This window comes from Pediococcus parvulus (genome assembly GCF_007990205.1).
Taxonomy (GTDB): domain Bacteria; phylum Bacillota; class Bacilli; order Lactobacillales; family Lactobacillaceae; genus Pediococcus; species Pediococcus parvulus.
In genome coordinates, this window is sequence record NZ_BJWE01000004.1 from 1 (window position 1) to 57,671 (window position 57,671).

Consider the following 57,671-nt stretch of genomic DNA (forward strand, 5'->3'; position numbering starts at 1 on the left):
AAAAATTTTAGCTCACTTTAGTTTAGCAGTTACCAACTCAAATGAAAATGTTACTATGCCAATGACATTCAAAAGACTGGAAAATAAAAAAGTCGTTATATCAACGTTTTACCGTTGTATAACGACCTCAAAATCATATATACTGCTCCGGCTGGGCTCGAACCAGCGACCTCTTGATTAACAGTCAATTATTCTACCACTGAACTACGGAGCAATTACTATGTTTATATTTATATCATGAAAACCATAGACTTGTCAACTAAATTTTAATAATTGATGCCCAGATAGTCAGTTTTGACCGGAATATAACTTATGAAATATGATTTTCTTTTAAAACAGCATTAAAATCCGTCATAATCTTATCGTCTTTTTTCCATTCTTCCCAATGATCCATATCTTCTTCGGGCACCTGATAGCGTTCGTTAATATAATCCTCATAATTCACAACATGAGCAGAATGTGGAATGTTCAATTGCAAAATTCGAACTTCCTTAATAAAATGACATTCCGCTGCTAATTCAGCGCGCCCATTCATGATCATGTTTGCAATCTCTGTATATTTTGAACCATCATTACGCGTAATTTCTTCAATTAATGTAAATGTTTGTTGTCCCATCAGTATCATTCCTCCACCATTAAGTATAGAGGACAAACAATCTGTGAAGCAAGTGATTTTCAAAAAGAAAAAAAGAGTGTTCTGAATTTCCGTTCAGAACACACCTTTTTGGCATAAGAGAGAAAGAGAATTGATTAAAGGTAGAGGAGATGCACTACTACCTTTCAAAGGTAATCATACCTTTTTATGTAAGCGGTGTCAAACTATTTTTTTAAAATATTTAAAGGGTAATAAAAAAGGACCAGAATGTAATTCTGATCCTCACCATCTGATGTATACATCGTAGAGATGTCCCTCAACTATGTTCATTTGGGGTAAACAGGAAGAGGAAATAAATAAATGGTAATTACAATATACCTCATTTTCTCATTTTAGTCTACAGTGTTTTTAATTTTTGCTCATACTTCTTTAATAAATTGTGTTAAGCATCAACCACATTAGTTAAAGCACCACCATAAATCCAACCAATTTGCTTACTACCAATATAGCAACGATAATATGGTGTCCTAGTTCCGACGCGGAGGGCTTGCATATTAATTGTCACATTCCGATTTTTATACGTCTTACCATAATGAAGTCGTTTAGTCGCGTAAACACTATAGGTCAAATGGTTATAAAAATCATTGGAAGGTGCCGCACTCACTGTGGCTGTCTTTTTAACTGTCTTATACCTTGCGACCTGCACAACGGCAGTAGAATAAATCCAGCCAATTAATTTTCCCTTATAATAGCAGCGATAGTACGGTGTTTTAGCTCCACGCTTAACACCTTGGTTATTAATTGTAATTGTTTTTCCTTTATAGGTTGTTCCATAATGCTTAAGTTTATAGGCATACGTACTACCGGGAATATGTGTATAGAAATTATGACCAGGCTTTAATCTGACCTGCATAGTTAGTTTCTTTGTCGTATATTTAACTGCGACTCCATCAACCAACGCATGCAAATTGTATCCCTTGATAATGCTAATTAAAGACTTCGCATAGGAAGGTGCAGTTGCATAACGACCAGTTAAGTAATTAGCTGCAGCTTCAGGCGTTGACGCGTTTTCTTTCCAAGTTCCTTTGTAATAGGAACTGTTCCACGCCGTTCCATAACGAAGCACTTTCCCGTTATCATTCAACGATGCCTTTACATTAGGATATTTTCGGAACTTTGCGTTTGTATAGTAAAGCTTGCCTGATGAAGTGTACTCAGCTGTCCGCATCGTCACCGATTTCCCGTTATATGTACCTTTAATTCCAAAATAATTATTACCTTTGACCGCCAATTGACTTTGTCCCCAAGCACTTTCACAGGCTGCTTGAGCCATCATCAAAGATCCATATAAATTATATTTATTGGAAACTGTTTTAACATCAGGTGTTAACCGCGAAATAAACGCCTGTGGTGAATCTGCATGAACCGCTTTTGTATGTGTGCTAAAAACAGCAACCGCCGAAAGTAATATTAAGAATGAAACAAATGTTATCCATCGTTTATGCATACTGCTTCCCCCGTATCTTAGTCATCTTAAATATAAGTATATAACTTAAATCCGGAAAAATTAATGCCTTTAATTGTATTGAAACATCCAAAAATTACCGACATTTGCTAAATCCCTACAAATCAAGCTTCTTCAAGGCTCATATATTGATTGTAACTAAAACTTAACATTTAAAAGAAAGACTTTTCCACAAAAAAAGAGTCTTACCAAACGATGGAAATGGTAAGGCACTTCATTCTTCTTTATTCTACTGTGACACTTTTGGCTAAATTTCTTGGCTGATCAACATTGTATCCGCGCTCTAGGCTGGCATAGTATGCTAACAATTGAGCGGGAATCACACTTATTAATGGCATGAGTAATTCAGAAATTGTTGGGATCACGATTTTATCATCAGGTTTGGCTAATTCTTCGGAAACAATTGCCAACACTTGAGCCCCACGCGACTTCACCTCTTGGATATTACTTCGTGTGTGACTAGCCGTTTTTCCCTGCGTAATAAGCGCGATAACTGGCGTTTGATCTTCAATTAACGCAATTGTGCCGTGTTTTAACTCACCTGAAGCAAAGCCCTCAGCCTGAATATATGAAATTTCTTTGAGCTTCAATGCAGCTTCTAAAGCAACAAAGTAATCCACACCACGACCAATATAAAACGCATTGCGGGTTTTAGCCAAATCTTCATGGGCAATCTCTTTGATTTTCGCTTTTTCGTCTACAATGGCTTGAATTGCATTTGCAGCCAAACTCAATTCTCGCTGCAAGTCAAAGTTCTTCGCAACCTCAACACCACGTGCCATTCCAAGCGCTTTAGCCACAACGGCTTCCACAGCAATTTGAGCAGTATATGCTTTCGTTGAAGCTACAGCAATTTCTGGACCTGCGTTCAACAACAATTGATAGGTGGCTTCTCTGTATAACGTTGAGTTTTCAACATTGGTAATCGTTAAACTTGGTGCGTGCCACTCTTCATTGACGCGAACCAAAACTTGCCTACTATCTGCTGTTTCTCCGCTTTGAGTTAAGAAAATGAAAAATGGATGTTTGGAAAGCATTGGATCTGCATAAGCAAACTCAGAGGCCAAAACCACCTCGGTAGGAATCTCAGTCAACTTTTCAAATAATTGTTTGCCAACCAGGCCAGCGTGGTAACTTGTTCCTGCGCCCACGATGTACAAACGATCAGCTTGTTTCATGGCTTCCAATAAATCGGGAGAAATCGCAGGTTTGTCGCCAGACTCTAGATATGCTTTTTGAATTCGATGTAAAACTGCAGGCTGTTCATCGATTTCTTTCAACATGTAATAAGGATAGGCACCCCGATCCGTTTCCTTTGGATCCAAATCAACGTGGAAAGAGTCCCGTTTTACTTGCTTCCCAGTTTGATCCGTAATTTCAACTGCCTGTGGCGTAACAACCACCATTTCCCCATCGTGTAATTCCAAAAAGTCTTTGGTGACATTCAACATAGCGAGTGCATCGCTGCAAACAACATTAAATTCATCACCTAGTCCAATTAACAAGGGACTTTTGTTTTTTGCAACATACAGGGTATCTGGTTCTTCATGGTCCATTAATAAGAAAGCGTAAGAAGAACCCTTCAATAAACTCAACGTTTTTTTAAACGCCTGTTTTGTTGTCATGTTTTCTTGAACGACAAAGTGATCAACAAGTTGCACAACCACTTCAGTATCTGTTTGACTTACAAACTCAACATCACTTAAATACTGTGCTTTTAATTCCTCATAATTTTCAATCACACCATTATGAACTAAATAAAAACGATCATCTGCAGAAAACTGTGGATGCGCATTTTCGATACTTGGCACTCCGTTTGTTGCCCATCTTGTATGACCAATTCCAGCAGTTCCCTTAATCTCAGGGGTTAATTTAAGTTTCAAATCTGCAATTTTTCCTCTTGCCTTAACTAAATGAGCTTGTTTTTCTGCAGTATTTACATAAATTCCGGCAGAATCATAGCCTCGGTACTCCAATTTTTCTAATCCAGAAATCAAAATTTCGACTGTATCTGTTCTTCCTGTTACACCGACAATTCCACACATAGCTGACATCCTTTACAGATAAGTTATAATTGGTATATATAGATAATTAAAATTGTTACGCTTGAAACATCTATAAATTTATCGCTAATTAAAAGGATTGTCAACCGTTTTAATCATATTTGGTTTATTTAGTTCTCTAGATTGGTCTATTTTAGTATTGGGACAAAAAAATAGTTACTGTTATCGTTTTTAAACTTCTCGATAACAATAACTACTCATTTTTTAATTCTAAGCACCAACTTCTTCACGCACGACATCTACAATGCGATCAACATATGCAGAAACTTCTTCCTTGGTAGAAGCTTCGGCCATTACTCGTAATAGGTCCTCGGTCCCACTTGGGCGAACTAACACACGACCTTCGCCATTCATTTCTTTTTCGACCGTTTTGATGATTGCCTGAACTTTTTCATCATTCAAAGCGACCTTTTTGTCTTGGACTTTTACATTAACTAATTTCTGTGGATAAGTTTTAACTTCAGCTGCTAACTCAGATAACTTTTTGCCAGTCTGTTTAACGATATTCATTAACTGTAAGGCAGTCAGCATCCCGTCACCAGTTGTATTAAAATCAAGGAAAACAACGTGACCAGATTGTTCACCACCAACGTTATAGCCATTTTTTAACATTTCTTCAACCACATAACGGTCACCAACTTGTGTTTGCACGGAGTGAAGACCATTTGCTTCAAGTGCCTTGTATAGGCCTAAATTACTCATAACAGTTGTGACCACTGTGTCTTTCTTGAGACGACCACGTTTGCTGAGATATTTTCCACAAATGTACATGATTTTGTCGCCATCAACGATATTTCCCAATTCATCTACTGCGATACACCGATCACCATCACCATCGAAAGCGACCCCTAAATCAGCGCCTTTTTCGACAACAAATTTTTGTAATTGCTCCGGATGAGTAGAACCCACATTGGCATTAATATTCAAGCCATTCGGCGAAGTGGCCATGGTATCAAAATCTGCACCAAGATCGGCAAAAATTTGAGAAACAAAACCACTAGTGGCACCATTAGCAGAATCTACACAAATGTGCAAACCGTCCAAATCATCTGGGATCGTTTGTTCTAGAAATTGGGTATACTTCAAAGCGCCTTCTGGATAATCATTTTCAGTTCCTAAGCCTTCAGCAGAAGGACGTGGTAAGTCATCGGTTTCTTTGTCCAAGAGAACCTCAATTTCACCCTCTAGTTCATCAGAAAGTTTGTAACCATCTGCACCAAAGAACTTGATTCCATTATCCTGTACAGGATTATGTGAAGCTGTGATCATAACACCCGCATCGGCTTCTTGTTTTCGAACTAAGTAAGCCACCCCAGGAGTGGTCACAACCCCCATATTTAAAACTTCAATTCCGACTGATAAGAGACCGGAAATCAAAGCTGTTTCAAGTAATTGTCCTGAAATTCGTGTATCACGGGAAACCAATACCCGTGGTTGTTCGTTTTTATTTTCAGCGTGCTGGGTTAAAACATAGCCTCCCGTTCTTCCTAATTGAAAGGCCATTTCAGGCGTTAAGCTTTCATTTGCTATTCCTCGTACACCATCAGTTCCAAAATATTTTAATGCCATAATTTTCCTCATTCCTAACTTTTGAATTTAATTACTTTTTGAACTTGTACTACTTGATGAAGTTGAACTCGCCGAACTAGTTTCTTGGGACGAACTTGATGAACTCTTAGTCCGTTTATTATCAGCCTCAGTACTAGACGACTCTTCATCTGATCCACTGCTTGATGAACTCGTCGATTTTTCGACAGGCACGGTCACACTAACTGTTTGTGGACTTAGGATAACATTTACTGTATCGCCAGAATTATCCAGTGCCTGTAACAACACTTGACTTGTCACATCCTGTTTTGTGTTGTTGGGTAAATTAACCTTAGCCACAACTTGTGTAATTCGATTGATTTCTGAAACCGAACCTGTTGCCGAAACTGTCTGGGAACGTAAAATGGCAGCTTTGCTTTCATACCCTTTTGCAATCGCGTCTTGATTAATTTCTGGCTGAATTGCAAATGTCTTCGTTCGTCGATTGGCGATTGTCACCTTAATCGTTTCAGGTTCAAAACTGTATGAAAGTTCTTTGTTCAAACCTTCTTCTTTAATCCGAACCTTATGCTCACCAAGCCCCAGTTTTCGAAGAGAGACATATGCCTTAAAATTCTGTGTGTTAGTAGTGGTTGTGACCAATGCACTTGGCCCAGTAATTTTAATTTTTACTTTTGAGGGATACCCGCTAACCAAGTACTTACTACTGTTTACGTCCAATTCAAGGGGAACCGTTAATGTTTTTGATTTATTTGCCATCAGCGCTGTGTCACTGGAACCGCCACTAGTAGAAACGTTGCCTGAATTCATTCGATCTGATTTCACGTAAAAAAAGAGAAGAACTGCTAATACTAACGCCAAAAATCGGTAAACCCAACGTTCTGTCCAAAATTTTTTCATTTTTTCGGACCCCCTTTGAAGAAGGAAGTAATGCCCTCCAAGAAGTCTTGAATAACATTGTGATTTTCTGGTACCTCATCACTGAGAAACTGATCGCGGAAGTAACGCAGATAATCTTCTTGTGTCATATTACGCAATAATTCATTATCTTTTGTAATAGAAATTTCACCAGTTTCTTCAGAAACCACAACCGTAACGGCATCCGTAACTTCACTAATACCAACTGCCGCTCGATGTCGTGTGCCCAGTTCTTTAGGAATCATCGTACTTTGTGATAAGGGAAGATAGGCAGCCGCAACAGCTATCTTATTATCCTTAATAATCACTGCCCCATCATGAAGTGGGGTATTAGGAATAAATATATTGATTAGTAGTTCACCAGTAATATCGGCGTCTAGCGCAATCCCAGTTTCAATATAATCCTCTAACCCCGTATCCATTTGGATGGTGATTAGTGCCCCAATACGCCGCTTTGACATATATTGAATGGCCTTATCAAGCCCTGCAATCATATGTTTTTCAGCTTCATTTTGAGTTTTGTTTTTGACGAACATAGACCCACGGCCCAAGTGTTCCAGTCCACGCCGAATTTCAGGCTGAAATATGACAACCATGGCAATTACACCCCAGTTGATAACTTGATCCATAATCCATGAAACGGTGCTTAATCCAAGAAGGACACTCACCACTTTGATCAAGATAATGACAATTATCCCTCGAAAAAGTTGAACGGCTTTTGTTCCCCTCAACAACATGATTAATTCATAAATCACAAACCAAACCACGAGGATATCGATTAGGTTCATAAAGTTATGTAAAGTAATCAGTCGATCCCAAGCAAAATTCATTTGTTTTTTCCTCCAAACCAATACAAAAATAATTATAGCACAGAGACCCTTAAGAAAAACTTCAGAATCCGGTCATTTTATAGCAAAATATTCTTTCCATCTGCTACAATAAACCTAGCGAGGAAAACACTATGACTACAAAGACAAAATGGATAATTCGACTTTGTTATGGCTTGGGTTTACTATACATTGCTTTTTTTGTACATCCACCATATCATTTTTTGCTACTCAACACTTTTTTAGCGTATATACCAATTGAATTTGCCTTTCACATTGGTTCAAATCGACCAAAAAATTCACTCGTTTTTTGGTTAGTTATTTTATTGTGGTTACTATTTTATCCAAATGCGCCTTACCTATTAACGGATCTTTTCCATCTCAGTTTGTTGCATCCTTACGCTGATACAGGCTTAATTCGTTTATCAATTTCAATGTGGATTTATTATATTTATATGTTACTAGCTGTCATCCCCAGCGTCATGCTTGGCATGTGGAGCATGACTCAGGTCACCAGATCAATTGTCAAACGTTACCACATTCATCATCGGATCGTCGAAATGGGAATTGTAGGCGTCTTTACAACTCTGTCTTCCATTGGCATTTTCATTGGCCGTTTTTTACGTTTACATACCATCTACCTCTTGATTAGTCCTGAATGGGTTTTAAAACCAATCTTTAACATGTGGTCATTACAAATGTTGGCTTTCGTATTTTTAATGACCTTACTTCAAAGTATCATCTATGTGGTTCTCCGCGTAATTCGAAACACAAATTAAAAGAGTGGAAAATATGAGATTTGGCAATAAAAAGCAAAAAAACCGCAACAAAAATTACGCTTTTGTTGCGGTTTCGTTGTGTTTCCCGAATATTATTTCTGAAACATCAAAAATAAGATAATCTCTGCCACTTAATTTTCATGACTTTATTTTTCACCGATAATGCGTACTTCTGTTTGTAAATGAACCCCAAACTTTTCAAAAACGGTATTTTGAACATGATGAATAACATTGAGATAGTCCGTGGCAGTTGCCCCACCCACATTAATAATAAATCCTGCATGTTTCTGGGAAACTTGTGCACCACCAATCTGAAAACCTTGAAGGCCAGATTCATGAATCAATTTACCGGTAAAATAGCCTGTTGGTCGTTTAAACACACTCCCACAGGAAGGATACTCCAGTGGCTGTTTAGAGGCTCTCAATCGATTTAATTCATCCATCCGTGACCTAATCTTTTCTGCATCCCCAGATTTCAAATTAAACGTTGCCGATAACACAATATCATCATAGTCTTGAATACTACTGTGACGATAACCAAAATCCAATTCATGATTAGTGAGCGTTCGGATTTGACCTTGACGTGTCAAAATTTTAGCCTCACTAACGACTTCACTAATTTCGCCACCATAAGCCCCAGCGTTCATGAAAACAGCGCCACCGACGCTACCTGGAATTCCTGCAGCAAACTCTATTCCTGTTAGACAAGCTTGGTAGGCAACTTCAGTGGTCTGAATCAGCGCAGCCCCGGCTTCAGCAACGACCTGGTTTCCAGTCACCTGAATTTCTTTCATTTTTGTAAGGATGACCGTCAAACCACGAATTCCGCCATCTCGGACAATTAAATTACTTGCATTTCCCACAACTGTCAATGGCATTTCCTGTTGATTGGCCCAGTCTAATAATTGACTTGCCTGCTCTACAGTTTTGGGGAAAGCTAAGTAATCGGCTGGTCCACCCGTTTTAGTATTTGTATACTTTGACAGTGGCTCACGTTCTAATATTTGAATGTCTGGAAATGTTTCAATTATCGTTTGCAAAATCATACGAGTCCTTTCAATTTACGATTAAATTCTATTTTAACACTTCAAATTGACGAACAGCATCCCGACAAATACGATGACTCTCGATTGCAGATTCCGGCGATACCGGATTGGCTTGCTGACCATCTATTACGGCCAAGAATTGACGAATCAATGGATCGAAACCTCTTGTGACCAAAGTTGGTTGCCAATCTGGAGAGGCTATTTTTTGTTGTCCTTGCGGCGTTTTCAACGTATAGTTCTGACAATTATCGACTGTGGCTAGCCCTCCCTTAGTTTCAAGTGAGGTTGTTTCCTCGTTTACGCCACCGATTAAATTAATCTCGGCAGTTGCTAAGCTATGTTTGGTTTTTAGTGACACAATGGCTTGATGTAAATTACTATTTTCGGTAAATAGAGTAGTTTCTTGGCTTTCAATTGGTTCATCTAACAGAAAATTAACCGTATCAACCACATGAATTAGCAAATCATAAATTGCAAACTTTGTTTCTTGTGCGCCATTTTCACGAATTTTTGTACCACGAATCACCTGCTTATTAGACAATTCCTTTAATTTCTGATTCATTGGCACAAACCGACGATTAAACCCACAGGTTAAAATCAGTTGACGCTCTTTTGCCAGTCGATATAGTTCCTCAACCTCTTCAAAGTTTTCTGAAACTGGTTTGTCCACGTACACGTTAATATTGTTCTCTAACAAAGCTTTGATAATTTGATAATGGGTAGCTGTTGGCGTATGAACAAATACTGCAGCTGGTTTTTGAGCAATTAATTCTTCCACATTTCCTTCACCATGAGTTATCCCATACTGCCGCATCAATTTTTGTCTTTTATCTGCGTTGCGAGTGCAAAAATGCCATTCATAAGTATCCTGTAGCGACGTGATGACCGGCAAATAAGCCTTTTGAGCAATATTACCTAGACCAAGTACTCCAATTTTTTTCATATTGCGATCCCCTATCATACCTTTAATAAACTCACACAGAGTTAATACTATCTTTATAGATTGCTTCAGATTATAATAAAACCACTAGAAATACTTGGTTCTAATTATTATTCATGACCAGTTTTTCTAACTACTTCTAAATTAATCATTTTCGAAAGGACTTTTTGTTATGAATTTTGTTGCCATGGATTTTGAAACAGCCTCTCCCAAACGGTATAGTGCCTGTTCCTTAGCACTAACAATTGTGCGCAATAACCAGGTTGCCGATGAATTTTATTCCCTTATTAAACCAGATACTGAGTTTAATTGGCGAAACGTTCAAATTCATGGGATTCATGAAGAAGATGTCGTTGATGCACCGAGTTTTCCAGAAATTTGGCAGGTTATTAATCCCTTTTTTCAGACCAATCAACTGATTGTGGCTCATAACGCGCCATTTGATAACGGTGTTTTAAAAAGTTGTCTTGAACATTATGAACTTCAGCGTACTCACTACCTAAATTTGGATACGGTGCGCTCTAGTCGTAAATTTTTCCCGGAATTTGAGAACCATAAATTAGACACAGTTTGCACCCACTTGGGCATCGAGCTCAATCATCATCACAATGCGTTAGACGATAGTCTAGCCTGCGCCAATATTTTGTTATATGAAGCAAATAATTTTGGTGCAGAACAGTTAAAACCGTTTGTGCGGATGATTAACTAAATAAAAGCTGCATATCTACTGTTGCATAGGGGATTCCATTTTTATCATGGAATCCTATTTTGTTACGCTGAATGTCTTTGAAACCTAGTTTTCGATAAATGTGATAAGCTCCCTGATTACGTTCCTGAACTGTTAACATTAATCCTAGTAACCAGCTAAACGACTCACCCCAAGTAATGGTTTCTTCAACTAGCGCGGTTCCCAACCCTTGATTCCAAAATGACTTCAATACGGCAACGCCTACTTCTCCTAATTCAGTAGTTTCGTCCTTCATTACTGAAGCTAACCCAATTGCATGTCCCTGATATTTTGCCAACAGAATCAAGTTTTCACGACTCTGTTGAATCAGTTCAAGTTGCTTTTCTTCAGTCGCTGCTGTCAATTTGTTTAAATCATCTTCAACCGTAAATGTTTCCGTTTCTTGATCTAGTTGTTTCAATAGTTTCAATACTTCATCTGCATCTTCTCGGGTGGCTTCAACAATGGTCACTTCTTCACTCATTCAAGAACCTCTTTCAGTTGAGCTACCAATTCTTCATAATGCTGGCCTTGAGGCTCAAAAGTTAAAATTCGTTGATCATCATCGTCGTCATTACGAGCAATTTTTAGTTTTAAGTAATCATCTGGTAAATAATCACGAATATATTGAGACCATTCAATCACAGAAACACCGCCACCAAAGAAATATTCATCCCAACCAAGGTCATCGCCACCACCATCTTCAAGGCGATAAACATCCATATGATAAAGTGGCATCCGTCCTTCGTGATATTCATGAATAATCGTAAATGTGGGACTTTTTACATAGCGCTTAATTCCGAGTCCTTTTGCTAATCCCTTTGTAAAAGTCGTTTTACCCGCACCTAAATCGCCATCCAGTAAAAGCACATCGTTGGGTTCAAGAATGGGGGCAAGTTGAGCACCAATTTTTTCAGTCTGTTCTGCATCATTTGTTTTGATCTTAAACATGAGCTACCTCGTTTGCTGATAATTATGTTTTGCGTCCTCTGAAAGTTCCACATGCTCTGGTAACTGCCAGTCAATTGGCTCTTCACCTAAAGCTTTTAAAGCCGCGTTCGTTTTTGAAAAAGGATGAGAACCAAAAAAACCGTGGTAAGCAGAAAATGGACTTGGATGGGCAGATTTAATAATAATGTTTCTTTTCGTATCAATTAAGGAAATTTTTGCTTGAGCCGCCTTTCCCCACAAGATAAATACAACTGGCATTTCACGTTCCGAAAGCTTTTGAATCGCAACATCCGTTAGTTGCTCCCAGCCTTTACCTTTATGTGAAAATGCCTGCCCATTGCGGACTGTTAATACCGTATTCAGCATTAACACACCTTGTTTGGCCCATTTCTCCAAATAACCATGTGAAACTGGCTTAATGCCCAAATCATCTTGTAATTCTTTATAAATGTTTTGTAAGGAAGGTGGAATTCGCACACCAGGTAAAACTGAAAAACTCAAGCCATGTGCTTGATGAGGTTCATGATAGGGATCTTGCCCTAAGATAACAACCTTAACCTGATTAAAAGGTGTCCATTCAAATGCTTCAAAAATATGAAACATATCAGGATGAATGAGCTGTGTGCGATATTCTGTTTTTAAAAAATCATGCAAATCTTTATAATAAGCCTTTTCAAATTCAGGTCCTAAGACCTCTTGCCAATCATTATGAATAAACGTTTTCATTTTTACACCTCACCTCCATATTCTAGCATAGCCATAATTGATTTAATAACATTAAATCCAATGAGTTATGACTAAAAAAAAACAAGGGTTCATGTTAAACTGAAGATATAAAACCTAACAAGGACGTGAAAATATGATTTCAATAATTGCTTCTGACATGGATGGCACATTGCTCAACGAAAAAATGGAAGTTTCAGAAGAAAATGCTGCAGCAATCAAACAAGCACAAAGTGAGGGCGTTCACTTTATCGTCGCCACTGGTCGCCAGCTTTCTGAGGCCAAACCTTTAATCGAAAAGTTTGGTATTCAAGTTCCTATGATTACCTTAAATGGAGCCGCAGTTTATGATGTTGATGGTAAGGCTTTAGATATGGTTCCCCTTCACCGAGCTACAGTTACTCAAATTATGCGTGAACTAAATTTGGCTAATTTATATTATGAAGTTGTAACAGCCGACGGAGTGGTTTCTAATAGTCGTACCATGCACATTCAAAACTTGGCTCAACTTTTAAATAATCTAAATCCTGACACGCCTTTTAAATTGGCCGTCTCATTGGCTTCTGCTCGGGTTGAATTGATGGATATTTCATACGTGGATGATTATCAGGAACTAATTGATGATCACAACGTTCGAATTCTTAAAATTATCGCATTTGCAAATGAAGGTCCGAAAAAATTAAAGCCAGTTTCAGATAAAATTAATAAAAAAGTGGAAGTTGCAATTACTTCATCTTCTCGAACTAATATTGAAATCAATAATATCCGTGCTCAAAAAGGAATTGCCTTGCAACATTATGCTGACGAATTAAACATTCCTATGTCTCAGGTAATGGCAATTGGTGATAATTTAAATGATGCGTCAATGCTAAGAATTGCCGATACCAGTTATGCAATGGGCAACGCAATCCCGGAAATCAAAAAACTTGCGAATCATTTAACCGTTTCAAATAACGAAAACGGGGTTGGTAAAGCCATTTTGGAACAACTCAAAAGCAACCGCCAATAACGGCCTTATTATGGGGGTATACTTATGCGTAAGCTTTATGTAAGGAACCAAGATGCAACCAATAAGGGCGCTACCGTTGTTCGTGACGATCACAATAATTCCTGCTATCTGCTGGTTGGAAAATGGGGAATTCGCCATGATGCCCTGTCTGTCTACGATATTCAAGGTGACCTCTTAGCGGAAATCAAACAGACCTCAGTGGGAATTTTCCCTAAGTTTGATATCTTTTTTAACGGTAATAAAATCGGTTCGATCTCTAAAACTTTTGGCCTTTTTCACGAATTCTTGTATATCAATAAACTAAAATGGTTCATCACAGGTAGTTTGCGAACGGGTTCACATCATGTCTACAGTGTCCACAAACGCATTATGACCGTTACTCCTGTCATTTTATATGGTGCTGGTTACAATGAGCTACTTATCACTTCGCAGGCCACAGAGCCTGTTTGTATTTGTTTAGCCGCAGTTCTTGATCATTGGACTAAAAAAGATTCCAAAAGTGGTGTCAAAAAGACAGCATCCATCCCTGGATGGCAGTTATCTAATGGTGAAACCAGTTTTAATAACATTCATGAACATAAAAAGAATAAAAATAAACTTACTGAATAAACGGAGGAAAAAACTTGCAAATCCAAGCGGCACAAACAAAAGATGTTCCACAAATTGTTGACTTGATTAAAGTCATCCTAGAAGAAATGGAATTGCCTGCTCTTCACGAATTATCGAATTCAAAACTAAGCCAGCTTTTTGAAAAGACATTTGCTTCCCCGGAATACCAAGGTGAGCTGGCCAACTTAATTGTTGCGAAAGATCATGATGAGGTTCTTGGTGTCATGTTTGGCTACGTAGGCAAACATGAACAGCAACTATTTGACGTTTTTAATCGTTACTATGAAGAATTACAAATTCCAAAAACAGTCGTCATCTTTTCAGATGCTGAGGCAGATAAAGACGAATGGTACCTGAACTCCTTGTGTGTTGCTGAAACGCACCGTGGCAAAGGTATTGGCACCCAATTGCTCAATTATTTACCGACGATTGGCAAACAAGTCCACACGCACAAAATTGGTTTACTGGTAGATTTTGAAAATCCTGAGGCCGCAAAACTTTATCAACGGGTTGGCTTTAAAAATGAACGCGTCCAAGTGGTTGCTGGTCACCATTACTATCATCTAAAAAAGCAAGTTTAATCTTCAAAAATTAAATCTGAATCACCCTTTAGAAGATTGAGGCAAAAAAATTTATTTTTGTCTCATTTTTTTATAGCGTTTTGGATTTAAACTATGCTAAAATTAAATGATTTTTGAGAATGGAATTTGGAATATGAAAAATACAAAATATATTAGTTGGCCAGTCTTAGGACTTATGGCTTTCGTCAATGTGATCGGCTTTGATGATATTATTTATAACTTTAAAAACCAGGGTCTTGGTGTCATCACAACATGGGTCTTTTTATTTGCTTTATATGTGATCCCGTACGGACTGATGGTTGGTCAATTAGGTTCAACCTTTAGTAAATCTGGTGGTGGCCTTAGCTCTTGGGTACGTGAAACTAGCGGTGACACTCTAGGTTATCTCACGGCATGGACTTATTGGGCGGCCTCAATTCCGTACGTGGTCGATACCGCCAATTCAGTGGTTGTCGCTTTTGGCTGGTTAATCAATGGCAGTAACGCAATGGAACAACATATGTCTAATGCGATGTTTGCTTTGCTCACCTTTTTAGTTTTTATCATTTTTATTTTTCTTCAGAATCACATCAAAAACTCGTTACAGGTTTTAAATGCTTTAGGCGGTGGCGCAATGTTTATTATGACAGTTCTTTTTGTCGTTTTAACGGTGGTTAATCTGACCCACGGCGAACACATTGCTTCCGCGCCATTACATGTATCGACTTTTACACCGAAAATTGATTTGCACTTTTTTTCAACATTAGGTTTGTTAATATACGCCACAAGCGGTTCAGAGCTGGTTGCACCCTATGTTACCCGCATGCGCCATCCAAAACGAGACTTTCCAAAGTCAATTATTATGCTGACTGTGATGGCCGGTTTCCTAACCATCTTTGGTTCTTTTTCACTAGGCGTTTTCTTCAACGATCACCATTTGCCAGCAGATTTAAAGATGAACGGAAGTTACTATGCGTTTGATTTTGTTGGGCGCCACATTGGCTTAGGGCACTCCATGATGTTTTTGTTCTCAATTGCCCAACTACTTTACATGTTTGCTCTTCTAGCCTTATTGCTAGACGCAATGACCCGGATGCTAATCTTAGATACCGGCAAACGCTTCATGCCAAAACAACTATTGAAACTTAATCAAAATGGCCGACCTATTAATGGTTACCTTTTGACTTCTGGATTATCTGGTGGAATTCTACTTATGGGCGTCTTCTTACCGGACATGAATGAAATCTTCAATTGGTTGCTAAATCTGAACGGAATTGTTTCACCCTATGTGACTTGTTGGATCTTCTTTGCTTTCATGCAAGTCAGAAAGAATTCGCAAAAATTTCACTCTGAATACGTGTTTATCAAAAACGATCGTACCGCCTATCTCGTGGCCTTATGGTGCTTCATCATTACGTTTGTCGCCGCAACGTTTGGAATTTTACCTCAGGACGTGTCACCAAGTTCATTCACCTACTGGCAAGAATTAGTTATGAACATTGTCACTCCAGGAATTCTTTTGGCATTAGGCTTGATTATGCCATCAATTGCAAGAGCACAAAGAAAAAAAGAAACACAAAAATAATGGATACCAAAAAAGGGCTGGGAAAATACTTTTCCTAGTCCTTTTTAACGGTATCGTTTCACAGCTTTGGCAATTTCACGTTCTTGGTCGCGTCGTTTCAATGTTTCTCGCTTATCGTATTCATGTTTACCTTTAGCTACCCCGATTAAAACTTTGGCAAACCCATGTTTGATATAAACTTTTAAAGGAACTATTGTGATTCCCTTATTTTGAGTTTGTTCAGCTAACTCAGTGATTTGTTTCTTGTGTAAAAGTAACTTGCGATTACGTAACGGATCATGATTAAACTGATTACCTTCTGTATACTCACTAATGTGAATATTCATCAGGATTGCTTCACCATTTCGAATTTGGACATAACCATCTTTCAGGTTAATCCGACTAGCGCGAACCGATTTGATTTCGGTTCCCGTCAGGACCATTCCCGCCTCATAAGTCTGAGAAATAAGATAGTCATGACGCGCCTTTTTGTTTTGTGCTAAGGCTGAATCTTGCTTCTTCTTTTTAGCCTTTGCCATTTACATCACTCCTACTTTTTACGATTGTAAGTTTTTGAAGTTGACGTAGCCTTGTGTGAATTATTTTCATTAAATTTCTTGGCAGAATTATTTTTGTAAGTGCTTGATGATTTTTTATGAAAGTTCTTATTATGATTGCCCTGTCGATTACCAGATTTAAAATTCCCACTATTCCTAAATTGACGTGGTGGTAACTGAATTTCACTCGTTGGCGTTTTTTCAGGATGCAACAATGCAAAATCAACTTCACTTTGATCCTTGTCTACTCGAATCAGTTTGACTTCAATTTCTTGACCAATCTGATAAGTTCGATGTGTGTTTCGGCCAACCAATGCAAGTTGGTTTTCTACATACTCGTAATAGTCATCTTTCATTTGACTAATATGAACTAGGCCTTCAACTGTATTATCCAATTCCACAAACAGACCGAACTTCATAACTGAACTCACAACCGCTTTGAATTCTTCACCCACATGGTCGCCCATATATTCAGCTTTCTTCATGCCGTCAACATCACGTTCTGTGTCAATACCGCGACGTTCTAATTTTGAAGTATGTTCTGCAATTTCAGGAATCCGATCCACATACTGCGCCTTAGATTCTTCACCAACGCCATCTTCAGCATAGTGCCGAATGAGTCGGTGAACAAACATATCTGGATAACGACGGATTGGTGAGGTGAAATGCGTGTAATACTGAGCAGCTAATCCAAAATGACCCAGTGAATCTTCAGAATATTTGGCTTGTTTCATACTCCGCAACATCATGACTGAAATCATTGTTTCTTCTTTACTACCCGAAACTTGTTTTAAGACACTTTGTAACATCTTTGGTTTAATGTTTTTAGAACTGCCTTTTACTGAATAACCAAAGTTTGTTAAGAATTCGAAGAAACTCAACATTCTCTCACTATCTGGTGTTTCATGGACACGATATAAGAATGGTACCTTTAATTCAGAGTAGTGTTGCGCAACTGTTTCGTTGGCAGCCAACATAAAAGATTCGATCATCCGCTCTGAAGTGCCACGAACCCGCACTTTAATATCAATTGGATGACCTGTTTCATCAACGATAATTTCTGCTTCATTATCGTCAAATTCAATGGCTCCACGACGTTTACGCCGCTTCAATAAGAGCTTGTGCAATTCGCCCATTGTTTCAAACATTGGAACCAAATCGGCATACTTTGCCCTTGTTTTTTCATCATGTGCCTCAAGGATTTTGTTAACATCCGAATAAGTCATTCTGGCATCAGACTTAATAACACTTGGATAAATCTTGTGACTGACAACCTTGCCTTCTTCATCCATTTCCATTTCACAGGTCATCGCCAAACGTTCCACATTTGGATTCAAGGAACAGATACCGTTTGACAACTTTCTAGGCAGCATTGGTACCACCCGGTCAGTCAAGTACACACTGGTACTCCGGCGATAAGCTTCATGGTCTAGTGGTGAACCTTCTTTAACGTAATGGCTCACATCAGCAATGTTAACGCTCAAATGGTAATGCCCATTGGCCATCTTGTACACACCAACTGCATCATCAAAATCTTTCGAGTCGTCACCATCAATAGTCACAACTGTTTCCGAAGTTAAGTCCTTACGACCAATCTTTTCGGCATCTGTAACTGTGTCAGGAATTGATTTAATCTCTTCTTTAACATCATCTGGAAATTCATAAGGAACCTCGTGTTGGTAGATTACCTGGAGAATATCAACACCAGGATCATCCTTAAAACCAATGGTCTCAATTGCTAAACCCGCCATTAATTTAGGATGTTTTAAATTGGGATACTGGGTTACTTCTGCCGTAATCACAGCCCCATCCTGAGGTTTGATCCCAGAAGCAAGCACATCAAAATGATAAGAAGAAAGCTTCTTGTCCTTTAACTCAATTTCCCCAATAACACCATTTTCAGGATCAGGAACCGATTTAAAAACGCCAACCGCCTGCGTAAAGTGTCTGTCTGTAACCTTGGTAACAACACCTTCTGGGCCCTTGTCATCCCCTGGTTTAGCTGCTCGGATAATTCGAACATCAACTTCGTCTTGATTTAACGCAAACGCCGTATGATCCTCGCTGATATAAACATCAGGAACTTCCGGATCAACAGCTACGAAACCAAAGCCACGATCGTTGGCATGAAAAACACCATGCACCAATTGTTGATTAGACTGAATAGGCAAAGTAAATTTACCTTTCTCCGTAATGTGAACCCGATTTGCACGTTCCATTACTGCCAACTCTTTTACTAAAATATTAAAAACGCTGGCACCTTCCAAATTTAATTGTTGAAAAATTTCTTCGGCAGTAAAACTTTCTTTTGGATGTTGATTTAAAAAGCTACTAACTGAAGCTTGTAGTTTATTTGTTTCCATACTCTACCTCAAATTTTATATTGTTTTAAACCTTAATTAAAAGCCTCCTGCGAAACACAGGAGGCTTAACCGTTAGTGTGATGAAACGTAAACCATTGCGATCGCAACCGCAAAGAAAATAATCCCCAATACTAACGTTACTTTTTGCATAAATGCTTCGAATCCACGTGGTTTTGACTGAGCAAAAAGATCGTCCGCACCACCTGTAAGAGATGATAACGCATTATCCGTTTTTGCTGGTTGCATCATTACCGCAAAGATAATCAAAACGGAAACAACCAATAATATTGTCATTAATAAATTATACAAGTAGCAACCTCCTACCTAAACTTGTAGTATATCCTCTATAATTTATCATAGTTTACCTTTTTTTTCCAGTCCTACCACTAACTTTCTCTAACAAACCACTACTTCGTTTGCATCGGAAGCTGGTGTAATAAATGTAAAAGATTGCCGCGATTACGATGATTCGTGGTAACAACCAAAGTATCGCCCGCAATCAGCAAGGTATCACCATGAGGAATAACTTCCCGTTCTCCACGTCGAATCGCAATCAACAAACTATTTTGAGGCCACTGAAAATCACGGACTTGATGGCCTACCATGTATGACCCTGCAAAAACTGGAAATTCTACCCGATCCAGTTTCCCCGTAGCATTAGGAACACTCGGTTTTACAATCTTGTGCAGCAAAGATTCATAAATTGGTGCACCACCTAATAAATCAACCACTACATATGCCGTGATCGAAACGACAGCCAGTGGCATCAAATGATGAAGGGTACCAACCATTTCAGTTATCAATAGGATGGCCGTAAATGGCGCCTTACCAATTCCGGCAAAATAACCAGCCATTGCAATAATAATAAAGTTTGTGAGATAACTCGCTGGAAAAATACCTAACCAAATCATGGTTTGACCATAAATTGCCCCCAGAATTGCTCCTAAAGACAGGATAGGCAAGAAAATTCCTCCAGGCAAACCAGATCCATAAGAAATCATGGAGAAAACAAAGCGTAAAATAAAAATGCTAAGCAAAATTAGAAGTCCCGGTGTATGCCCAGCAATATTCAAAATAATACTATTGCCCCCGCCTAATAAATTTGGAACCAATAAACCAATTGGAATCACTAAAATAAAGGGCACCATGCCAAACAACCATTTTGGTAATTTAATAAGATATTCGTACCAATCCCCCATCTTCAATAAAACACGCTGGTAGACGAATCCCATTACTCCCAAAAAAATCCCAAGAAACAACAAATGAGGATACATTGTCAGCGGCAATGTTTTGGTATAAACAATATGTAAAACTGGAGTTAAACCAAAAAATACGGTTGAAACAAAGTTAGAAGCGATTGCACTTGCTAGAGCAGTTGTCCAAATTAACGGTGAAAAATTATGATAAACTTCCTCTAGAACAAACAACGTGCTCGCAATGGGTGCATTAAATGCCGCAGACAGACCTGCTGCCGCTCCACTTGCAATAAATACGCGTCGATTAACTTCTGATTCATGTGTCAATTCAGCGTATCCCTGACCAATGGTTGCTCCTAACTGAATTGAGGGTCCTTCACGACCAAGAAATAAGCCAGACCCAATTGCCAGAATACCACCGATAAATTTACGCCACAGGATTGACCACCAGGGATACTCCAAATTTCCAGACAATTGGCCTTCAACTTGGGGGATCCCCGATCCTTTTATTTCTGGAAACTGTTTTCCTAAATATCCCACTACAACAGCCAAACCCAACACGACCAGTAGCCAAATTGGCAATATAGTCCAATTGTGGGAAATTTGATCATAAACAATCGTCACTAATTTTAAGCTTTGTACAATCGCCAAGCGAAACACGCTCACCACTAAACCGGCCAAAGCACCAGTCAAACAACCCTTTAGAATTGACACCAACCTTGTATCATCTGGTGAACTTTTTTTATTATCTAAGGAACCTTGCCACTGCATATCTTCATCTCAATTCTTTTCTCTTCTTATTCAGTGTATCACCAAAATACGGTCACGAAAAAAAGACCAGGCAAAAACTATATTTTGGGTATGGTCTCTTTATATTTCCAGAATATTATTACTAAAATGTAAGTAAAACAGATTTTTTGCAGCCAGTTCTTGCGGCTTGATTTGAAGCCACAAGAATGGTCATCGTCCGAAAGATACAAGCTTATTAGTGGGTTTTACTAATAAGCTTCCTAAATACTGAGTAGTCGCCAGACTAACGCACGGTCCAACCACCTTTTTGCCACTGTCTTTCGTTTCACTTTTTTCGATATGGTTGATGCCTGAATAATTGTGCGGCTTGCACAGCCTCTTGCCAACCGGAATAAAGGTTCTGGCGTTCCTCTTCATTCATATCAGGCAAAAAGATTTGGCCCGTTTTATAAATGCTTTTGATATCTTCAATATTTTTCCAAAACCCAACACCTAGTCCTGCTAAAAAAGCCGCTCCTAAAGCCGTCGTTTCCAAATCCGCCGCTCGGTCAATTTCAATTCCTAAAATATCCGCTTGAAATCGCATTAGATAGTTGTTATGTGAAGCCCCACCATCAACTTTAAGCATAGGTATCTTAACGTCAGCATCGTGCTTCATCGTATCCACAACATCACGCGTTTGATAAGCAAGCGACTGTAAAGTTGCCTTTATAAAATCATTTTTCGTGGTTCCACGGGTGATCCCAAACACGGCTCCACGCGTCACTGAATCCCAATACGGAGCCCCAAGTCCGGTAAATGCGGGCACCACATAAATTTCATTTCGATCAGTAGATGCGTTGGCCGCTTGTTCAGAATCGGCAGAATTCTTGAGTAATTGCATACCGTCACGCAGCCACTGAATAGCAGACCCGGCCACAAATATACTGCCCTCAAGTGCATAATAAATTTGATTATTAATGCCATAAGCAATAGTGGTCAGTAAATTATGATCAGACAACTGAGGCTTTTTGCCGGTATTCATCACCACAAATGCACCGGTACCGTACGTATTTTTTACCATGCCAGGTTCAAACGCCATTTGCCCAAATAAAGCTGCCTGCTGATCTCCTGCCATACCAGAAATTGGCACTTCGCTACCAAAAAAATGATAATCTTTTGTGTACCCATAAATTTCTGAGTTTGATTTTACGTTGGGTAAGAGCACCCGTGGAATATTAAGTAGTTTCAAAATATCTGAATCCCACTTTAAGTCGTGAATATTGAATAGCATTGTCCGGCTGGCGTTGGAATAATCAGTCACATGAACCTCGCCACCAGTTAATTTCCAAACCAGCCAAGTGTCGATGGTGCCAAATAGCAACTCGCCATTTTCTGCTCGTTTCTGAGCATTAGGTACATGATCAAGAATCCAGCGAATTTTGGTAGCTGAAAAATATGCATCCACAATTAAACCTGTTTTTTGATGAATTTCTTGCTGATAACCAGCCAAAATCAATTCATTGGCAATATCTGCCGTTTGCCGTGATTGCCAAACGATCGCATTATAAATTGGCAACCCTGTTTTCTTATCCCAAATGACTGTGGTTTCCCGCTGGTTAGTAATTCCAATTCCTTTAATTTGCGAAGGCCGAATTCGTGATTTAATCAGGGCGTCGGCAATCGTTGATAACACAGCGTCCCAAATTTCGTTCGCATCATGTTCAACCCACCCAGGATTAGGAAAGTTTTGTGGGATTTCACGTTGAGCATCAACCACCTTTTGACCTTGATGATCAAAGATTATCACCCGCGTGCTGGTGGTTCCCTCATCAATTGATAATATGTAGTTCTCTACCATGTGATTGCTCCGTTCCCTGTAATTTAAAGTGCTTGTACTAATTCGGCGGCAAGTGTTAGGCCCCTTTCTTGCGACTGGGCACCCCAACTTCGTTCATTATAAGCTTTCAAATTTGCTAAAGAATCGGCTATAAAGAAAATTTGACCAAAGTCTACTTTTCGAAATTGTGCACATGCCGCCAATGCCGCACACTCCATTTCTACAACTTCACAACCTTGTGCCTTTCGTTTTTGAATAACTTTGGGCGTTTCCCGAAAGAATCCGTCTGTCGTCCACGTTTGTACTTCATGAAAGTTTAAGTGGTGCTCTTTTAAACTCTGCTCGATAGTGCTGATAACGGATTGATTCAATTTAATGAAGTCGCTCTTAGGTGCGTAGTGAAAAGAAGTCCCTTCGTCGCGTAACGCCACCGTTGAAACCAGAAATTTATTTTCTGGTATATCTACTAGAACCCCACAACTACCGACGCTGATAACTTGCCGTACGCCAAAATAAATTAAGAAATCTAAAAATTGTGTCGCTGCTGGTGCCCCTAATGGCGCTTGAGCAACCGTAAGAAGCTCATTTTGGTACAAGCATTCGTATACAGGAAAAGTTTTTGTAATCGTTTCAAAAATACCGATTTGTTTACCATTATGCGTCGTCACAAATTGCAAAATGTCGCTATCACTTAAAAAAGGAAAAATAGCTTTTGCATGAAACTGAAATGGACCATCATGGCCAGGCATCAGTACCGCCTCCTGCTGTTCGTCAAAATCAAATAAAGATAAGTTCTCCTGCATATTGTTTACCTTCTTCACGGCTTTTTATTCTATTTTACACTTTTTTACTTATTAGCAAACCCAAAAAAGAGCCATTCGGTATAAACCGAATGACTCTTAATGAACTAGTTGGTAAACGTAGAATTACTTGTTTGTAATTGCGTTACGTGCTTGTTCGCTTAAGTTGTAAAATGCATGGATACCCTTGTATTGTGCAACTTCACCTAATTGATCTTCAATACGCATCAATTGGTTGTACTTAGCAATACGCTCAGTACGGCTCATTGAACCAGTCTTGATCTGACCAGCGTTCAAAGCAACAACTAAGTCAGCAATTGTTGTATCTTCTGTTTCACCAGAACGATGTGAAACGATTGCTGTATAGCCAGCTTCTTTAGCCATTTCGATAGCATTAACAGTTTCTGTTAATGTACCAATTTGGTTCAACTTGATCAAGATAGCATTACCAACGCCCATCTTGATTCCCTTAGCAAGGTAGTCAGTGTTTGTAACGAACAAGTCATCACCAACGATCTGAACTTTCTTACCAAGTTTTTCAGTAGCCATTTGCCAATCTTCCCATTCGTTTTCATCCAAAGGATCTTCGATGGAAACAACTGGGTATTTGTCAACAATGCTGTCAAGTAAGTCAACAAATTCTGAAGCAGTATATGACTTGCCGTCACCCTTTAAGTCATACTTCTTTGTTTCAGTATTGTAGAATTCTGATGCAGCACAGTCAAAGGCAATTGCAATATCCTTACCTGGTTTGTAACCAGCACGCTTGATAGCTTCAACAAGGATTTCAAATGGTTCCTCATTGTTCTTCAAGTCAGGAGCAAATCCACCTTCATCACCAACAGCTGTAGAGTATCCTTGTTCGTTTAACAAGTTCTTTAAGTTGTGGAATGTTTCTGATGACCAACGAATTGCTTCTGTAATTGTTGGTGCACCAACAGGCATGATCATGAATTCTTGGAAGTCAACATCATTGTTTGCATGTTTTCCACCGTTGATAACGTTCAACATTGGTGTTGGTAAAACGTGTGCATTGAATCCACCTAAGTAGTTATACAAAGGAATTTGGAGTTCATCAGCAGCAGCACGTGCAGCAGCCAAAGAAACACCAAGGATTGCGTTAGCACCCAATTTAGCCTTGTTTGGTGTACCATCAAGCTTGATCATAGCTTGGTCAATTGCTAATTGGTCAGTTACTTCATAACCAACGATTTCCTTAGCAATTAACTTGTTAACATTTTCCACAGCCTTGGTTACGCCTTGGCCCATGAACTTGCTCTTGTCGCCATCACGAAGTTCAACAGCTTCATGTTCACCAGTTGAAGCACCAGAAGGAACGATTCCACGGCCAAAGCCGCCATCTTCTGTATATAATTCAACTTCAACAGTTGGATTACCACGTGAATCTAAAACCTGACGTGCATAAATATCAGTAATAAGTGACATATTGTAATTTCTCCTCACTAAATTTAGTAAATTCTGTTACAGATCAATTGTATTACAAAACTGCTCTAAAATTAAGCATTAAAGTTAACTAATTCCAAGAATGAGTCAGGAACTAGACTTGCACCACCGACTAATCCACCATCGATGTCTTCTTTACCCATTAATTCCTTCACGTTAGCAGGTTTTACACTACCACCGTATTGGATACGAACTTTAGAAGCGGTTGTTTGGTCATATAACTTAGCAACAGTTTCACGAAGTACGTGACAAACTTCTTGTGCTTGATCACTTGAAGCTGTTTTACCAGTTCCAATAGCCCAGATTGGTTCGTAAGCAATTACAAGTGATGCCACTTGGTCTGCAGATAAGCCCTTAAGAGCGTTTGTGATTTGGCCTGAAACCCAGTCATTTGTTTGGCCAGCTTCACGTTGTTCTAAAGTTTCACCACAGCAAATGATTGGTAACATGTTGTTAGCAAAGATTGCTTTAGCTTTTTTGTTGATGTCTTCGTCAGTTTCCTTGAAATATTGACGACGTTCTGAATGGCCGATAATTACATAATCAACGCCCATTTCAGAAAGAACTTTAGGTGAAGTCTCACCAGTAAAAGCACCTTCGTCTTCAAAATAACTGTTTTCAGCAGCAACTTTTAGGTTAGAGCCTTTAGCGGCATCTAATAAAGCTTGTAAATCAACTGCAGGAGCACCGATAACTGATTCAACTTTGTCGCTTGCAGGTAAATCTGCTTTAACAGCGTTGACAAATTCGGTTGTTTCCTTAGGGTTCTTATTCATTTTCCAGTTTCCAGCAATAATTGGTGTACGCACAATAATACTTCCTTTCATTGATAACAAATCTCAGTCATTTCACAGCAAAGAGCCTGAATTGGTTTTCAAGCTCACTATTTGCCTATTTATCTGAAATAGCTGCAATTCCTGGTAATGTTTTTCCTTCAAGGTACTCAAGGGAAGCACCACCACCAGTAGAAATATGAGTTAACTTGTCGCCAACACCAAGTTGTTTAACAGCAGCAGTTGAATCACCACCACCAACAATTGTAGTTGCGTCAGATAATGTGCCTAAGAACTTACCAACTTCAAGAGTTCCTTTAGCATAGTTACTCATTTCGAATACACCCATTGGGCCATTCCAAACAACTGTTTTAGCATCTTTCAAAACATCTTCAAATGCCTTGATTGATTTAGGTCCGATATCAAGAGCCATGTAGCCATCAGGAATATCTCCCTCAACGACTTTGTTTGGCACATCGTTATCAAACTTTTCAGCAACAACATTGTCTGTAGGAAGCACAATCTTGTCACCAGCTTTAGCCAAAATTTGTTTTGCTAAATCAATCTTGTCTTTTTCAACAAGTGAATTACCAATTTTAAGGCCCTTAGCTGCATAGAAGGTATATGTCATACCACCACCGATAATAACTTTATCAGCTTTATCAAGTAAGTGATCAATAACACCAATCTTGTCAGAAACCTTAGCACCACCCAAAATAGCAACGAATGGATGCTTTGGATTATCAACAGCGTTTCCTAAGAATTTAATTTCCTTTTCCATTAAGAAACCAGCTGCAACTGGTTTACCAGCAGCTTTCATAGCTGTTGAAATACCAACGTTGGATGCATGTGAACGATGAGCTGTACCAAAAGCATCATTTACAAACTCGTCACCAAGTGAAGCCCAGTATTGACCTAACTTAGCATCATTGCCGCTTTCCTTCTTGCCGTCAAGATCTTCAAAACGAGTGTTTTCAAACAAAAGAACATCGCCATCTTTCATATCAGCAATGGCATCTTCTAATTGTTTGCCATGAGTTGCTGGTACAAAAGTTACAGGTTTGCCCAAAAGATCTGACAAACGTTGTGCAACTGGACGCATTGTTAAAGCCTTCTTGTCATCTTCAGTCTTTACACGGCCAAGATGTGAGAACAAGATAGCTTTACCATTATGTTCAATAATATATTTGATGGTTGGTAATGCAGCCACAACACGGTTATCATCACCAATTACACCGTCTTTTACAGGGACGTTAAAATCAACACGCATTAAAACTTTTTTGTCGTTAACGTCTAAATCTGAAACTGTTAATTTAGCCAAAGTTAATTCCTCCTGTTTAAGAAATTTCATGTATTTTTAAATTAAAAAAGGCGGAGGAAGTTTGCCTCCCTCCGCCTTAAACCGTTAGACGGTTTTGAAATCTGCAAACTTAAAGATTAATTTAATCCTAGAGAGTAGCAAACTTCAATAAAGTACGTACCATTTGGCAAGTGAAGCCATATTCGTTGTCGTACCAAGCAACAGTTTTAACTAATTGTTTGTCTCCAGCGGTTGTAACTTCAGTTTGTGTTGGGTCAAAGATTGAACCGAATGTAGTTCCGATAACATCACTAGATACGATTTCGTCTTCGTTGTAACCAAATGATTCGTTGTTTTCAGTATGTTTCTTGATTGCAGCATTAACTTCGTCAGCAGTAACGTTCTTACCTAAGATAGATACTAATTCTGTCAATGAACCATCAACAACACCAACACGTTGTGCATGTCCTTGTAATTTACCATTCAATTCTGGGATTACAAGACCAATAGCCTTTGCAGCACCAGTTGAATGAGGAATTGTGTTAACACCAGCAGCACGAGCAGCACGTAAGTTTCCACCACGAACTGGGCCATCAAGTAACATTTGTGTACTTGTGTAAGCATGGATTGTTGTCATAGTACCTACTTCAATACCAAATTCTTGGTTTAAGAAGTAAGCCATAGGTGCTAAACAGTTTGTTGTACATGAACCAGCAGAAACAATCTTGTCATCTGCAGTCAAAACGTCATCATTAACGTTGTAAACAACAGTCTTAAGGTCGTTACCAGCAGGAGCAGAAATCAGAACACGTTTTGCGCCAGCATCCAAATGAGCTTGTGATTTTGCCTTTGATGTATAGAAACCTGTACATTCAAGAACAAAGTCAACACCGTCATCCTTAACCCATGGAATATCTTGTGCTTTAGGTTCTGCGTAAACACGGTATTTCTTGCCATCAACGATGATGGAGTCTTCTGTTGCGCTAACCTCACCAGGGAAAGTACCATGTGTTGAGTCATACTTCAATAAGTGTGCCAACATTGCTGGACTTGTCAAATCATTGATAGCCACAACTTCGATATCATTTGACTTTGCGCCTAATTCATAAATACGACGGAAAGCTAAACGACCGATACGTCCAAAACCATTAATACCAATCTTTACAGTCATACTAAGATTTCCTCCTTTAGGAAAGTAAAAAAATAATTTTTTTATTTTAAAAAGTGATATTTGTAAACAAATATTACTTTTTTAAAATCAAGTTTGCTGCACCTTCATCAGTCATCAAACATGTCTGATGTGGTGCTAAATTCATGTAAGAACGAATTGCTTGCGCTTTTGTATGCCCGCCTGCAACCGCAAAAACATGATCTATTGAATTGATACGCTCTAATTGTAACCCAATTCGAGGTACCCGATAGACGATGTCACCTTGCTGATTGTAAAAACAACCAAAGGCTTCTCCGATTGCTTTCTTTTGCTCGAGAAGTTGGAGAATGTTTGGATCAACCTCTCGTCTCTCAGCCATCTCATCGGCTCGTCCAATGCCATGAATCACAACGTTACTTTGCTCAATTAATTGAAGAACTAACTGAACACTTGGTTCTTCTAGCAACGGCTGGTAACTTTTTTCACTCAACTTTTCTGGCAGATACATTGACTGGCTCTCACCATGTGTCCGTTCCGCCATAATTGCACAAACTGTATTAGCTTGCATCGCAAGTGATTGTCCCATACCACCACGCCCAGGAACAAATGTGAGTTGGCGTTTTGTGGATAATTCTGGTGAAAACTCTTTAGCAACTTGTGCCATTGTGTTACCACCCATAACCACTATTACATTATTACCCTCTGGCAAGATTTTTGCAAGTGTATCGTTTAGAATTCCTCCCAAACTATCAAACACCCTGTCTTGGGCATCACAATCTCCAGAAACAATAAAACAACGATCAATGTTTAGCAACATTGCTAAGTCTCTTTCTGACTGCTGTAAACCAAGCATATCATTAACCATATCGTTCAAACCGTCTAAAACTAAACGGCCTTCCCTAGTTAATGTCATTCCGGCGGGTGACGACTGTATCAAGTCCAACTGTCTAAGCATATCAGTATGAGTTCTTAACCCACGTTCACTCATATTAAGATGAACCGATAAGCCTCGTCTGCCAATGGGAGCCATTAAAGCGATCGTCCGTAGAACCGAAAAACGCTTCAAAAACACATCTACCATATCTGGTGCGATGGCTTCCAGCCATTTCAACTCGTTTTGCATGATCATTGCTCCCAGTCGGGACGTTTGACGTCCATATGTGTCATTTAGTGACCCGACAGATTCAAAATAAATGGCATACAGACCTGAACTACTTCAGTTGTATACCCCTTACTTACATATTGAATTATATCAGGAGACAGCCACTATTGCAACTCAAAGCCTAGAAAAATTCGCTGTCGGTCCTTAATTAACACTATTCATAACGTTTACGTGTTGAAGAGGATGCAATGTTCAAGCTTTCCCGATATTTAGCTACCGTTCTTCTTGAAACTTCAATATTTTTTTCTGCAAGTTTCTTAACAATTTTTGCATCTGACAGTGGTTTGCTTTTATTTTCCTCATGGATAAACTTCTGAAGCAGTCTCTTAACGGAATCTACTGATAACCCTTCTGGAGATGCATCTGTCTTTGCAACCGCACTACTAAAGAATGACTTTAATTCAAAAGTTCCAAAACGAGTTTGTAAATATTTCCCGTTGACTGAACGACTAATTGTGGATTCATGTAACCCCAGTTTCAACGCAACATCCTGTAATAACAGTGGACGCAATTCTTTGGTTTTTTCAAGGAAAAAATCTTGTTGATATTCCAGTAATACTTTTCCCACCCGGAGAATAGTACTCTCTCGTTGATCCAAACTACGAGATATCCAGTCAAATTCTCGTTTCTTTTCTTTTACATAATCTGTTACTTCGTCGTCCTTACGTTGCAACATTTGCTGAAAATATTTTTTTTGAAAACGAACTTTGGGTTTTGCTGCTCTTGATGTATAAATGCTTAACTTTCCTGCTTCATTTTTTACAATTAGATCCGGAAAAATATATTGCGAACCTTCCGAATTAAATAAAGCACCCGGTTTAGGAGTCAGTGTGCGCACGTAATCAAATACAGTTTGAATCTCCTCCAGCGTCACATTCTGCTCTTTAGCTATTGCCTGCCATTTTCGATTGGCGAGTTCGTCAAAGTTATCTCTTAGAATTTCTACTGCCGCCTTTGGTGCCCAGTCATCATTCTCTGCTTGCAGTAGCAAACATTCTTGAAGATTCTTTGCACCAACACCTGGAGGATCTAGCTGTTGAATCAACGTAACAGCATCGACAATGTCCACTTTATTAGCCCCAGTTTTTTCCATCGCCTCTTCGATTGGCATTTTTAGATAACCATTATTATCAATGGATTCTATTAAGAACAAAACTAAATTACGTAAGGGTGTGTCACGCATCGTTAAATGCACTTGATCCAATAAATATTCAAAAAGTGACTGACGTGTATCATCTGGAATTTGATTCATGTAATTTTCATCAACTGATTGGCTTGAAGAATTTTGTCGTGAACTATTCATATAATCATCGTGATTAGTCGTCACAGTGATTAATGGATTCTCAAGTGCCTTCTGGTTTAAAAAGTTTTGTAATTCTTCAACGTTGTATTGCAGAATCTGGATTGATTGTTGTAAAGTTTGCGTCATTGCTAACCGTTGAACTTGTTTTTGTTGCTGATGAAGGCCTTGTTGAAGCGCCAAACTAATCACCTCGATTAAATAAACTTGTGTTTTTAATATTAATACAGTAAAATTAAAAGGTAATTTGCGCCGTTAGTGTAGTGGATCGCACGTGAGATTCCGGTTCTCGAAACGCGGGTTCGACTCCCGCATGGCGCATTTTTTTGTACCCTGAAATTAGATTGATTCTGTAAAACAAGCACTGTTTCACCATTGAAAGGGTGTTCATAATTCAATCTATTATTTAACACTAACTATAATAAGTCAACTGAAATCAATTGTGGTACAAGAATAACAATGAACGACACTGATAAAATAATCGCTCCATAGATGACATTTCCAATCACCTATGGAGCGATTATTATTTAGAACCAAGATTCAAAAAATACTATTTTAAATTATGCTGTTTACGTTGCTTTCCTAAAGTCCCAAAAAGGCCAAGTAGAATAAGAAGTTCATAACCTATAAGAACAAAAATATTTGTTTCTTTTTCACCTGTTTGAGGCAAAATAGAAGTTTCACTATTACTTTTACCGGTTCTTTTAACCTTTGCAGTTCGTTCCACTTTTTCTTGGCTAAGCGTTCTAGATTCTGCAAGTTTTTTCGCTACGTTAGCTTTGGTAGAAGAATGCTTAATGAAATTTGAGCTTGGCTTGTTACCTTTATGTTGTGTAATATTTTTTGAAATAGGTACATACACAACTTTCACTTCTGAATCAGTATCCGGAATTAGAGGTATTGCTGTTACCTGATATCCGGGCACATTTGGCACTGTCACTGGTTGTCCAGTGACACCTGTTTCTTGACTAGGTGCGGTCCCTGTAATCGGCTTACCTGTTGGATCAACCGGTGTCACTGTGTAACCATGATTGGTTGCGGTATATATAACTTCCTGCGTTTGATTAGCTGGCTCTCCATCTTTTTCAGTTACATTTGTAAAGACTACCTGTGACTTATCAGGAGAATATCCAGAAATTATAGGGGTTTGAATTGTTGTAGTACTTGCATCACTTGTCCAAACAACGTCCTTTGTTACCTCGTCAGTATCAGATGTCCACTGAATTGTGACTGAATTACTAGTGAGACTCACCCCATCAATCCCCGCGTAAGTTACCGTATCAGTTGTATTCTTTTCATTACTTATCGTATGCACATGAACTAAATGAACTACCACATTTGCGTTGTCACTTGCGCCAAAAGTATAAGTACCATTTGCCACTTGATTTTCGGCTAGTTGATAACCTGACGGGATACTGTCACTCGTATTCCAATTGACAGTTTCATTAGTAGTTCCATTAATAGGAACCAATGCGCCAACTTGCACATCATTATTGTCGTCATCAACGTACTGCACATCACTCGTTTGTGCATCTGCAATATACTTAATAGTGACTACTTGATTAGGATCAGTAATCTCCCCAGAAGTTGGCGTATCCGTATCAATTTCATAGCCCGGAATTGTTGGTGCATCTGCTTTGTAGGTTCCATATACAGTCCCTTGAGTTAACACTTCATCAGTTGCAACTGCAACACCATTTTCATCTTCATAATGAACAGTTACGGTTGCCGGTACACCTGTATAACTGATGCCTACAGCTGCTACCGGAGTATAACCAAAATGCCAATTATTAGCTTCACTTGGTTTAACGGGATTCGGATTGTTATAAAAAGTACCCGTAAATGTTGCAATATAGTCGCCATCACTATTCTGAGAAATTGTCCAAAATTCACTACTAATTGGAATCGAGTTTGTTGGAATCAATTTATTTTTAGTCAAATCAATTTGAAAACCTGACAATTCTTTTAAATTAACAGCTAAAGTACCATTAGGCAATAAAATTGAACCAGTTTTGCTACTCCACTTATCATCTTGTGGGAGATTGTCGTTAGCCAAGGCTGTCTCAACTGCATAATAAAGTTGATTTGTTCCAATTGTACCAGTCTCCTCAATGCCTTCAGTATTCTTCGCTGTATCAGCAATACCAGTAACGCCCACTGATATCGGTGCAGTCACACCAAAGACCTCAACATAACCGGCAGTATTATCAGCACTAACCATCTGAAAAGCCAAAATCGCACTAAAATTACCACTAGTGAGCAGGTTTAACCCCTCGTTAGTTAAAGTAAAAACAATTTTTTCATCAGTTTGTGTAATATTGCTAACCATTGCCGAAGTAATCTCTGAAAAAATCACTAATGGTAATCGTATCATCATTTGCTAAGCTAGTATATTGTTCATCTGTACTTGAGACGCCATTTAACTTATTTACTGTAATGGTTCCTTGACCAATATCAACCGTTACTGCAGATTTGTCAGTATAATTGTATGGATTAACTGCATATCCGGTATGTTGAACAGCATTTAAATTGTTTGATTCATCCATACCTTTAAGAGCAGCCAGTACAAAATCTGGCTATAACGGTAACATATCAGTATAGTATGAATTTACCGTATTCGTTTTAGTATCCCAAGCAGCGGCCAGCAAACTAGATTCACTTATATTTGACAAATCAATCCCGTTGTCTTTTCCTAAAGCAATTAAATTATTAATAGCTTTCTGCTGATCCGCAGTGATGGTGGTATCAGTTGTTGGCGTATCAGCACTACCTGTTAACTCATTTGTGAGGTCACTTGCTTCCGATGACGCACTTTCTGCACCTAATCTACTGCTACTTTGTGTCACACTATCATCTGATGCTTGACTAGAATCATTCGTTTCACTGACTGGTGCACCACTTGCTACCTCGGAACTCTGAGATGCCATACTTGATGTACCTAAAGTATTTGAAGCTATGCCGCTATTGCTTGTATTTGAACTTTTGGATGCAACAGAACCGGATGACATCGCACTTGCCGCCACACTATTCGTTACCGCAGACGAAAAGCCTGTCCTTGCCATACCACTGTTATCTGAATCCGATGCCGCGGATGAAGCTGCTGTCTCAGATGTTGCGGCGCTAGTCGCCGTCACACTAGCTGAACTACTTTTTTCCGTGCTAGACTCAATCACATTATTATTTGTATCAGCATGCACATTAGACGAAGTAACTACCCCTGTACCAAAACTTAGGACCGCTATGCCAGCCACTAGCCAGTGTTTGCCTTTTTTATACATCTTAAAATGCTCTTTTGTAGTTGCCTCATAATTTGCAACACGTTGTTTCCGCGAACTTTTTGCCATAGCACTAACCTCTTTTTTTATATGTACCTATTTATCAACCTCAAATAAAGATAGCACTTACATTATTCTATTTTGTACACAAACATACTCAATTAAATAAATGTTGTACTATAACGACTTGATTATAGTGTATAAAAATTAACTTTTCAATTTATTTTTTAAAAATTTCCTCGTATACTTAATCTACTTCGATTTCAGCTCATTTATCAATACAGTTTTCATGAGTAACCACTGCCGTATTTCATGTTTCGTGCTACCTGTTAGCCTAATATTTACTAGTAGCAAAATTCTTATTTTTGTGCTAAATTATAGACTTTGAAGCGTAACCGATTACGTTGAAAAACTTTTCTTCAGTTGAGTTAAATTGTTTGACCTTTTTTGACCATAGCGGTAAGCTGTAAACATGTTAGCGATGAGCTAATAAAATTAAGATGAATTTTAAAGGGAGGTTGCTAAGTTATGAACTTAGTTCCAACAGTTATTGAACAGTCATCACGTGGCGAACGTGCTTATGATATTTATTCCCGTTTACTAAAAGACCGAATCATCATGCTCTCTGGCCCAATTGATGATGATGTTGCAAACTCAATCATTGCCCAGCTTTTATTCCTAGACGCTCAGGATTCTGATAAAGATATTTATCTTTACATTAACTCACCAGGTGGTGTAGTTACAGCTGGACTCGCGATTTATGATACCATGCGGTTCATCAAATCCGATGTCCAAACCATTGTAATGGGAATGGCAGCATCCATGGCAAGTGTTCTGGCTTCTTCTGGTACAAAGGGCAAACGTTTCGCATTGCCTCATTCAGAAGTTTTGATTCACCAACCATCCGGTGGTGCTCAAGGACAACAAACTGAAATTGAAATTGCAGCAACTGAAATTTTGAAGACTCGTAAAGAATTGAACAAAATTTTGGCAGATAATTCTGGTCAGCCTTTGAAGAACATTAATCGCGATACGGAACGTGATCATTACTTCACAGCCCAAGAAGCTGTTGACTACGGTCTGATCGATGCAATTATGCAAAACAATTCAGATTTAAAGTAATCTGAGCAAACAAAAATGGTGTGGATTTTAAAATCCACACCATTTTTTAGTTTAAGCTCGCAATTTTTCTGCATATTCATTGAGTTTACGTAATCGATGATTAATACCTGACTTAGAAATTGCACCACTCGGAATTAATTCTCCTAATTCCTTTAAACTCACTTCTTGATTGGCCAACCTAGCCTCAGCGACCTCTTGCAGTTTGGGTGGCAAACTATTGATACCAACAACCTCATCAATATATCTGATATTGTTAATTTGCTTACTGGATGCATTGGCTACTTTGGATAAATTGGCATTTTCACAATTTACCAGTCGATTTACAGAATTGCGCATGTCACGCAAAATCCGAATGTCTTCAAATTTCAGCATTGAATTTGTTGCTCCAATTAAAGACAAGAAATTAGCGATTTGCTCTGCCTCTTTCAGATAAACAATGTAACCACTTCGCCTTTCCGTCGCTCGAGCATTCAAATCATAACGGTTCATCCAGTCCATAATCATGGCATTGTGAGTTTCGTAAAGAGAATAAATTTCCAAATGATACCGACTAGTCTCTGGGTTATTAACTGAGCCTCCCGCCAAAAAAGCACCACGTAAATATGAGCGGATTTCGCCTTCCGTCGTTAATAAACCATCCGGAACCTTTTCATTAATTTGATAACCATCGGCCAAAATTGACAAATCCTCTAAAATTGCCTGGGACCTTGTCATTAAACGCACAATGTACAAATTGTTTTTCTTCAATTTCATTTTGCGTCGAACAATTAGTTCACCCTCAACGGAATAAAAATCCTTTAACAGTGCATAAATTCTGCGCGCAATGGCAGGATTTTCGGTTTGAACGCTCAGAACTAATTGATGATGGGCCAAATTAATTGATCCATTCATACGAATCAACGCCATTAACTCTGCTTTTGCGTTTTGTTGATGTACCTTAATCCCCGTTAATTCCTTTTTTACTTCACTCGCATAAGACACGAAAATCCCTCCCTTCACAAAATTTAATCACAGGCCTTAGGATTACCCGCAACGTTTAATAATTCTTCTGCAACCCGATCCCCATCATGAAACGCGCCATGATCACGTAAACACAAAAAGTTATCTGAAACAACTCGACAATTTTGGGCACGTAATCCTTTAAAATCAGGCCGAACTTGTGTCGAATATTCATCATAACGATTATAGTCCATATAATCGTCAGGCACTTTTGCCGTGTTTACCAAAACGGTATCCACAAAGTTTTGACCTAAATGGCGGTTCAAAACTGTGACATGGTCAGAATCCGTAAAGTTATCAGTCTCACCTTTTTGCGTCATAATATTGCAAATATAGATAACTTCAGCTTTAGTTTTTAGGACTGCATCCCCGATATTTGAAATCATAAGATTGGGCAAAATACTGGTAAACAAACTGCCGGGGCCTAAAATGATTTCATCAGCATCTAAAATGGCATCAATGGCTTCCTGAACGGCATGTGGCTTTTCGTCAGCATTCCAAGAAGTTGGCTCAACCCAAACCCGTTTGATGGTTTTGTGCGCCGCCGTAATTTCTGACTCACCTGCTAATTGTGTCCCATCAGTAAATTCAGCATGCAAAACTAATGGTTCGTTTGAAGCCGGGTAAATGTGCCCATCGACTTTCATCATTTCAGAAAGTTCTTGCACTGCTGTAAAAACACCAGACTTCATTTCTGACAAGGCTGCAATAATCAAGTTACCAATCGCATGGCCTGACAAAAAGCTATCATTGCTTTTAAAACGATACTGAAAAATATCTAATTCCAATTTTGGTAAGTCAGAAAGGGCCACAATAACATTTCGAATATCACCAGGCGGCACAACGTTTACATAATTTCGAATGACGCCAGATGACCCCCCATCATCAGCCACGGTAACCACCGCAGTAATATCAGCATTTTGTTTTTTTAAACTCTTAAGTATAACGGGCAAGCCCGTTCCGCCACCAATCACCACAAACTTAGGACGGTTTTTTGCTGCTTGTCTCTTTGTCATGACCGGTTCACAGTTTCCTTTCGTTTATTCACATCCCGATGTTGAACATGAACAGTATAATCAGCAGTTAGATCATCAGCTATTCTTTGAGCTATGGCGACTGATCGATGTTGCCCACCGGTACACCCGATGGCAATCGTAATCGTTGATTTGCCTTCTTTTTGATACCCCGGCATGACATAACGCAATAGCGAAATGAAATGGCTATAAAACTTTTCCGTTACCGGTTGCTTCATAACATAGTCATAAACAGGTTTATCCAAACCAGTTTTATTTTTTAATTTTGGATCATAATAGGGATTTGGCAAGAAACGGACATCCATCACGATGTCAGCATCAATTGGCAAACCGTATTTAAAACCAAATGAAACAACTTCAACGTGGAAGTTTCCAGCTGTGCCTTCAGTCCCAAAAGTTTCAAAAATTTGTTCTCGTAATTCACGTGGCGTCATGGTCGTTGTATCAATGACGTATTGCGCATTTGAACGAATTGGTGCCAATAACTCCCGTTCTTTACGAACACCATCCACAACACGACCTTCCATTGCTAATGGATGTGAACGCCGAGTTTCCTTATAACGGGAAACTAATTCTTTATCTGATGTATCCAAAAACAAAATTTGGGACTCAATAGCTGGAGAGCCTTCGTTTTCATCAGTTAGCATATGCAGAATTTGATCATAAAACGCACGTGATCTTAAATCGATAACCAATGCTACTTTACTGATTTTTCCAGATTCTTTCACCAGTTCCCAGAATTTTGGCAACAATGCGGGCGGCATATTATCCACACAGAAGAAGCCTAAATCTTCAAAACTTTGCATAGCTACTGTTTTACCGGCACCACTCATTCCAGTAACAATGACTAATTGCATTTTTTCATCTGTCATTTTAAATCCCCCGATCGTGATTCCTAATTATAGCACACCGGGTGTGCCATTTTAAGTAAAACCCGTCTTTGTTTCTATTTTAGTAAAAAAGCCGAAGCAACTTTATCACATTTGCTTCGACTTTTTTTAATTCACTTATTTTTTCGCGCAAATGCAATAATAATTGTATTTACACCAAAAATCACAAGATAAAAACCAACAATTGCATTCAAAGTCAAGATCGTTAGCATCGGCCGAATTAATAGTACAACCGCCACTACTAAAAGAAGTAAATCAATTATAACTGACAACCAATAAATACCATTGCCAAAAATCTTCAGATGATTACTTACGACCAATCGCTCAACAACATCAACAAAAAACCAAAATGCAAACAAATAACTTAAGAAGGTAATGGCACTCGGTATATCAAACATAAAGATCGCACCTATAAAAATATCAACGATTCCCAAACCAAGTGCTAAGTTTGCTTTAGTTCCTGTTGCTCTTTTTAAACGTCGGTACCCACCAATGATTGTAATACCACGGACAACCGCGGCAATTCCAAAAACAATAGCTAAGCTGGTAATTGCCACTTGTGGTAAACGAAAAACAAAGTATCCTGCGATCAGGAAAATGATCCCGGTAATTAGCTCAGACCAATCAAATCCCCAGCCATCTTCACGATTCACTGCTTTCACCATCCCTTTATAGTTAATTAGTTGTTTTTGTTTCTGACACTTCCATCGTCCGTTGCTTATCACGTTCCAAAACCGGCTTCAAATACTGTCCAGTATAGCTTTCTTTAACTTCTGCCACCTGCTCTGGAGTCCCAGTTGCTACAATTGAACCGCCACCGGCCCCGCCTTCTGGACCAAGATCAATTAGATAATCGGCTGTCTTAATGACATCTAAATTATGTTCAATCACTAGAACCGTATTGCCTTTATCAACCAATCGCTGTAAAACATCAAGCAATCGTTTGATGTCATCGGTATGCAAACCAGTAGTCGGTTCATCCAAAATATAAAAGCTTTTTCCTGCAGATTGTTTATGCAGTTCAGAAGCGAGTTTCATTCGCTGTGCTTCTCCACCAGATAGTGTCGTAGCAGCTTGCCCCAATTGCACATAACCTAAGCCAACATCTACAATGGTCTGTAATTTACGCCGAATTTTTGGAATGGGTTCAAAGAAGTCCAAGGCTTCTTCGACAGTCATTTCCAGAACATCAGCAATACTCTTACCTTTATATTTCACTTCAAGCGTTTCTGAGTTATAGCGTTTCCCTTTGCAAACCTCACATGGAACATAAACATCAGGTAAGAAATTCATTTCAATCTTTAATATCCCGTCACCTTTACAAGCTTCACAACGGCCACCCTTGATATTAAAACTAAAGCGTCCCTTATGATAACCACGTAGTTTAGCTTCATTAGTTTGGGCAAATAAACCACGAATATCATCAAAAACACTAGTATAAGTTGCCGGGTTACTCCGCGGTGTCCGCCCAATCGGGCTTTGATCAATATTAATTATCTTTTCAATATTTTTCACGCCAGCAACCGAACGATATTTACCTGGTTTTTCTGAGTTACGATTTAATTTTTGTGCCAAAACACGTTTTAAGATCATATTAACCAACGTAGATTTACCAGATCCCGAAACACCAGTTACTGCAATAAACTTTCCCAGCGGAAAATCGACATTAATTTTCTTTAAGTTGTTTTCGGCTGCACCTTTAATTGTAATTTTTTTGCCATTTCCTTTACGCCGTTTCAGTGGAACAGGAATAAACTTCTTTCCTGCCAAATATTGACCAGTCAAAGAAGTCGGTACTTTTTCAACCTCAGCAGGTGTCCCAGCAGCCATTACTTTACCGCCGTTATCACCAGCTCCAGGACCAATATCGATTAAATAATCAGCCGCTCGCATTGTATCTTCGTCATGTTCAACAATAATTAAAGTATTCCCTAGATCGCGCATCTTTTTAAGCGATCCAATTAACCGATCATTATCGCGTTGATGTAGCCCAATTGACGGCTCATCCAAAATATACAGAACACCAGAAAGATTTGAACCAATTTGAGTTGCAAGACGAATTCGTTGTGCCTCACCACCAGACAAAGTTCGTGAAGCCCGGCTTAAAGTTAAATATTCAAGACCAACATTTCTGAGGAAGGTTAAGCGATCACGAATTTCTTTTAAAATTGGCTTGGCAATCGAACTTTCTTGCTCTGACAACTCAACATGGTTAAAAAAGTTAATGGCATCGTCAATTGGCAACGCCGAAACTTCACCAATATGTTCGCCCATGACTTTAACACTTCTGGCTTTTCGATTTAATCGATAGCCATGACAAGTCTGACAAGTTAATTCGCGCATGTAGCCCCGCATAACATCCCGGGTAAAGTCACTATTTGTTTCTCGATAACGGCGATCAACATTTTCAATGACCCCTTCAAATGCCACATCCACATCACGAACACCACCAAAATCATTTTCATAATGAAAGTGAAATTGCTTGCCATTTGAACCATGTAACACCGTTTTTTGATCCTGACTGCTTAACTTCTCAAATGGCGTATCCATATCAATCCCAAATGCCTCACAAGCCTGTTCAAGCAAACTTGGATAGTATTGAGAACTAATTGGATTCCAAGGCGCCAAGGCCCCTTCTCTTAAAGTCTTAGATGGGTCCGGAACAACTAAATCCATATCAACTTCCAATTTAACTCCTAGGCCATCACAATCTGGGCAAGCCCCAAATGGCGCATTAAATGAAAATAGACGAGGTTCTAATTCACCCACTGTAAATCCACAAATTGGACAAGAATAATGTTCAGAAAACAAAAGGGGTTCTCCATCAATGATGTCAGCTGTAGCATATCCACCACTTAAACGTAACGCAGCTTCGAAAGAATCAAACAAACGAGACCGAATACCTTTTTTGATCACAATCCGATCAATAACAATCTCGATGGTATGCATTTTGCTTTTGTTTAAATCAAGTTCTTCTTCAATATCATGAATTTCACCGTCCACACGGACCCGGACAAAACCTTCACGCTTAATTTTTTCAAAGATTTTTTTATGTTGACCTTTTTTAGCACGGACAATGGGTGACATAATTTGAAGTTTTGTGCGTTCTGGCAATTCCAAAACACGATCCACCATTTGTTCTACGGATTGACTGGTAATTTCAGTTCCATCATTTGGACAAATTGGGTGGCCAACACGCGCCCATAGTAATCGCAGATAGTCATTAATTTCAGTCACTGTCCCAACTGTTGATCGGGGATTTTTGGAGGTTGTTTTTTGATCAATCGAAATGGCTGGACTTAACCCGTCAATTGAATCAACATCTGGTTTATCCATTTGGCCTAAAAACTGACGTGCATATGCAGACAAACTTTCTACATAGCGTCTTTGTCCTTCTGCGTACAAAGTATCAAATGCCAAAGAACTTTTTCCTGATCCTGAAAGACCTGTAATCACAACCATTTTATTTTTTGGGATTGTGACATCAATATCCTTTAAATTATGTGCTCTAGCTCCATGAATGACAATTTTATCGTTTGCCAAATCAATACCCCCTAACTTATTTCGGCTTTTAATTCCATTATTGTATCACGTAATGTAGCTGCCGTTTCGAAGTCTAATTTTTTGGCCGCGGAACGCATTTGTTCAGTAAGATTATCAATCATTTGTTTTTGATCTTTCTTAGACATATCGTCGAAATCAGTCTCTAAGAAATCATCTTTTTTACCTGTATCTTCAGTTGTTTTCGTTGGCGAAATAAGATCCCGAATCGATTTTTTAATCGTATGGGGGGTGATATCGTGTTTTTCGTTGTAAGCTTCCTGAATTTTCCGACGGCGGGCAGTTTCATCAATGGTTTCTTGCATCGATTGCGTGACACTGTCTGCGTACATAATAACCCGGCCATGAACATTTCGTGCTGCTCGTCCAGAAACCTGAATTAAAGAACGGGTATTCCGCAAAAAGCCTTCCTTATCCGCATCCAAAATAGCCACTAACGACACTTCCGGTACATCAATCCCCTCACGTAACAAATTAATCCCGACTAAAACATCATATTTGCCCGTTCGTAAATCACGAATAATCCGCGTTCGCTCTAACGTTTTGATATCACTATGCAGATAAGCAACCTTGATTCCAAGTTCTTTAAGATAGTCAGTCAAATCTTCTGCCATCTTCTTTGTTAAAGTGGTCACAAAGACCCGTTCATTTAATTCTGATCGTTTATTAATTTCACCCACAAGGTCATCCATCTGCCCCATAATTGGGCGAACTTCAATTTCAGGATCCAATAAACCAGTTGGTCGAATAATTTGTTCAACCACATGATTCGTTTGCTCTTCTTCATAAGGTCCAGGAGTAGCAGACATGTAAACGATCTGATTCACATGGTGTTCAAATTCTTTTAGTGTTAACGGTCGATTATCCAACGCACTTGGCAATCGGAAGCCATAATCAATTAACTGTTGTTTACGTGCCCTATCACCATTGTACATCCCACGGACTTGTGGCATCGTCACATGCGATTCATCAACCACCGTCAAGAAATCTTTTAAAAAGAAATCCAACAGCGTATATGGGGGTTCTCCCGGTTTGCGACCATCCATAAACCGCGAATAGTTTTCAATACCACTGGTGTAACCCATCTCACGCATCATTTCAACATCATAGGTTGTCCGTTGTTTTAAACGTTGAGCTTCAAGGAGTTTTCCATCAGACTCTAAAACCTGTAAACGATCTTTCAACTCTGCTTCAATTCCTTGAATGGCAACTTCCATTTGATCTTCATTTGTCATAAAATGGGTTGCCGGGAAGATGGCAACATGTTCACGGTCACCAACAACTTCGCCAGTTAAGGCGTCCACTTCGCGAATTCGATCGATTTCATCGCCAAAAAACTCAATTCTTAACGCTTTTTCATCATGTGATGCTGGGAAAATTTCGACAACGTCCCCATGCACACGAAAACGCCCACGTTGAAAGTCAATGTCATTACGTTCAAACTGGATATCAACCAATTGACGAAGTAACGTATTTCGTTCAATTTGTTGGCCAACTCGTAATGATACAGTGTGGTTCTTATACTCAGTTGGGTCACCTAATCCAAAAATACTAGAAACGGACGCCACCACAATGACATCATTCCGTTCCAATAATGAGCTAGTGGCTGAATGCCGCAGTTTATCGATTTCATCATTAATTGAAGAGTCTTTTTCAATATACGTATCGCTTGATGGTACATATGCTTCGGGCTGATAATAATCGTAATAGCTGACAAAATATTCCACAGCATTGTTAGGAAAAAATTGTTTGAACTCACCATAGAGTTGTCCCGCCAAAGTTTTATTGTGTGACAAAACTAGTGTTGGCTTGTTCACTTGTTGAATCACATTAGAAATGGTAAAAGTTTTACCAGTCCCAGTTGCCCCTAACAAAATTTGGGCTTTTTCACCCGTATTAATTCCAGCCACTAACTGCTGGATTGCCTTTGGCTGATCACCAGTCGGTTTATATTTTGAAACTAAGTCAAACTTATTATTATCAGTACGATCTATCATCGAGAAGACCCTCCATTTCGTTCACAAAAAAAGGAAAGCGATTGCCTTCCTCTTCAACAATGTATTCAATTTTACCATACCGAACATACTTTCGCTATCATCTTGTTTACTTGATAATTTGCTGGGTAATTTTTCCTAACTTAGCCTGATCAGTAAACTTTTCCCGCAATAAATCTGGTAAAACTTCATGCAAAAAATACTGCACGGATGCTAGCTCTTTAAACTTTACAATGGTACTTAAACTTTCTTTATAAATTTCCTCGTAGGTTGCTTCCGGATTTCCCTTTTGAATCTCACCAAAAGATTCATACAGGAGATCAATTTTATCAGCTACCGACAATATTTTACCTTCCAAAGTGTCATCCTTACCTTCAGAAAGACGCCGCCGATAAGCACTTCGAAATTCGCTAGGAATTTCAGTATTCACAAAACTTTCAGAAAGCGAATCCTCGACATCAGCCAACATCGATCGTAATTTAGGCGTCGCATATTTCACAGGTGTTTTGATGTCACCAATAAATCGCTCATTATAATCATGGTTTAAAGCTTTTTCATAAAGTGATTGCCAGTTGACTTTATTTCCTTTATTTTCTTCCACATCACCTAAGAATTGGGCAATTTGGGTTACCTTGAAAGAGTGCTCAGCAACTGAATGCTTCTGATATTTAAAAATTCCTGGTGCACGCACTAAAGTCTCTAAATTACTTAAACTCTTGATATATTGGTGAATTCCCATCAGCGGCCTCCTAGTCAAATTTTATCCGAAGAAGTTTAAATTAAGCTTCAATAAATTTGTCAATTGCCTTTTCAAAATCAGCAACTTTCTTTTGAGCAATTGCATTGTCTGATCCCACAGTACCCACATAGAATTTAATTTTGGGTTCCGTCCCAGATGGTCGAATAGCAATCCAAGTACCGTCCTTAAGTTGATACTTTAAAACATTTGAAACGGGTAAAGCAATCTTTCTGCTTGTGCCATCCGCAAACGTTGTCACTTGTTTTTCAAAGTCTTCCAAAGCGGTAACTTCTTGACCCGCAAAATCAGTCGGACGTTCTTCCCGAAACTTCGTCATTAAGTTGGCCATCTCTGCCTTACCATCGACGCCGGGAAAATCTTTTGAAATCGTTTTTTCTGCATAATAACCATATTTTGCAAAAAGATCTTGTAACCCGTCATAAAGGGTTTTCCCCTGTTTACGATAGTAAGCCGCAATTTCTGCCAACATCACAATCCCCTGAATGGCATCCTTATCACGCACGAAGGGTTTAACCAAATACCCATAGCTTTCTTCGAATCCGAAAACAAAAGTATGCTCATGAGTCGTTTCATAATGTTGAATTTGATCAGCGATGAATTTAAATCCAGTTAAAACGTTAACCATGCCAACCCCATGTGCTTCAGCAATTTTGGTAGCCAGTTCACTAGAAACAATGGACTTTACTGCCACTGCATTTTTAGGTAATGTGCCATTTTCCTGCCGTGCAGTCACAATATAATTGAGCATTAACGCTGCCATCTGGTTACCTGTTAGTAATTGATACTCACCATTTGGTCGACGTACTGCGGCCCCTAATCGATCAGCATCTGGATCCGTTGCTACCAGTAAATCAGCATTTTGTTTTTTACCTAGTTTAATGGCCAAATCAAAGGTCTGTGGAAACTCTGGATTTGGAAATGGGGTGGTAATAAATTCTGGATCTGCGGTTGCCTGTTCAGGAACCATTGTAAAATCATTAAATCCCGCATTTTGCAAAGCACGATTGCCTAAAACTTTGCCAGTTCCATGAAGTGGTGTGTAAATCAGCTTCATGTCTGCTCCATACTCTTTAATCAAATCCGGATTAATCGTAATGGTTTTTACTTCGGCAAGATATGCCTCATCCACATTTTCACCAATCAAGGTAAGTAAGCCATTTTGACGTAATTCATGCTCGTCAGCAACGGGGACATCAAAAATGTCCGTTACTTTGCGGATATACGCTGTAATTTTATCCGAATCCACGGGTGGCATTTGCCCACCATCTGGCCCATATATCTTATAACCATTATATTGCTTTGGATTATGACTCGCCGTAATCATTATTCCAGCATAGGTATGCAAATGACGGACTGTAAAAGATAGTTCAGGCGTTGGTCGCATGTCATCAAACACAAAACTAGGAATATGATGAGCACCCAAAACGTGTGCAGCCTCATGTGCGAACTCTTTAGAGTGATAACGTGAATCAAAACTAATGGCAACGCCCTGTTGCTTCGTCTTTTCATCCAGCTCATCCATGAAGTTTGCAAGTCCCTCTGTCGCTTGACGCACTGTATAAATGTTCATCCGGTTAATTCCGGGACCCATGACCCCCCGCATTCCAGCGGTTCCAAATTCCATTGGTGCATAAAATGCTTCTTCTAAGTCAGTGTCTTCTCCTGCCAACTGATCTAATTCTTTTTTTAATCCAGGTTCTAAATCAACCCGTTCCATCCATGATTGATAGGTATCTTTCCAACTCACGTTTTTTACCCCCAAATATTGGCGTATTTTATTCAACATCTTAAGTATACAACAAATTAGCTGGTTGATTGAAACGTTTTCTTTGGTATAGGCAAATTTTTAGTCATATCGGTTTCCTCCGATACTTTTTTAACTCAAAAAAAGTTTCGAGAAATTAGTATTCCCGAAACTTTACTTGTTTATTTGACAGTAGCTTTAGCTTTTAAATCTTGAATGTATGAGAAAACTTGTTGTCCAGCGATACCACCTTCACCAACAGCGGTTGCAATTTGGCGAAGATCCTTTTGGCGAACATCACCAACAGCAAAGATACCGGGAACTTTCGTCTGCATATGATCATCTGTTGGAATCCAGCCATTTTCGTCTAAGATTGGGAGATTATGCAGGTTGTCAGTCATTGGATGATTACCCACGTAGATAAACACGCCAGAGGCTTCAATCGTACTGTCCTCACCAGTCTTATTATTGTTAACTTTAACACCAGTAACTTTTTGATCGTCACCCAAGATTTCAGTGACATTGCTATTCCAAACAAATTCCATTTTAGGGTTAGCAAAAGCACGTTCTTGAGTGATCTTTTGTGCACGTAATTGATCACGACGATGAATAACAGTAACTTTTGAAGCTAACTGGGTTAAATAAATTCCCTCTTCGATAGCAGAATCCCCACCGCCAACAACGATTAAATGCATGCCCTTAAAGAAGGCACCATCACATACCGCACAATAGGAAACGCCGCGGCCGCTGTAGGTATCCTCGCCAGTCACACCGAGTTTCTTATATTCAGAACCGGTTCCGAGCACAACTGCCTTCGTTGTAAATTCGTCGGTATCCGTCTTTACAACTTTAACATCCCCATGATCTTCGATTGACTGAACACTCCCGTAGGCATATTCCGCTCCAAATTGAATTGAACTATCATACATGTCTTTAGCCAAATCTGGTCCTAAGATGGATTTGAAACCAGTATAGTTTTCAATTGCTGCAGTATTATTCATCTGACCGCCATAAATTCCGCGATCTAACATTAGAACGGATAAATTAGCACGTGAAGCGTACAAAGCGGTTGTCATTCCGGCAGGACCCGCACCAATTACAATAACGTCATATTCTTTTGCCAAGTACTTTCCCCTTCTCTCAATTGATAATGATAATAATATACTATCTTCTTATCAAAATGTCTAACATTTTGCTTACAATTAGTTAGTCCGTTTCTCCTTGCGATAACGAAACTGGCAATTCCAGAGAATTCCGGTAATTGCCAGTTTCTATTCAGACCTATTTTGATTTCTTAATTATTTTGATTTTTTGCTAACTTTATCTTCTGCAGTTAGTTTAGCACCTAACTGCTTGATGTATTCGCGTAAATCATCTTTTACTTCGGGATGCTTCAAACCATATTGAATGTTCGTCTTTAAGAAACCAAACTTATTTCCAACATCATACCGGTCGCCCGAAAATACGTGAGCAAATACCCGTTGTGTTTTATTAAGCTCGTTGATAGCATCTGTAAGTTGAACTTCGTTGCCTTTACCAGGTTTTTGATTTTCCAAAATATCAAAAATTTCTGGTGTCAACAAATAGCGACCAATGATGGCATAGTCACTTGGTGCTTCTTCAGGGCTTGGCTTTTCAACAAAGCTTTCAACGTTAAATAAATCAGGTTTAATTTTAGCTTGAGGTTTAATCACACCATACTTTGAAACTTCTTTATGAGGGACCTGCATAACCGCCAAAGTTGAAGCATGTGTTTCCTCGTAAGAATTCATGAGTTGCTTAGTTAATGGGACCTTATCTTCCATCAAATCATCACCAAGCATAACCACAAATGGTTCATCACCCACAAAATCCTTCGCCATTAATACGGCGTCACCTAATCCACGAGGATGTGACTGACGGATAAAGTACAAATTAATATCAGTCGTTTCTTCGACCAATTTTAAAAGATTATCCTTGTGCTTGGCTTTCAAATTGCTTTCCAATTCCGGAACAGAATCAAAATGATCTTCGATAGCACGTTTACCCTTACCAGTGACAATCAAAATGTCTTCAATTCCAGCTTTACGGGCCTCTTCAACAATAAATTGAATGGTTGGTTTGTCCACAATTGGCAACATTTCTTTAGGTGAAGCCTTAGTAGCTGGTAAAAAACGAGTTCCTAATCCAGCAGCTGGAATGATTGCTTTTCTAACTCTATCTGACATAAATAACTCCCCTTTATTTAAAATCTACTTACTCAATTTCGGGTTTGCCTTCGCGATCCATCAATTCTTCGATGGCGGTCTTTACATCTTTACCATTATATAAAACATCATAGATGGCATTGGTGATTGGCATGTCAGTATGGTTTTGAGCCGCCAATTCATAAGCTGCTTGCGTTGAAGGAATTCCTTCAATAACCATGCCCATTGTATCAATAACTTCTTTTAAGGGCATTCCTTGACCTAATTCATTACCTGCACGCCAGTTACGTGAATGAACACTAGTGGCCGTCACAATCAAATCACCAACTCCAGATAAACCGATAAAAGTCAAAGGTTTTGCCCCTAAGGCAACTCCCAAACGGCTGATTTCTGCCAATCCACGAGTCATCAAAGCGGCTTTTGCATCATCACCATAGCCTAAGCCATGAAGGGCACCAGCACCTAAAGCAATAATATTCTTTAAGGCTGCTCCCGTTTCAACTCCAATGATGTCATCGTTCGTATAAACTCTGAAGTACTTATTCATAAATAATTTTTGAATTTTTTGTGCTGCTGTTTGATCTGTGCTTGCAGCTGTTACCAAAGTAATATCTTTTTTAGCAACTTCTTCAGCATGACTAGGACCAGACAAAACAACGATAGCTTGACGATTCTTTTCTGGAATTTCTTCTTCCAAAACTTGAGAAAGGCGTTTGTGCGTCCCCTGCTCTAATCCCTTGCTAGCATGAACGATAATTGGTTTGTTGCCAGTTTTTTCTAAAACTTCGACCATTTCGTTAGCTACCAAGCGCATCACTTTAGTAGGAACAACAAACAAGACGACTGCAACTCCATCGAGCGCTGCTTCTAGATCATCATAAGCAACTAACTTATCCGAATACTTAAATCCCGGAACATAGTGTTCATTAGTGTGCTTTTCGTTTAATTCCTTAACTTGTTCCGGTGCATTTGACCAAACACGAACATCGTTACCGTTCTCTGTTAACAGGTTGGCCAAAATACTACCCCATGAACCAGCACCTAATACCGCAATTTTCTCAGACATCAATATAACTCCTTATAATTAATCATTTCTTGTTCTACTTTTCCATTATCTAACAATCCCAGCGATTACTCAACTTTTCTGCGGATTTAATTCATTTCCATCTAAATACCAAGGATTATTTGTCAGCTTTTTCCTTCTAATAAACCAGAACGTCAGCCCACCGACAAACAAAATCACTGACAAGACCTGCGACACCCGAATCACATTTCCAATCATTAGACTATCAGTCCGCATCCCTTCAATAAAGAAGCGACCAAATGAATACCAAATCACATAACTAAGAAAAACTTCACCTTGCTTAAATAAATGTTTTCGATGGCGAAAACTCATCAACAGGATAAATCCCAAGATATCCCAGATTGATTCATACAAAAATGTTGGTTGACGATAGGCACCATTAATGAACATCTGTTGAACAATAAAATGGGGAATATGTAAATTTTGCAAAAACTGGAGGGACGTGATCCGTCCAAAAGCCTCTTGATTCATGAAGTTTCCCCAGCGACCAATTCCTTGAGCCATCAAAACTACGGGTCCTGCAACATCAAGCATGAGCCAAACTGGAATCCATTTGGATTTGCAGAAGAAATAAACAACCAAACCAGCTCCAATTAAAGATCCGTAGATGGCGATTCCCCCATCCCAGATAGCAATAATTTGACTTGGATGTTGGGAATAATAAGACCACTCAAAGGCTACATAATAGGCGCGAGCCGCTATTAAAGCGGCAGGTAACGCCCACAAAATCATATCGTAAATATCGTCGGGATCGATTTGTCTTTTCTTTCCTTCACGAACAGCCAAGAATGTTGCAATAACAACCGCACTGGCAATAATCACACCATACCAGTGAATCTCAAAAGGACCCAGTTTTAATGCAATTGGGTTTAGTGCCCCTAAAAATACCTTCACACCCATCATCTCCTGTTAGTTGTTCTTCGAATTATCTTTAATTAACTCGTTCAAATTCTCGTCAAAAACCTTAGTTGCATCGTAACCCATATTTTTGGCTCTAAAGTTCATCGCCGCTGACTCAATAATAACTGCCAAGTTACGTCCAGTACGAACAGGAATCGCGATCCTTGGAATTTCGACATCAAAGAATTTACGTGTTTGTTGTCCATTACCTAACCGGTCAAATTGCTTATCATCATCCCAGTTTTCAAGATGCACAATCAAGTTAATATCCGTTTCGGTCCGCACAGCACCCGCACCAAACAAGTTCATCACATCAATAATTCCAACTCCGCGGATTTCCAAAAGGTGACGTAAAATTTTAGGTGCTTCGCCCACCAGCGTTTGTTCATCTTGCTGATAAACATCTACACGATCGTCAGCAATCAGACGATGTCCACGTTTAACCAGTTCCAGTGCCGTTTCACTTTTACCAACCCCAGAGTCTCCAGTAATCAGAACACCAAGTCCATAAATATCAACCAGTTCCCCGTGAACAGATTGCCGTTCGGCCAGTTTACCTTCCAGATAATTGGTCATATTACTCAATAACCGCGAGGTAGGTAAGGCAGAACCCAAGACAGGTATATTTTTTTCCTTCGCAGCCGTCGTTAGCTCTTCTGGAATTGGTAACCCACGCGAAATAACAAATGCTGGTGTGTCATCATGGGCCATACGCTGATAAACATCAAGACGTTCCTCACTGGTCATACTGCCTTTTGCATAAGAGATCTCGGTACGCCCAAACAGTTGCACACGTTCATGTGGATAGAAATTAAAATACCCGGTTAACTCTAAACCGGGTCGTGAAATATCACTAACTGTAATATCCCGTTTTGTTAAAAATTCTTTTCCGGAATAAACATCTAGTCTTGTTGATTTTACAAGATCTGCTACCTTCACACTATCTGCCAAAATAAAACCCCCTGTGATTTTATGACATGACGCACTATCGATTAATAAAATAATTCGAAATAATCGCATTTAAAATGGACATCAGCAGCGCAATCCACATAGTCATTCCAAACGATGAAAAATAGAAACTAGCTGATCCTACTAGAACCGAAGTTAATTGCAAGATAACCGCATTAATCACAATACTAAAAAGCCCGAGGGTCAATATTGTGATTGGTAAGGAAATCAACTGTAAGAATGGTTTGACTGATGCATTTAAAATAGCTAAAACTAAACTAGCACCAAGGGCAACCCCGACACTGGTGACCACAAAATTACCGCTATTTCGATAAAATCCTGCCAAAGCAATAAAAATAATTGCATCGGCAACTACTCTTTGCCAAAACTTCATAAGGCACCCTCCTCCTATTTTTGATGTTTAGAAGTTGGATCGTCCTCTTCTTGCACATCTTTAATAACTTTTCGTTTTCGGGATTGTGATTTTTGTTGTGGTTGGTCAAAACCAGTAAAGAAGTTTTCTGTAAAACCGCTGGTACGTTGTTCTTGACTTTCTGGCATTAACCAAGCCAGTAAAGCATAGATTAAAATTCCTGGCCAAATATGCGAGATTAATGTCAAAATAACAAAGACGACCCGCACAATTGAAGGATCAATCGCAAAGAAATTTGCGATTCCACCTAGGACACCTGATACCATTCGACTATTTGATTTTGTAAATTTTCGTTTTGTATTTGATTTCATAAGTTATTCACCTCAAGTTGTTAATTAATTATATTCTACAGCTTGTGTAGCTAAATTGGCAAACTTAACCCCTAAAATAAAAAACTTGATAGATTCTTAAACTTTCATCTATCAAGTCTATCATTCATTTTTCTTCTGGATGATGATCTGGGGTTAATTCTGCAAGATGACCCGTTTCATTGTAAACCACCCATTCCGCAATATTCCCAATATGATCACCAATGCGTTCTAAATAACTAGCAACCATCAAGTAACTTGCACTTCCTGTGATCACTTTTGAATCCTGTTTCATCATTTTAATTGTTTTTTCACGAACTTCCGCATAGTCCTCGTCAATTTTTTGATTTGCGCTCGCAATCTTTTTAGCACCCATCTCATCTTCTTTGACATAGGCATCCAAAACTTCCTCTAACATCGAACGCACATTATTGGTCATTTCGCCAATTTCGTTTTCAATTTCCTCAATCCGGTGTTCACCTTTTAACTGAATGGATTCTCTAGCGATCCCTACCGCATGATCACCAATGCGTTCCAAATCAGAACTCGCCTTTAAAACAATGATAATCCGCCGAAAATCTGTTGCCACTGGCTGTTGTAATGCAATCAACATTAAGGCTTGGTCTTCCAATTTGATCTCTTCCTCATTAATTTGTTCATCATGGTCAATAACCTGTTGCGCAAGTAATTTGTCATGATCAATAAATGATTTTGAAGCCCGATAAATGGCCTCACTAACATTAATTCCCATTTCAGTAAATTTTCCATGCAATTTTTTGAGTTCATCTTCAAAAATTCCGCGCATCTTCATAACCTCCGTCTAGCCAAATTTTCCATTCAAATAATCACTGGTTGCTTCTTGCTTTGGTGCCATAAATAATTGTTTGGTCGAACCCGTTTCCACTAATTTTCCATCAAGGAAAAATGCCGTTCGATCTGAAATTCGTGAAGCCTGTTGCATATTGTGCGTCACAATGGCAACGGTAAATTTGTCCTGAATGTCCAACAATAATTCTTCAATTTTTCCTGCTGAAACGGGATCTAACGCACTGGTGGGCTCATCCATCAAAATAATTTCTGGCTGAACTGCTAAAACACGGGCAATACAAATCCGTTGCTGCTGGCCACCTGAAAAAGATAAGGCATTATCGGTTAAATTATCCTTAACTTCCTCCCAAACAGCTGCTTGTTTCAAACTCGTTTCGACCCGTTCCTGAATTAACTTATGATCCTTTATGCCAGCTAATCGTAGGCCAAATGCCACATTGTCAAAAACAGAGAACGGGAATGGGTTGGGTTGTTGAAATACCATTCCAACTTTTTTACGTAACGCCACCACATCGGTCTGAGGACTGTAAATATCTTTACCATCTAATTTTAAACTACCAGTAATAGTTACGCCACTTACAAGATCATTCATTCGATTTAAACATCTCAGAAAAGTCGATTTGCCACTTCCAGAAGGACCAATTAAAGCTGTAATTTGATTTTTAGGAAAATCTAAGTCAATTCCGTGCAGCGCTTCATGATCTCCATAATATAGCCGCACATTGCGAGTTGTAATTATATTTGCCATGTTTTTCTCCTTCTACAAAGTTCCGGTTAACCAAAATTCCCAGAAATATAATCCTCAGTTGCTTGAATATGAGGTTTGGTAAAAATGCGTTCTGTACGATCAAACTCAAGAACATGTCCCATGTGGAAAAAAGCCGTATAATCACTAGTACGCGAAGCCTGTTGCATACTGTGTGTCACCATAATAATCATGTACTGATTTTTTAGTTCGAACAAAGCCTGCTCAAGTTTTCCCGTTGAAATCGGATCAAGAGCGCTGGCCGGCTCGTCCAGCAACAACACATCCGGGTTCATAGCTAATGCTCGAGCAATACACAGGCGTTGCTGTTGGCCACCTGAAAGAGCCAAGGCACTACGATTCAAATCATCCTTAACTTCCTCCCATAAAGCTGCTTGCCGTAAACTTTTTTCCACCCGTTCTTTTAGCTCAACCTTTGATTTAATTCCCGCCTTTTGCAACGGATAGGCAATGTTTTTAAAGATGGATTTTGCAAACGGATTGGGTCGTTGAAAAACCATTCCCACATGTTTGCGCATTTCATAAACATTGATTTCTGGTGCATTGATATCAATTCCTTGATACACAATTTTGCCCTTTACCGTCGCAATATCATCGTTCATTCGGTTTAAGCAGCGTAAAAAAGTTGATTTTCCCGAACCCGAAGCCCCGATCATTGCTGTAATTGCATTTTTAGGAAACTGTAAATTGCCATCATACATGGCATGATAATCACCATAAAAAACCTGTAAATCCTCGGTTGACAACCCAATGGTGGTTTTATTTGGATCAAATTTGTGAATATAATTTTCTGTTAGTGAATATTTTTTCAATTAAACCACCTCATTTATTTGGACGCCGTGATTTTTCGATAAATTCGATTGCCTAGCCAGCGCGCCGAAAAATTAAAGAGGAGCACAACCACAATTAAAACGGCGGATGCCCCGGCCGATACTGCGCTTGCATCTGGCATAATTCCCTCTGAATTAATTTTCCAAATGTGAACTGCAAGTGTTTCGGCAGGACGCATTGGATTCAAAGGACTAGTTGGACTGAAAGGATTCCAGTTGGCAAAATTTAAAATTGGGGCACTTTGACCTGCTGTGTAAATTAACGCGGCCGCTTCACCAAAAATTCGACCCGCACTTAAAATTACGGCCGTCAAAATTCCCGGCAATGCTTCAGGAAAAATTACCCCTAATACTGTTTGCCATCGTGAAAATCCTAACGCCAACCCAGCTTCTCGTTGTAGTTTTGGGACAGCAGTTAAGGAGTTTTCAATGCTCCGGGTTAGAAGCGGCAGGTTGAAAAACGTCAATGCAATCGCCCCCGACAAGATTGAAAAACCTAGCTTAAATTCAACCACAAACAATAAAAATCCGAACAACCCGACAACCACTGAAGGTAAGGAACTAAGAACTTCAATTGCTACGCGAATGGTATTTGTCACCCAATTTTTAGGTGCATATTCAAATAAGTAAATACCCGCCCCAAGTGCAATTGGGAATGAAATTACAAGCGTCAGAACCAACAAATAAAATGAATTAAATAGTTGATCACCAATTCCGCCACCCTTTAAAAAAGCTTGGGAAGGTGAAGTTAAAAAATGCCATGAGATATGCGGTAATCCGGTTACCAAAATATATCCAATTAATGACAATAAAATTAACACCACAACACCAACTAAGAGGCTGATAACGGCTGTGGCCAGTTTATCAATTCTTTTTGCATTCATTATTTCGTTAACCTCCCTTTGCTTCCGATCACACGTACCAGCAGATTAAATGCTAGCGACATCAATAACAAGATTAAGGCAAGCGACCACAACGCATTGTTAGGCAGTGTGCCCATAACCGTGTTACCAATGCCTGTTGTCAAGACACTGGTTAACGTTGAAGCAGGTGAGATCAAATCGTGTGGCAACAATGAAGCATTTCCGATGACCATTTGGACGGCTAAAGCTTCACCAAATGCTCTAGCCATTCCAAAAATTATGGCCGTCAACAATCCGGGTACTGAAGCTCGCAAAATAACTTTATATATGGATTGCCAACGCGTAGCCCCTAGTGCCAAGGCTGCTTCACGATAAAAACCGGGCACCGATCGTAAACTGTCGACGTACATGGAGGTGATTGTAGGTAACACCATGACAAACAAAACGAGTGTCCCAGATAAAATTCCAAATCCAGTTCCTCCGCCCAAGGCACGAACAACTGGAACCACAATCGTTAATCCTACAAATCCATAAACAACAGAGGGAATTCCTACCAATAGTTCAATAACTGGTTGGAGAACTTTTTGTCCTCTCTTTGGCGCAATCTCGGTCATAAACAATGCCATGGAGACCGCAAACGGCGTGGCTAAAATAGCTGATAAAACAGTCACAGAAAAGGAACCTACGATCATTGGTAAAGCACCCACTTCTGGTGTGCCATCCTTGCCAACTTGACTAGGATTCCAATTCTGATGACTTAAAAAGTCCCACAAGGAAACATGATCTTTAAAAAAGGTCGCTAACCCTCTGGAAGCTACCATATAGAAAATGGAAACAACAAGTAGCCCAATCAAAAAAGTACATAAAAAGGCAACTAGCTTTCCGATTCGATCTTGTCGGGTTGCTTTAGAAGAACTTGTTAATTGTCGTTTGATCTTATCCAAACTTTTCACACTCCTTTCTATTTATGCCGAAGGTTCCCGTGATAATCTCGAGTAACCTTCATATCATGAATTGAAATATAACCTAGATCAGTAATTAGTGTTTTTTGATTTTTGGGTGATCTGACATAATTTAAAAACTGTTTGGTTTGCACATCAGGTTTTCCCTTGGTATACATGTGTTCATAAGACCAAATTGGCCATGCATTCGTCATGACGTTTGCTGCAATTGGCTGAACACCATTAAGGTTCAATGCCTTTACTTGGTCATTGACATATGAAAATGACGTGTAGCTGATAGCTCCAGGAGTGGCCGCTACAATTTTTTGGACGGTGCCGTTAGAATCTTGTTCCTGGGAGCGCAATGCTGTTTTACCAGCAAGAACAATTGCTTCAAAGGTGTTTCGAATGCCGCTTCCTTGAGATCGATTAATTACTGTTATTTTTTGCTTTTTACCGCCAACTTGTTGCCAATTCGTAATTTTACCTGTGAAGATTTGACGAAGTTGCTTAGCGGTTAAATTTTTTACTGTGACTTTTTTATTAACAATGGGCGTAATTCCCACCACAGCCACTTTATGATCGACTAATTTTGCAGCTTTGATTCCTTCTTGATCTTCTGCAAAAACATCTGAGTTGCCAATTGTGACGGCTCCAGACTGGACTTGACTCAAACCAGTCCCCGAACCTCCGCCTTGAACGGTAATCGCCACATTCGAATTTACGAGTTGATAGTTACTAGCAGCTCGTTCAACCAGTGGCTGTAAGGCTGTTGACCCCACAATTGTGATTGCGTGTCCCTTCTTAGTCCCACACCCGACTAATCCAACGGCTAATATTCCAACCGCAAGAATTACCCCTATAATTCGCTTCATTTATTCCATCTCCTCTCGACGTTACATCTTGAGTTTATCTACTGTGTGTTTAGCTATCATGTTGTTCATGTAAAGGTTGTGTAAAGATTAAAACGCAAAAAAGGCACTAAATCACGAACCTTGTCATGATTTAGTGCCTGTATATTAGTAATGTTTTTATATTTCTGTATTTGGATGCCAAGTTTTAGGAAAGGTTAAAATAAATTTAGAACCCTTACCCACTTCAGAATTGAGGCGAATTTCGCCACCTAGGTTTTTGACACTTTCAGCTACAATTGGCAGTCCTAAACCAGTACCACTGATTAATTCACC

55 protein-coding genes and 2 tRNA genes (1 of these 57 running past the window's edge) are annotated in these 57,671 nt (G+C 39.1%); 8 read left to right on the forward strand and 49 right to left on the reverse strand.

The features are described 5' to 3' along the window. Positions 1–142: 142 nt before the first annotated feature. The 7 genes from PPA04_RS01760 to cdaA all read right to left on the reverse strand — a co-directional run bounded on the left by PPA04_RS01760 (position 143) and on the right by cdaA (position 7,479). Positions 143–214, reverse strand: a tRNA-Asn gene (locus PPA04_RS01760). 96 nt (positions 215–310) lie between these two features. After that, positions 311–625: a hypothetical protein gene (locus tag PPA04_RS01765; RefSeq protein WP_147206682.1), complete on the reverse strand. Its 315-nt coding sequence runs from the start codon at positions 623–625 to the stop codon at positions 311–313. Between the two features lie 412 nt (positions 626–1,037). Next, complete coding sequence (locus PPA04_RS01770; RefSeq protein ID WP_057784325.1) at positions 1,038–2,102, reverse strand: glucosaminidase domain-containing protein; 1,065 nt, start codon at positions 2,100–2,102, stop codon at positions 1,038–1,040. A gap of 242 nt (positions 2,103–2,344) precedes the next feature. Continuing rightward, positions 2,345–4,165: a glutamine--fructose-6-phosphate transaminase (isomerizing) gene (gene glmS / locus PPA04_RS01775; protein WP_057784324.1), complete on the reverse strand. Its 1,821-nt coding sequence runs from the start codon at positions 4,163–4,165 to the stop codon at positions 2,345–2,347. Positions 4,166–4,393: 228 nt separating this feature from the next. Then, a complete protein-coding gene (gene glmM / locus PPA04_RS01780) occupies positions 4,394–5,752 on the reverse strand; it encodes a phosphoglucosamine mutase (protein WP_057784323.1) in 1,359 nt (452 codons plus the stop codon). Between the two features lie 27 nt (positions 5,753–5,779). After that, a complete protein-coding gene (locus PPA04_RS01785; RefSeq protein WP_057784322.1) occupies positions 5,780–6,631 on the reverse strand; it encodes a CdaR family protein in 852 nt (283 codons plus the stop codon). Continuing rightward, positions 6,628–7,479 (reverse strand): diadenylate cyclase CdaA, encoded by an 852-nt coding sequence (gene cdaA, locus PPA04_RS01790; RefSeq protein WP_057784321.1) that lies wholly within the window; start codon positions 7,477–7,479, stop codon positions 6,628–6,630. Before cdaA ends, PPA04_RS01785 begins: the two co-directional genes overlap by 4 nt. 131 nt (positions 7,480–7,610) lie before the next feature. Here cdaA and PPA04_RS01795 point away from each other — a divergent pair, with 131 nt between their 5' ends. Continuing rightward, positions 7,611–8,255: a DUF1361 domain-containing protein gene (locus tag PPA04_RS01795; RefSeq protein WP_057784319.1), complete on the forward strand. Its 645-nt coding sequence runs from the start codon at positions 7,611–7,613 to the stop codon at positions 8,253–8,255. A 146-nt stretch (positions 8,256–8,401) separates the two neighbouring features. Here the strand turns inward: PPA04_RS01795 and murB are convergent, their stop codons facing one another. Both murB and PPA04_RS01805 read right to left on the reverse strand, forming a co-directional pair. Further along, positions 8,402–9,301 carry a UDP-N-acetylmuramate dehydrogenase gene (gene murB / locus PPA04_RS01800; RefSeq protein WP_057784317.1) on the reverse strand — a complete coding sequence of 300 codons (900 nt, stop codon included), beginning with the start codon at positions 9,299–9,301 and terminating at the stop codon, positions 8,402–8,404. A 28-nt stretch (positions 9,302–9,329) separates the two neighbouring features. Then, complete coding sequence (locus PPA04_RS01805) at positions 9,330–10,244, reverse strand: Gfo/Idh/MocA family protein (RefSeq protein ID WP_057784315.1); 915 nt, start codon at positions 10,242–10,244, stop codon at positions 9,330–9,332. A 169-nt stretch (positions 10,245–10,413) separates the two neighbouring features. Between PPA04_RS01805 and PPA04_RS01810 the strand changes: the two genes are divergently transcribed. Beyond that, complete coding sequence (locus PPA04_RS01810) at positions 10,414–10,950, forward strand: 3'-5' exonuclease (RefSeq protein WP_057784313.1); 537 nt, start codon at positions 10,414–10,416, stop codon at positions 10,948–10,950. Here the strand turns inward: PPA04_RS01810 and PPA04_RS01815 are convergent. From PPA04_RS01815 to PPA04_RS01825, 3 genes are read right to left on the reverse strand one after another with little or no spacing between them, the layout of a single operon-like run. Further along, positions 10,943–11,452, reverse strand: a complete 510-nt coding sequence (locus tag PPA04_RS01815) for a GNAT family N-acetyltransferase (RefSeq protein ID WP_057784311.1) — start codon at positions 11,450–11,452, stop codon at positions 10,943–10,945. The genes PPA04_RS01810 and PPA04_RS01815 overlap by 8 nt on opposite strands. After that, positions 11,449–11,919, reverse strand: coding sequence for a tRNA (adenosine(37)-N6)-threonylcarbamoyltransferase complex ATPase subunit type 1 TsaE (gene tsaE / locus PPA04_RS01820; protein WP_057784309.1), 471 nt, complete (start codon positions 11,917–11,919; stop codon positions 11,449–11,451). The genes PPA04_RS01815 and tsaE overlap by 4 nt, the downstream gene beginning before the upstream one ends. A gap of 3 nt (positions 11,920–11,922) precedes the next feature. After that, the gene (locus tag PPA04_RS01825; protein ID WP_057784307.1) at positions 11,923–12,645 is read right to left on the reverse strand and encodes a uracil-DNA glycosylase; all 723 of its coding nucleotides are present in this window, start codon (positions 12,643–12,645) and stop codon (positions 11,923–11,925) included. Between the two features lie 133 nt (positions 12,646–12,778). On the opposite strand from PPA04_RS01825, the gene PPA04_RS01830 reads away from it, so the two are divergent. From PPA04_RS01830 to PPA04_RS01845, 4 genes are all read left to right on the forward strand, one after another. Then, positions 12,779–13,651, forward strand: coding sequence for a Cof-type HAD-IIB family hydrolase (locus PPA04_RS01830; RefSeq protein WP_057784305.1), 873 nt, complete (start codon positions 12,779–12,781; stop codon positions 13,649–13,651). Between the two features lie 24 nt (positions 13,652–13,675). After that, positions 13,676–14,260 (forward strand): LURP-one-related/scramblase family protein, encoded by a 585-nt coding sequence (locus tag PPA04_RS01835; RefSeq protein WP_057784303.1) that lies wholly within the window; start codon positions 13,676–13,678, stop codon positions 14,258–14,260. Positions 14,261–14,274: 14 nt separating this feature from the next. Continuing rightward, positions 14,275–14,841 (forward strand): GNAT family N-acetyltransferase, encoded by a 567-nt coding sequence (locus PPA04_RS01840; protein ID WP_057784300.1) that lies wholly within the window; start codon positions 14,275–14,277, stop codon positions 14,839–14,841. Between the two features lie 133 nt (positions 14,842–14,974). Beyond that, complete coding sequence (locus PPA04_RS01845; protein WP_057784298.1) at positions 14,975–16,405, forward strand: APC family permease; 1,431 nt, start codon at positions 14,975–14,977, stop codon at positions 16,403–16,405. Between the two features lie 44 nt (positions 16,406–16,449). Here the strand turns inward: PPA04_RS01845 and smpB are convergent, their stop codons facing one another. The 12 genes from smpB to rpoN all read right to left on the reverse strand — a co-directional run bounded on the left by smpB (position 16,450) and on the right by rpoN (position 31,201). After that, a complete protein-coding gene (smpB, locus tag PPA04_RS01850) occupies positions 16,450–16,923 on the reverse strand; it encodes an SsrA-binding protein SmpB (protein ID WP_057784296.1) in 474 nt (157 codons plus the stop codon). An 11-nt stretch (positions 16,924–16,934) separates the two neighbouring features. Continuing rightward, the gene (gene rnr, locus PPA04_RS01855) at positions 16,935–19,304 is read right to left on the reverse strand and encodes a ribonuclease R (RefSeq protein ID WP_057784295.1); all 2,370 of its coding nucleotides are present in this window, start codon (positions 19,302–19,304) and stop codon (positions 16,935–16,937) included. A 72-nt stretch (positions 19,305–19,376) separates the two neighbouring features. Continuing rightward, positions 19,377–19,613, reverse strand: a complete 237-nt coding sequence (gene secG / locus PPA04_RS01860) for a preprotein translocase subunit SecG (RefSeq protein ID WP_057784293.1) — start codon at positions 19,611–19,613, stop codon at positions 19,377–19,379. 98 nt (positions 19,614–19,711) lie between these two features. Next, positions 19,712–21,271 (reverse strand): ClC family H(+)/Cl(-) exchange transporter, encoded by a 1,560-nt coding sequence (locus tag PPA04_RS01865; protein ID WP_057784290.1) that lies wholly within the window; start codon positions 21,269–21,271, stop codon positions 19,712–19,714. Positions 21,272–21,575: 304 nt separating this feature from the next. Continuing rightward, positions 21,576–23,090 (reverse strand): glycerol kinase GlpK, encoded by a 1,515-nt coding sequence (gene glpK, locus PPA04_RS01870; protein WP_057784288.1) that lies wholly within the window; start codon positions 23,088–23,090, stop codon positions 21,576–21,578. 23 nt (positions 23,091–23,113) lie between these two features. Next, entirely contained in the window at positions 23,114–23,872 is a 759-nt protein-coding gene (locus tag PPA04_RS01875) for a nucleoside phosphorylase (RefSeq protein WP_057784287.1), read from the reverse strand. A gap of 123 nt (positions 23,873–23,995) precedes the next feature. After that, positions 23,996–25,315, reverse strand: a complete 1,320-nt coding sequence (eno, locus tag PPA04_RS01880; RefSeq protein WP_057784285.1) for a phosphopyruvate hydratase — start codon at positions 25,313–25,315, stop codon at positions 23,996–23,998. A gap of 71 nt (positions 25,316–25,386) precedes the next feature. Next, positions 25,387–26,142: a triose-phosphate isomerase gene (gene tpiA / locus PPA04_RS01885; protein WP_057784283.1), complete on the reverse strand. Its 756-nt coding sequence runs from the start codon at positions 26,140–26,142 to the stop codon at positions 25,387–25,389. A gap of 82 nt (positions 26,143–26,224) precedes the next feature. Next, positions 26,225–27,427 carry a phosphoglycerate kinase gene (locus PPA04_RS01890; RefSeq protein WP_057784281.1) on the reverse strand — a complete coding sequence of 401 codons (1,203 nt, stop codon included), beginning with the start codon at positions 27,425–27,427 and terminating at the stop codon, positions 26,225–26,227. A gap of 127 nt (positions 27,428–27,554) precedes the next feature. Further along, positions 27,555–28,577: a type I glyceraldehyde-3-phosphate dehydrogenase gene (gap, locus tag PPA04_RS01895; protein WP_057784279.1), complete on the reverse strand. Its 1,023-nt coding sequence runs from the start codon at positions 28,575–28,577 to the stop codon at positions 27,555–27,557. A gap of 73 nt (positions 28,578–28,650) precedes the next feature. Next, positions 28,651–29,679, reverse strand: a complete 1,029-nt coding sequence (locus PPA04_RS01900) for a sugar-binding transcriptional regulator (protein ID WP_057784277.1) — start codon at positions 29,677–29,679, stop codon at positions 28,651–28,653. Positions 29,680–29,872: 193 nt separating this feature from the next. After that, positions 29,873–31,201: an RNA polymerase factor sigma-54 gene (gene rpoN, locus PPA04_RS01905; RefSeq protein ID WP_057784275.1), complete on the reverse strand. Its 1,329-nt coding sequence runs from the start codon at positions 31,199–31,201 to the stop codon at positions 29,873–29,875. 66 nt (positions 31,202–31,267) lie between these two features. Here rpoN and PPA04_RS01910 point away from each other — a divergent pair. Further along, positions 31,268–31,339 (forward strand) — tRNA-Arg (locus PPA04_RS01910). A 229-nt stretch (positions 31,340–31,568) separates the two neighbouring features. On the opposite strand, the gene PPA04_RS01915 is transcribed toward PPA04_RS01910, so the two are convergent. The 3 genes from PPA04_RS01915 to PPA04_RS01925 are packed head-to-tail and all read right to left on the reverse strand — an operon-like array spanning position 31,569 to position 34,362. Continuing rightward, a complete protein-coding gene (locus tag PPA04_RS01915; RefSeq protein ID WP_057784273.1) occupies positions 31,569–33,347 on the reverse strand; it encodes a MucBP domain-containing protein in 1,779 nt (592 codons plus the stop codon). Further along, entirely contained in the window at positions 33,340–33,564 is a 225-nt protein-coding gene (locus PPA04_RS01920; RefSeq protein ID WP_057784271.1) for a hypothetical protein, read from the reverse strand. The genes PPA04_RS01915 and PPA04_RS01920 overlap by 8 nt, the downstream gene beginning before the upstream one ends. A gap of 30 nt (positions 33,565–33,594) precedes the next feature. Beyond that, on the reverse strand, positions 33,595–34,362 hold the full coding sequence (locus PPA04_RS01925) for a KxYKxGKxW signal peptide domain-containing protein (RefSeq protein WP_057784269.1): 768 nt from the start codon (positions 34,360–34,362) through the stop codon (positions 33,595–33,597). A 459-nt stretch (positions 34,363–34,821) separates the two neighbouring features. On the opposite strand from PPA04_RS01925, the gene clpP reads away from it, so the two are divergent. After that, positions 34,822–35,415, forward strand: coding sequence for an ATP-dependent Clp endopeptidase proteolytic subunit ClpP (clpP, locus tag PPA04_RS01930; RefSeq protein ID WP_147206683.1), 594 nt, complete (start codon positions 34,822–34,824; stop codon positions 35,413–35,415). A gap of 51 nt (positions 35,416–35,466) precedes the next feature. Here clpP and whiA read toward each other — a convergent pair whose 3' ends face one another. From whiA to PPA04_RS02040, 22 genes are all read right to left on the reverse strand, one after another. Then, complete coding sequence (whiA, locus tag PPA04_RS01935) at positions 35,467–36,396, reverse strand: DNA-binding protein WhiA (protein ID WP_057784356.1); 930 nt, start codon at positions 36,394–36,396, stop codon at positions 35,467–35,469. Positions 36,397–36,419: 23 nt separating this feature from the next. Further along, positions 36,420–37,430 carry a gluconeogenesis morphogenetic factor MgfK gene (mgfK, locus tag PPA04_RS01940; protein WP_057784355.1) on the reverse strand — a complete coding sequence of 337 codons (1,011 nt, stop codon included), beginning with the start codon at positions 37,428–37,430 and terminating at the stop codon, positions 36,420–36,422. Then, the gene (gene rapZ / locus PPA04_RS01945) at positions 37,427–38,320 is read right to left on the reverse strand and encodes an RNase adapter RapZ (protein WP_057784354.1); all 894 of its coding nucleotides are present in this window, start codon (positions 38,318–38,320) and stop codon (positions 37,427–37,429) included. Before rapZ ends, mgfK begins: the two co-directional genes overlap by 4 nt. Positions 38,321–38,451: 131 nt before the next feature. After that, positions 38,452–38,991 carry an HdeD family acid-resistance protein gene (locus PPA04_RS01950; RefSeq protein WP_229923046.1) on the reverse strand — a complete coding sequence of 180 codons (540 nt, stop codon included), beginning with the start codon at positions 38,989–38,991 and terminating at the stop codon, positions 38,452–38,454. Between the two features lie 22 nt (positions 38,992–39,013). Further along, positions 39,014–41,881: an excinuclease ABC subunit UvrA gene (gene uvrA / locus PPA04_RS01955; RefSeq protein WP_057784352.1), complete on the reverse strand. Its 2,868-nt coding sequence runs from the start codon at positions 41,879–41,881 to the stop codon at positions 39,014–39,016. An 11-nt stretch (positions 41,882–41,892) separates the two neighbouring features. After that, positions 41,893–43,896, reverse strand: coding sequence for an excinuclease ABC subunit UvrB (gene uvrB, locus PPA04_RS01960; RefSeq protein ID WP_057784351.1), 2,004 nt, complete (start codon positions 43,894–43,896; stop codon positions 41,893–41,895). A 106-nt stretch (positions 43,897–44,002) separates the two neighbouring features. Next, positions 44,003–44,632 (reverse strand): YfbR-like 5'-deoxynucleotidase, encoded by a 630-nt coding sequence (locus PPA04_RS01965; RefSeq protein ID WP_057784350.1) that lies wholly within the window; start codon positions 44,630–44,632, stop codon positions 44,003–44,005. A gap of 40 nt (positions 44,633–44,672) precedes the next feature. Beyond that, positions 44,673–46,400 (reverse strand): phospho-sugar mutase, encoded by a 1,728-nt coding sequence (locus PPA04_RS01970; protein WP_057784349.1) that lies wholly within the window; start codon positions 46,398–46,400, stop codon positions 44,673–44,675. 179 nt (positions 46,401–46,579) lie between these two features. Continuing rightward, positions 46,580–47,521, reverse strand: a complete 942-nt coding sequence (gene trxB, locus PPA04_RS01975; protein WP_057784348.1) for a thioredoxin-disulfide reductase — start codon at positions 47,519–47,521, stop codon at positions 46,580–46,582. A 174-nt stretch (positions 47,522–47,695) separates the two neighbouring features. Next, on the reverse strand, positions 47,696–48,604 hold the full coding sequence (galU, locus tag PPA04_RS01980) for a UTP--glucose-1-phosphate uridylyltransferase GalU (RefSeq protein ID WP_057784347.1): 909 nt from the start codon (positions 48,602–48,604) through the stop codon (positions 47,696–47,698). Positions 48,605–48,632: 28 nt separating this feature from the next. Then, a complete protein-coding gene (locus PPA04_RS01985; protein WP_057784346.1) occupies positions 48,633–49,649 on the reverse strand; it encodes an NAD(P)H-dependent glycerol-3-phosphate dehydrogenase in 1,017 nt (338 codons plus the stop codon). A 69-nt stretch (positions 49,650–49,718) separates the two neighbouring features. Beyond that, entirely contained in the window at positions 49,719–50,561 is an 843-nt protein-coding gene (gene lgt / locus PPA04_RS01990) for a prolipoprotein diacylglyceryl transferase (protein ID WP_186806937.1), read from the reverse strand. Between the two features lie 15 nt (positions 50,562–50,576). Next, on the reverse strand, positions 50,577–51,518 hold the full coding sequence (hprK, locus tag PPA04_RS01995) for an HPr(Ser) kinase/phosphatase (protein ID WP_057784344.1): 942 nt from the start codon (positions 51,516–51,518) through the stop codon (positions 50,577–50,579). 34 nt (positions 51,519–51,552) lie between these two features. Next, on the reverse strand, positions 51,553–51,909 hold the full coding sequence (locus PPA04_RS02000) for a phage holin family protein (RefSeq protein WP_057784343.1): 357 nt from the start codon (positions 51,907–51,909) through the stop codon (positions 51,553–51,555). A gap of 14 nt (positions 51,910–51,923) precedes the next feature. After that, positions 51,924–52,259 (reverse strand): PspC domain-containing protein, encoded by a 336-nt coding sequence (locus PPA04_RS02005; protein WP_057784342.1) that lies wholly within the window; start codon positions 52,257–52,259, stop codon positions 51,924–51,926. Positions 52,260–52,383: 124 nt separating this feature from the next. Then, on the reverse strand, positions 52,384–53,061 hold the full coding sequence (gene phoU, locus PPA04_RS02010) for a phosphate signaling complex protein PhoU (RefSeq protein ID WP_057784341.1): 678 nt from the start codon (positions 53,059–53,061) through the stop codon (positions 52,384–52,386). Positions 53,062–53,076: 15 nt separating this feature from the next. Then, the gene (pstB, locus tag PPA04_RS02015) at positions 53,077–53,832 is read right to left on the reverse strand and encodes a phosphate ABC transporter ATP-binding protein PstB (RefSeq protein WP_057784340.1); all 756 of its coding nucleotides are present in this window, start codon (positions 53,830–53,832) and stop codon (positions 53,077–53,079) included. Between the two features lie 26 nt (positions 53,833–53,858). After that, positions 53,859–54,662: a phosphate ABC transporter ATP-binding protein PstB gene (gene pstB / locus PPA04_RS02020; RefSeq protein WP_147206684.1), complete on the reverse strand. Its 804-nt coding sequence runs from the start codon at positions 54,660–54,662 to the stop codon at positions 53,859–53,861. 14 nt (positions 54,663–54,676) lie between these two features. Continuing rightward, positions 54,677–55,564 (reverse strand): phosphate ABC transporter permease PstA, encoded by an 888-nt coding sequence (gene pstA, locus PPA04_RS02025; protein WP_057784339.1) that lies wholly within the window; start codon positions 55,562–55,564, stop codon positions 54,677–54,679. After that, a complete protein-coding gene (gene pstC / locus PPA04_RS02030) occupies positions 55,564–56,487 on the reverse strand; it encodes a phosphate ABC transporter permease subunit PstC (protein ID WP_057784338.1) in 924 nt (307 codons plus the stop codon). Before pstC ends, pstA begins: the two co-directional genes overlap by 1 nt. A gap of 17 nt (positions 56,488–56,504) precedes the next feature. After that, a complete protein-coding gene (locus PPA04_RS02035) occupies positions 56,505–57,359 on the reverse strand; it encodes a phosphate ABC transporter substrate-binding protein PstS family protein (RefSeq protein WP_057784337.1) in 855 nt (284 codons plus the stop codon). A 156-nt stretch (positions 57,360–57,515) separates the two neighbouring features. Continuing rightward, on the reverse strand, positions 57,516–57,671 hold the end of the coding sequence (locus PPA04_RS02040; protein ID WP_057784336.1) for a sensor histidine kinase. It continues 1,275 nt past the right edge of the window; the window shows 156 of its 1,431 coding nt (coding positions 1,276–1,431); its start codon lies beyond the right edge, outside the window; the stop codon is at positions 57,516–57,518.

Excerpts from the sequence above, each read along its gene's own strand:
- PPA04_RS01915 (WP_057784273.1), bottom strand. The coding sequence starts at position 33,347 with ATGGTTAGCAATATTACACAAACTGATGAAAAAATTGTTTTTACTTTA.
- PPA04_RS01865 (WP_057784290.1), bottom strand. The coding sequence starts at position 21,271 with ATGCAGTGGCAAGGTTCCTTAGATAATAAAAAAAGTTCACCAGATGAT.
- PPA04_RS01785 (WP_057784322.1), bottom strand. The coding sequence starts at position 6,631 with ATGAAAAAATTTTGGACAGAACGTTGGGTTTACCGATTTTTGGCGTTA.
- rnr (WP_057784295.1), bottom strand. The coding sequence starts at position 19,304 with ATGGAAACAAATAAACTACAAGCTTCAGTTAGTAGCTTTTTAAATCAA.
- PPA04_RS01835 (WP_057784303.1), top strand. The coding sequence starts at position 13,676 with ATGCGTAAGCTTTATGTAAGGAACCAAGATGCAACCAATAAGGGCGCT.
- smpB (WP_057784296.1), bottom strand. The coding sequence starts at position 16,923 with ATGGCAAAGGCTAAAAAGAAGAAGCAAGATTCAGCCTTAGCACAAAAC.
- gap (WP_057784279.1), bottom strand. The coding sequence starts at position 28,577 with ATGACTGTAAAGATTGGTATTAATGGTTTTGGACGTATCGGTCGTTTA.
- PPA04_RS01825 (WP_057784307.1), bottom strand. The coding sequence starts at position 12,645 with ATGAAAACGTTTATTCATAATGATTGGCAAGAGGTCTTAGGACCTGAA.
- PPA04_RS01815 (WP_057784311.1), bottom strand. The coding sequence starts at position 11,452 with ATGAGTGAAGAAGTGACCATTGTTGAAGCCACCCGAGAAGATGCAGAT.
- PPA04_RS02005 (WP_057784342.1), bottom strand. The coding sequence starts at position 52,259 with ATGAAATCAAATACAAAACGAAAATTTACAAAATCAAATAGTCGAATG.
- PPA04_RS01925 (WP_057784269.1), bottom strand. The coding sequence starts at position 34,362 with ATGGCAAAAAGTTCGCGGAAACAACGTGTTGCAAATTATGAGGCAACT.
- rapZ (WP_057784354.1), bottom strand. The coding sequence starts at position 38,320 with ATGACAGATGAAAAAATGCAATTAGTCATTGTTACTGGAATGAGTGGT.
- PPA04_RS01765 (WP_147206682.1), bottom strand. The coding sequence starts at position 625 with ATGATACTGATGGGACAACAAACATTTACATTAATTGAAGAAATTACG.
- PPA04_RS02000 (WP_057784343.1), bottom strand. The coding sequence starts at position 51,909 with ATGAAGTTTTGGCAAAGAGTAGTTGCCGATGCAATTATTTTTATTGCT.
- PPA04_RS01795 (WP_057784319.1), top strand. The coding sequence starts at position 7,611 with ATGACTACAAAGACAAAATGGATAATTCGACTTTGTTATGGCTTGGGT.
- PPA04_RS01845 (WP_057784298.1), top strand. The coding sequence starts at position 14,975 with ATGAAAAATACAAAATATATTAGTTGGCCAGTCTTAGGACTTATGGCT.
- PPA04_RS01965 (WP_057784350.1), bottom strand. The coding sequence starts at position 44,632 with ATGGGAATTCACCAATATATCAAGAGTTTAAGTAATTTAGAGACTTTA.
- PPA04_RS01805 (WP_057784315.1), bottom strand. The coding sequence starts at position 10,244 with ATGAAAAAAATTGGAGTACTTGGTCTAGGTAATATTGCTCAAAAGGCT.
- mgfK (WP_057784355.1), bottom strand. The coding sequence starts at position 37,430 with ATGACAAAGAGACAAGCAGCAAAAAACCGTCCTAAGTTTGTGGTGATT.
- eno (WP_057784285.1), bottom strand. The coding sequence starts at position 25,315 with ATGTCACTTATTACTGATATTTATGCACGTCAGGTTTTAGATTCACGT.
- uvrB (WP_057784351.1), bottom strand. The coding sequence starts at position 43,896 with ATGATAGATCGTACTGATAATAATAAGTTTGACTTAGTTTCAAAATAT.
- PPA04_RS01830 (WP_057784305.1), top strand. The coding sequence starts at position 12,779 with ATGATTTCAATAATTGCTTCTGACATGGATGGCACATTGCTCAACGAA.
- PPA04_RS02035 (WP_057784337.1), bottom strand. The coding sequence starts at position 57,359 with ATGAAGCGAATTATAGGGGTAATTCTTGCGGTTGGAATATTAGCCGTT.
- tsaE (WP_057784309.1), bottom strand. The coding sequence starts at position 11,919 with ATGTTTAAGATCAAAACAAATGATGCAGAACAGACTGAAAAAATTGGT.
- PPA04_RS01875 (WP_057784287.1), bottom strand. The coding sequence starts at position 23,872 with ATGCAGGAGAACTTATCTTTATTTGATTTTGACGAACAGCAGGAGGCG.
- glmS (WP_057784324.1), bottom strand. The coding sequence starts at position 4,165 with ATGTGTGGAATTGTCGGTGTAACAGGAAGAACAGATACAGTCGAAATT.
- PPA04_RS01920 (WP_057784271.1), bottom strand. The coding sequence starts at position 33,564 with ATGGATGAATCAAACAATTTAAATGCTGTTCAACATACCGGATATGCA.
- galU (WP_057784347.1), bottom strand. The coding sequence starts at position 48,604 with ATGTCAGATAGAGTTAGAAAAGCAATCATTCCAGCTGCTGGATTAGGA.
- PPA04_RS01810 (WP_057784313.1), top strand. The coding sequence starts at position 10,414 with ATGAATTTTGTTGCCATGGATTTTGAAACAGCCTCTCCCAAACGGTAT.
- PPA04_RS01900 (WP_057784277.1), bottom strand. The coding sequence starts at position 29,679 with ATGCAAAACGAGTTGAAATGGCTGGAAGCCATCGCACCAGATATGGTA.
- clpP (WP_147206683.1), top strand. The coding sequence starts at position 34,822 with ATGAACTTAGTTCCAACAGTTATTGAACAGTCATCACGTGGCGAACGT.
- pstA (WP_057784339.1), bottom strand. The coding sequence starts at position 55,564 with ATGAATGCAAAAAGAATTGATAAACTGGCCACAGCCGTTATCAGCCTC.
- murB (WP_057784317.1), bottom strand. The coding sequence starts at position 9,301 with ATGATTTTGCAAACGATAATTGAAACATTTCCAGACATTCAAATATTA.
- glmM (WP_057784323.1), bottom strand. The coding sequence starts at position 5,752 with ATGGCATTAAAATATTTTGGAACTGATGGTGTACGAGGAATAGCAAAT.
- phoU (WP_057784341.1), bottom strand. The coding sequence starts at position 53,061 with ATGCGCGGAATTTTTGAAGATGAACTCAAAAAATTGCATGGAAAATTT.
- PPA04_RS01770 (WP_057784325.1), bottom strand. The coding sequence starts at position 2,102 with ATGCATAAACGATGGATAACATTTGTTTCATTCTTAATATTACTTTCG.
- pstB (WP_057784340.1), bottom strand. The coding sequence starts at position 53,832 with ATGGCAAATATAATTACAACTCGCAATGTGCGGCTATATTATGGAGAT.
- cdaA (WP_057784321.1), bottom strand. The coding sequence starts at position 7,479 with ATGAATTTTGCTTGGGATCGACTGATTACTTTACATAACTTTATGAAC.
- glpK (WP_057784288.1), bottom strand. The coding sequence starts at position 23,090 with ATGGTAGAGAACTACATATTATCAATTGATGAGGGAACCACCAGCACG.
- PPA04_RS01985 (WP_057784346.1), bottom strand. The coding sequence starts at position 49,649 with ATGTCTGAGAAAATTGCGGTATTAGGTGCTGGTTCATGGGGTAGTATT.